Raw genomic sequence first — 57,671 nt, 5'->3', positions numbered from 1 at the left:
AAGCACAACATGAGCCCAAATGCCGGGGTATGTGCCAAGAGCATCCTCACGGCTGCCCAACACAACCCCAAACAAACAGAAGGCGCTTTGAAACCTCTTATTCCCTCAGAGAACAGATTTCAAAGCGCCTCACAGAAGAACTCAACCACCGTTTCTAATAGCTCGGCTCATCATGCGTATGCTGAGCAATATAGCGACGAGTGTACGAACGCAGGGCACGCTCCGGATCCAAACCATTACGCTGTGCGCGGCTCACCAACGCAAAGAGCAGCTCGCCGAATTCCTCTTCAGTGTGCATATAGCGCAGGTCGTCCTCCATGCTCGTAGGCTCCGGCGGCAGAATAATACCCGCCTTACGTGCCTTCACAGCAGTCTTCTCAGCCATAGCGAGCGCCGGCAGATGCGGCGGAATACCGTCCAGCGCGCCACGGTCACTCTTCTCCTTCTTCTTCAACGCATCCCACGCCGCCTGCTGCTCAGCTGCGGTGCGGGGCGCCTCCGAAGAGCCCTCAGACTCAGCCGCGAACACATCGGGGTGGCGCGAACGAAGCTTCTGCACCAGGCCCTCAACCACCTGCACAATGTCGAAGCCCTGCGGGTTTGCCGCAGCAATATCGGAATGGAACACTACCTGCAGCAACACGTCGCCCAACTCCTCACGCAACAGCGGCATATTCGGCTCGCCGCCGGTTTCTACCGCCTCGACAACCTCGTAGGCTTCCTCCACCAGGTAGCGGATGAGGGAGGCGTGAGTCTGCTCAGCATCCCACGGGCAACCGCCCGGTGCGCGCAACAGCGCCATGGTTTCCACCAGGGTGCCAAAGGCTTCAGCCGCGCGGGCGGCAGTGTCCTGAACGTTCTGCACCGCAGAAGCCTCAGGAGTATTAGGGGTATCAGTCATAACAATCTTCCTCATCGAAAAAATGACAAACATAGCACGCCGCGCCGACCCCCACACGGGGAGCCGGCGCGGCGCACCTTACAAGGTTTTAGAGGTTCCAGTGCGAAAGCGCGCTCGTCATATGAGCCGGGATCTTCGAACCCAGACGCGGGAACATGCGCAGCTCCTCAACGTAACGCTCAGCATCCAGCGGACGCGGGTAGGTGACAAACGCCTGCTCGTTCGCATAATCGAATGCCGCCTGAACCGGCACGCCCGGGGTGAAGGTCAGGCTCATAGCCAGCGGCGAGCCCTCGCCCTCGCTGTACGAGTCGGTCTTCAGCGCCGGAATGTCCAGCAGGGTTTCGGGAATCAGCTCGAAGGTACGGACCTGCTCCCAGAAGCCGTTGCGGCGCACGTGGGTCAGGGCGTCGTAGTAGGAACCGAGGGCACGTACACGAATCAGCACGGTAGTGGCGTCCTTTGCGGTGCCGTTCTCGCCGAAGAGGTGCTCGACGACCGGCGCCAGACGCTGAGCGACCTGAGCCTCCGTCAGAACCAGGTTGCCGGCTGCCAGCTGAGTCTCCGAGGGAACCAGCGGGCTCTGCACCGCGGCGGAGGGGGTGTCCGGCTCAGCCACGATGGTGGGCAGCTGGTTGAGCTCGCTCAGCGCGGATGCCGAGATGCTGGAAGAGATACCTGCCGGGGTGCTCTCCGGCAGGGCAACCGGGGTGGTCGCCGCAGCGGGTGCCGCCTCTGCTGCCGGCGCTACCGGTGCAGTCTGAGCGGCGGCCTCGGAGGCGGGCGCAAGCGCTGCGGGAGCCTCAGCAATCTTAGCCGCGGGGGTCACCTCAACGGTCTTGAGCTCAGCGACCTTCTCAGCGGGCTCTTCCTGAGCGCCGGTAGCCTTTGCCTCAGATACCTCAGATGCCTTTGCTTCGGTAGCCTTCACAGCGACACCTGCGGTGCCCACTGCGGCAGCTGCGGCAAGAGCACCAGCCAGGCCGGGAGCCACAGATGCACTCTCAGCGGCAGGCTCAACGTCTACGAGGGCAGGTTCCTCGGAGGGCTCTTCAGCGGAAGCAGCGGAGGTTTCCTTCTCGGGCAGCAGTTCAGAGTCATCCAGGAACGCGGGCAGTGCGGGCTCTTCAGCCTTCTCTACGACCGGCTCATCTGCAGCTTCTTCAACGGGCTGGGTGCGGTCCAGGGTGAAGGACTCTGCAACCACGGGGGCGGCAGCCTTCTGCTCCTCGACAGCTGAAACTTCCTCAGCATCCAGCTTCTTCTGAGCGTTGGCAACGATGGCAGCCAGGGCGGCTTCCATATCTTCGCTGGGCTCGTCAGAGTCCTCTGCGGATACCTCGGTTGCCTCAGCGGCGGACTCTTCAACCTGCTCAGTTTCGGGCTCTACGGTAGCCGCGCCGAAGACAGGGTCATTCTCGTAGTCGTGCTCAAACTCAGCTTCAACCGGCACAAACTCAGTCTGGGTAGGCTCGTCGGAAGCTTCAACAGTCTCCTCTACGTCGTCTTTCTCCTGTGCAGAAGCAGCAGAACCAGCCACTGCAGTACCGGCAACGGCAAGACCTGCAGCGGTCAGCAGACCCGCGGAGGCGCCCTCTTCAGCAGTCTCAACTACAGGCTCTTCAGCAGCATCGGCAGCTACCTCAGCCTCGTTCGCAGCCTGCTTCTCAGCGAGTTCAGCCTCCAGCTCACGCTCGATAGCCTCACGTTCAGCCTCAATCGGGTCAACGCTCTGAACAGCAGCTTCCTGAGGCTCATCCTGCGAGGTAGCCTCAGCGGCCTCAGCGGTAGCAACGGGCTTAGCCTCAGCGGCAGCACCTTCCAGCAGGAAGCTCTCGCTAATAGTCTGACCGTCCACAGCACCCAGGTACGATGCGTGAACCTCCAGGCCGTCGCCCAGACGCGGCTTCAAAGAGACAGCCGCACGGTTCCAGGTTGCGCCGGCCTGCTGAGCCTCGGTGTACAGTGCCGCAACGGGTGCAAACCAGTCAACGCCAGGCACGACAATGCCGGTTTCAACCTCACGACCGCGGTGCAACAGACGGTAGTGCATATCCTCATCAACCTGGCGCAGTTCCAGGCTCATGGTGCCCGAACCTCGGGTGCGCATGAGCTCCGCGAGGCCGTGGAGAGCGCGCTGCGCGGGGAGAGCGGGCAGGGTTGCCGCACCCTCAACGGGCTCGCTCAGGATGATGGATTCGGCAACCAGTTCAGCTTCGTCTTCGCTGAGCTTCTGCTCAGTTTCCTTCAGCTCAGCAACGGGCTCCTCAGCGGAGTCTTCACGAGTAGCAGACTCGTGCTTCTCTGCTTCCTTCTTATCGATGCCTTCTGCGGTCAGCGCGACGCCCTGAGAGGTGCCCTCTTCAGCCTTCTCCTCAGCCTTTTCGGTCTTTGCGGCAGAGGCAACGGTAGCTGCAACAACTACGGGGGCGGCAACAGCGGCAAGCGCAGGAGCTACAGAGGAGCTCTTGGCGGGTTCGTCTTCCGCAGAATCGGTACCTTCAGCTGCGGAGTCCTCAAGCCCAGAGTCCTCAATCTTGGTAGCAGGTTCTTCCGCTACGGTTTCTTCCACGGTGCCTTCTTCAACAGCGCTTTCTTCGACAGCAGGCTCTTCCACCGCGGAGGCGTCAAAGATCAGCTCTGCGGTGTTCTCCTCTTCAGCGTCGAAGTCCTTAGCCTCGGGCGCTTCAGAGACGGACACGTCACGCTTCTCCTCAACGGATACAGCGGAGAGCAGCTCGGTCTCATCAGAGACCGCGTTTTCGTCCTCAGTAAGTTCAGACGCCAGCAGCTCAGGCGCCTCAACGACAGCCTCAATCGGCTCTTCCTCAGCAGCGGCAGCAGGCTCTACAACTTCTTCTGCACCTGCGGTGAGGTCAACGGTCTCCTCAGATTCGAAGTCTTCAGCAGTCTCAGCAACAGTTGCGGATACCTCAGACACATCAGTGTCCTCAACAGGTTCAGTAGCTTCAGCGGGCTCAGGTACCTCAATAGTTGCCTCGTCAGCAGCAGTTTCCTCAGCAATCGCCTCATCGGAAGCAACCTCGACAAAGGTCTCCTCTTCGCTGTCCAAGGTGATGCCCAGGCGTGCCGCGTAGGCTGCCGCCAGATCGTCCAGACCGGCGTTCTGCGCCTCGGTCACGGCGGCACGGGTGCGGGCTGCCTTCATATCTTCAACGGTATGAATTTCCTCAGCTTCAGATGCAGAATGAGCGTTCTCAGACTTGTTCTCGGAAGCTTCTACAACAGCCTCGACAACCTCAAGCTCTTCGTGACCCTCTGCCTCGTCTGCAGTATCCTCAGCGGCCTCAGCATCATCAGCGGCAGCATCTTCGGTGGCAGCATCTTCGGTGTTCTGGGCACGCACAGCACGCAGGTGCTCCTCAAACTGGGAGCGCGCATCCTCTGCGGCATCCTTCGGCTCCTCAGCCTCGGCAGATGCACCCTCACCAGCGCCTTCCTCGTCATCGCGCAGGAACGCGGGAGTAGCGGGCTTAGCAACCTCAGCAACCGGGGCGGCTTCTTCTTCAACGTCCTGGACCTCAGCGACCTGCTCGGCCTCAACAGGCTCCTCAGATTCCTGGGGGAAAGCGCCAAGCGCCGCCAGCAGGCTACGACGCTCCTGCTCCTCCGCCTGTTCCTCGGTCAGCTCATCAGCAGCGGAAGATTCTTCAGCCTTCTCATCGCCGTGCAGGAGGGCACGCTTGAGGTCCTCAACAGCGCGGTGCTCTTCGTTCTGTTCTTCGTCGTGGTTCTGGTGGCGCGCGCTCTCAGACTTCACGAAGCGGCGCAGGGAGTCCTCCCACTGCTGCTGTTCCATAATCTTCTGGCTCAGTCGCGCGCTCTTGGGAGCGTCTTCGCTTGCCTGTTCCTTCTGGGCCTCAGCAGTTTCGGCGCTCTGTTCTTCGCGCGACTGTTCATCCAACTTCTTCTTGCCGATTCCAAAGAAGCTCATTGGGTGTCCTCCTCCGGCGTGCGCCGTGTGATGATGCGCTATCTCCTTCATCCCCCGAGGGTGTGTGGGCACAGGGTCGGGAACATAACGCAAATGTCCTCATAATCCTTTTAATTCTATCGCGTGCATAGAGTTTCACCCCGCTACTCGGTGAGAGGTAACGGGGTGAAACTTGTACAGCTTTCAAGGCTTGATGCGGCTATATAGTCGTACTTTCAAGCCTGGCTTATAAGCTTTCGAGAAGCTCTTTAGCGTGCCTCATCGCGGATGGGGTTCGCCGCCTTTGCAGCCTTCGCCAGCTCAAAACGGACGGCACGCAGGGCAGTTGCCGCCATGACGCGCACACCAATGCCGATCGCCTGCTCGCTCGGGGCGTAATCGCCCTGGTGCAGATCGTAGGTGGGGTCGCCGGGGGCGCGGGTACCCAGGCGGAACATGGAGCCGGGAACTTCCTGCAGCATCCACGCGAAATCTTCGCCGCCCATGGACTGCTCGACCAGCACGATGGAGTCCTCGCCCAGCTCAGCGCGAGCCGCGTTCTCGAGCATGGTGGTTTCCAGGTCGGTATTCACGACCGGGGGCACACCGCGGATGTGTTCCACTCGCGCGTTCACGCCGAAGGGTACGGCGACCTGCTCGATGACTTCATCCAGCATGTTGCCCGCCTGGCGCCACACCTCAACGTCCAGGCAACGCATGGTGCCCGCCAGGTAGCCCTCGGCGGGGATAGCGTTGGGAGCGACGCCGGCACTGACCTGGCCCCATGCCACCAGCACACCCGAACGCACGTCGGTGCGGCGGGTCAGCACGGCGGGGACCTGCACAGCAATCTGGCTCATCGCGTAGATGAGGTCCTCAGTCAGGTGCGGGCGGGAGGTGTGTCCACCGTGACCGCTCAGGTGAATCTTCACGGTGTCGGAGGCGCTAGTAATCGCACCGATGCGGGTACCAATCTGGCCCAGGTCCACCTTCGGGTCGCAGTGCAGGGCGAAAGCACGCGGAATGTCCTTGAGCAGACCCTGCGAAATCATCTGCACCGCGCCGCCGGGAAGCTGCTCCTCGGCGGGCTGGAAGAGAATACGGACGCTACGACCCAGCGGGGTCTTCTCGTTCAGCTCGTGCAGCGCCAGCGCCACACCGAGCATGACGGTCTGGTGAATATCGTGGCCGCAGGCATGCATCACGCCGGGCACGGTGGAGGCGTAGGGCAGGTCGGTCTGCTCAACAATGGGCAGAGCGTCAATATCGGCGCGCAAAGCCAGGGCAAAGGGGCCGCTTCCGATGTCGACGTAGCAGCCGGTGCCTTCGCAAGCAACGGGGTTCATGCCGGCTTCTCGCAGTCGATTCATGAGGCGCTCAGTGGTCGCCACCTCACGGAAGGAAAGCTCCGGGTTAGCGTGCACTTCGCGGCGGAACTGCACGAGGGTACCCATCATGCGCTCCACCCAGTCGTCAAAGACGGGGGTGGACAAATCGTAGCGAGAATTAGCGAAAACCATACACAGTAGAATAACGCCGCACACCGAGGTTTACCTACCTACTCCCCCTTTCTGACAGCCCTCGAGAATATCTATGACTTTATGACAGATTGTGAAGAGTTTTTGTGTGCCCCGGAGCCCCGAAAATGCTCTACTCAGCCTTTTCAGCCGGGCCTTTTCTGTCAAACAATTCAAGCCGCCACCCGGTGTGGGTGACGGCTTGAATCGTCAATGCTGTATCAGCTGATACCGCGTGCTCAGATTAGAGCGAGCGGCTCAGGATTGCCTGCTTCACCTCGGCAATAGCCTTGGTGATCTGGATGCCACGGGGGCAAGCCTCGGTGCAGTTGAAGGTGGTACGGCAACGCCATACGCCTTCCTTATCGTTGAGGATCTCCAGACGCAGGTCGCCTGCATCGTCGCGCGAGTCGAAGATGAAGCGGTGCGCGTTCACGATAGCGGAGGGACCGAAGTACTGACCGTCGGTCCAGAAGACCGGGCAGGACGAGGTACATGCTGCACAGAGGATGCACTTGGTGGTGTCATCGAAACGTGCACGGTCCTCAATGGTCTGCAGGCGCTCACGCTCAGGCTCGTTCGAGTCGTTGATGAAGAACGGCATGATTTCGCGGTATGCCTGGAAGAAGGGCTCCATGTCAACGATGAGGTCCTTTTCGCAGGGCAGACCCTTGATGGGCTCAACGGTAATCGGCTTGGACAGGTCAAGGTCCTTCAGCAGGGTCTTGCAAGCCAGGCGGTTACGGCCGTTGATGCGCATTGCGTCCGAGCCGCAGATGCCGTGTGCACAGGAGCGGCGGAAGGAGACGGAGCCGTCTACTTCCCACTTAATCTTGTGCAGAGCATCCAGCACGCGGTCGGTGCGGTACATGGTCAGCGGGAATTCATCCCAGTATGCCTCGGAGGAAACTTCCGGGTTGTAGCGACGAATCTTGATGACCACATCGTACGTGGGGATGGAGTCGGAGTCGCCGCCGGTCATACCCTCAAACAGCTTGACGGATTCCGGTTCGGGGAGTTCGTTTTCAGCCATTTTAGTACTTACGCTCCTTCGGCTCGTAGCGGGTGTAGACAACGGGCTTGGTTTCGAATCGCAGGCCCTTGACACCCTCAAACTCGGATTCGGGGTCGAGGTAGACCATCGAGTGCTTCATGAAGTTAACGTCGTCACGCTTGGGGAAGTCCTCACGGTAGTGACCACCACGGGATTCCTTACGGTGCAGCGCACCAACGGACATGACCTTTGCCAGCTCAATCAGGAAGCCGAGCTCAACAGCCTCGAGCAGGTCGAGGTTGAAGCGCTTGCCCTTGTCCTGGATGGCGATGTTCTTGTAGCGCTCTTCCAGTTCAGCAATAGTTGCCAGTGCTGCGCGGATGGTCTCGTCGGTACGGAACACCTGCATGTCAGCTTCCATAGCCTTCTGCAGGTCTGCGCGGATAGCGCCGACCTTCTCGGTGCCCTTGCCTTCGAGGATGCCGTTGAGCATGTTGAGAACGCGGTCTGCTGCGTCGTCCGGAACCGGTACAAACTCAGCGGATGCTGCGTACTCTGCTGCCTTGCGGCCTGCACGCTTACCGAACACGTTGATGTCCAGCAGGGAGTTGGTGCCCAGACGGTTTGCACCGTGGACGGACACACAAGCAACCTCACCAGCTGCGTAGAGGCCGGGGATGGTCTCCTTGCTGTTGTGGTAGACCTCGGTCTCGTTGTTGGTGGGGATACCGCCCATTGCGTAGTGCGCGGTGGGGAACACCGGGATGGGCTGGTGGTGCGGTTCCACTGCCAGGTAGGTACGAGCGAACTCGGTAATATCGGGCAGCTTCTCGTCGATGTGCGAGGGCTCCAGGTGGGTCAGGTCAAGCAGCACGTAGTCCTTGTGGGGACCGCAGCCGCGGCCTTCGCGCACCTCGTTTGCCATTGCACGTGCCACGATGTCGCGGGGTGCGAGGTCCTTAATGGTGGGTGCATAGCGCTCCATGAAGCGCTCACCGTCAGCGTTACGGAGAATACCGCCTTCACCACGAGCACCCTCGGTGACGAGAATGCCCAGGCCAGCCAGGCCGGTCGGGTGGAACTGAACGAATTCCATGTCCTCCAGGGGCAGGCCTGCGCGCAGTGCGATAGCCATGCCGTCACCGGTGAGGGTGTGTGCGTTGGAGGTGGTCTTGAAGATCTTGCCACAACCGCCGGATGCGAAGATCACGGACTTAGCCTGGAAAACGTGGACCTCGCCGGTTGCCAGGTCGTAGGAGACGACGCCGGCGGGGCGGGGCTTGCCCTCTTCGTCCTTGACCAGGATCAGGTCGAGAACGTAGAACTCGTTGTAGAACTCCACATTGTGGCGAACGCAGTTCTGGTAGAGGGTCTGCAGAATCATGTGGCCGGTACGGTCAGCTGCGTAGCATGCGCGGCGCACAGCGGCCTTACCGTGGTCACGGGTGTGGCCACCGAAGCGGCGCTGGTCGATGCGGCCTTCGGGGGTTCGGTTGAAGGGAAGACCCATCTTTTCCAGGTCGAGCACAGCGTCGATAGCTTCCTTAGCCATGATTTCTGCTGCGTCCTGGTCAACCAGGTAGTCGCCACCCTTGACGGTGTCAAAGGTGTGCCACTCCCAGTTGTCCTCTTCAACGTTAGCCAGAGCGGCGCACATGCCACCCTGTGCCGCACCGGTGTGGGAGCGGGTGGGGTATAGCTTGGTCAGTACCGCGGTGCGAACTCGCTGACCGGCCTCAATGGCGGCACGCATACCTGCGCCGCCGGCACCGACGATCACTACATCGTACTTATGTACCTGCATGATGTTCTTTCTGTGTTTTAGATGTTTTCGTTTGTCTCGGATACGTCGCCGTTAGCGTGCCGAGCAGAAGCTGGGGAGCAGTTCAGCCGCTGCGCCGGAGGGGCAGGGGTCGAACGCGAAGATGGTGAGGGTACCAACCAGCAGGACGAATGCGCATGCTGCGAAGAGGATGACCTTCAGCCAAACGCGCAGGCGGTCCTTCTCTGCGTAGTCATCGATGATGACGCGGATGCCGTTAGCACCGTGCAGCATAGCCAGCCAGAGCAACAGCAGGTCCCAGACCTGCCAGAAGGGGTTCGCCCACTTGCCGCCCACGAAGCCGAAGTCGATGGCGTGGATGCCGTCGCCGACCATGAGGTTGGAGAACAGGTGGCCGAAAATCAGCACGACGAGTACGACGCCGGACAGGCGCATACCCAGCCAAGCGAACATCTCAAAGTTGTTGCGCTTGGAGGAGGAGCGGTTGTATTTCACACCGTCGATGCGGTTGTCACGCAGACGGGGTACATAGGTGCGGGGCTTAAGCGGAGTAGCCATAGTTTAGTGACCTCCCATGTGCGAGAAAACGATCGGCAGGTGACGTGCTGCGAAGCCAGCAACGGTGATTGCCCAGAGGAAAAGCACAACCCAGAGAATCTTGATGTGCGTGTAAGTTGCCTTCTGGCTGATTTCGACGTTGCCGTCCTTGTTCTTCGCCTGGATGTGCTCCACGTGTGAGTTGGTTGCCTTACCCCAGAAGTCAATGAGGATAATGCGGATACCGTTGAACGCGTGGTAGACGATGGCGGCGACAAGCGCGGTCTCACCCAGACCCATGATGGGGTTCTTGTACAGGCTCAGTACGCCGTTGTAGGCCTCCGGGGAGATACGCACGACGGCAGTATCCAGGATGTGTACAAGAAGGAAGAAGAAAATCGCGATACCGGTAATGCGATGAGCAACCCAGGACCACATGCCCCAGCGGCCGCGGTAGAGGGTTCCTTTAGAACCATTCAACACTGAATAACCTCCTGCTGCGACGGCGAGCTTCCGGGTTCTGAGGGGTCATTGTGATCCTCAGCTTCCGGGCATAACTGTGTGCTCACCGACTGCTTTTGTTCGTCTGTTACTTCCAAGATATCAGGTAAATTCACAGCTTACTGACACCCTGTTTAGGGTTTTTTTACAGGTTCTAAAAGCGAATTAGGGCATGTTTTTATTACGATATCGCCTACTTCCCTGTGTTTGTGCGGAACTTACCTTAACCTAACCTCAAACATCGCCTAAATGAGAGCCGCCTGACACTTTTTTGTTAAAACCTAAAAGAATTCGATATATGACAAATTCACAAGCTATTCTTGAATCGATGAATACTGCACTCACTCGATTCCGCCCGCTCATTCCCGCCGGCGGTGTTGGCTCGCGTCTGTGGCCTCTATCCCGCGCGCACGCCCCGAAATTCCTGCTCGACCTTACCTCGTCGGGCAATTCCCTGCTGCGTGACACCTACGACCGTCTCATCGATCTCAGCAACGGTTCCGTCATGGTGGTTACCGGCACTTCGCACGCCAATGCGGTTACCCAGCAGATTCCTGAGCTGCGTGCCGCTGACCTGGTGCTGGAGCCCTCCCCCAAGGACTCGGCTGCAGCTATCGGCCTGGCTTGCGCTATCATCCACCGCCGCGAACCGGACGCCATCATCGGCTCCTTCGCAGCTGACCACGTCATCAGCCCCGTGGATGAGTTCCACCGCGTGGTGACCGAAGCTGTCATCACCGCGGCAACCGGCAAGATTGTCACCATCGGCATTACCCCCACCGAGCCCTCCAGTGCGTTTGGCTACATTCATGCCAGCGAGTCCCTGGGCATCGAGGGTGCACCCAATGCTCACGCCGTGGACACCTTCGTGGAAAAGCCGGACACCGCTACCGCACAGAAGTACCTGGATTCCGGTGAGTACACCTGGAACGCAGGCATGTTCGTGGCACCGGCAGCCCTGATGCTCAAGCACCTCGAGGCGAACGAGCCCGAGCTGTACGCGGGCATTATGGAGATCGCTAACGCTTGGGACACCCCCGAGCGTGAGTCCGTCATGGACCGCGTGTGGGAGACCTTGCCGAAGACCGCTATCGACTACGCTGTGGCTGAGCCCGCAGCGGCAGCGGGTGACGTCGCAATGGTTCCCGGCTCCTTCAGCTGGGACGACGTTGGAGACTTCGACGCCGTGGCACGCCTGAACACCGAGAAGAGCGGCGAAGAGCTGACCATTCTCGGCGAGAAGGACAATGTCATTAACCACGGTTGCTCCGGCATCGTTGTTGCAAACACCGAGCGTAAGATCTCTATCATTGGCCTCGACGACATCGTTGTGGTGGATACCCCCGATGCTCTGCTGGTCGCACCGCGTTCCAAGGCACAGGCTGTCAAGGATGCCGTGGGTGAGGTCAAGGCGCGAGGCTTGAACAACCTCCTCTAAATTTTTAGCCCCGAGTAGGGTACATGAGCCTTACTCGAGCGAAAGATACCTCTAGAAACCGGCTCTCTTCTTTTCGGAAGGGAGTCGGTTTTCTTATGCCCTAATGGGTCATTTTGCGGCTAGATTCGAGGCTTTCACCTAGTGGGGCGCGGAAGGATGTTCCCCTGCAGCTGGGCAGGGGGAAGAATGTCTTATGCGCCCCGTGCAGATTGCACTTCCAGAGTCTGATACGAGCCAAGGATCAACCACTATAGAGAACCATTCTCATGTTAGTCTTGGTGCATGCACATGACCCGTAAGTTTTTCCTCACCCGCGCCGGTGCACTCGGCGCTGTAGCCGCCCTCGCCCTGACTGCATGCGGCTCACAGGCCACCCAGAATACACAGACCAGCCCCAGCGCCTCCACCTCCGCGAGCGCAACCCCCGCCCCCATCACCGAAGGCAAGGGCGCGGCAAGCCGCGTCGCCATCACCTACGACGGCGGTGTGCTCGTCTATGACGCCAAGGACATGAAGCTGCTCGCAGACATCCCCAAGGAAGGCTTCCTGCGCCTCTCCGACGCTGGCGATAACCGCCACCTCGTCGTTGCAGACGGCAACAGCTACACCTTCCTAGACACCGGCGTATGGTCCGTAGCGCACGGCGACCACTCGCACTACTACACCACTTCCCCGTCGCTGTCCTCGCTGTCTCTGGCGGCTGACCACACCGGTCACGTCATCAAAGACAACGGCAAGGTCGCGGCATTCGCTGACGGCACCGGCTCCTTCGCCGTGTACGACCCGGCGAAGCTGACCCACGACAAGCGCACCGCCTCCTCCCTGGAGACCACGACCGTCACCCTGCCGAAGCCTCACCACGGCTTCGCAATCCCGCTGCCCAACGACCAGTACCTGGTAGCGGTCGGCGACTCGAAGACCCGCACCGGTGCCGCTGTTGTGGATGCTCAGGGCAAGACCGTCACCGAGAGCCCCGCCTGCCCCGGCGTTCACGGTGAAGCCATCGCTAAGGACGGCGCGTTCACCATCGGCTGCACCGACGGCGCGCTGGTCTACAAGGACGGCAAGTTCACCAAGATCACCAACCCCGAGGACCTCTACTCCCGCTCGGGCAACCAGGCTGGTAAGGCTGACTCCCAGTACGTTCTGGCGGACTACAAGACCGACAAGGACGCTAAGCTGGAGCGCCCCGAGAAGTTCTCCATCATCGACACCGTTGCGGCAACCCGCACCGTCTACTCCCTGCCTTCTGGCGTGAGCTACACCTTCCGTTCGCTGGCTCGTGGCCCTCAGAGTGAGGCGCTGCTGCTGACCACCGACGGTAAGCTGCGCATCTTCGATCCGGCGACCGGCGCGGAGCTGGGCTCCGTACAGCTCATGGAGGCGTGGACCGAGTCTGAGACGTGGCAGGACGAGCGTCCGGCACTGTGGGTGGACGGTAAGACCGCCTACGTGACCGATCCGGCGACCAAGAAGCTTATTGCGGTGTCCCTGTCGAACCCGGCAGCTCCGAAGGAGCTGATGAGCGTGGAGCTTCCGAAGACCCCGAACGAGATCCTGGGTGTTTCTTCTGCGAACGCTGCACCGGTTGAGGCTGAGGCACACGGCTCTGAGGCACACGGCACTGTTTCCTCCTCGGCTTCGGCTGACGCGCACGAGTCCGGAGAGGCTCATGAGGGCCACTCCCACTAGGGCTCTCACACTGAGATAAACCTAGTGAAAGCATAAAGAGAGATGCGACCGATAACCTATCGGTCGCATCTCTCTTTGTGCATGCAGGGTTTATGCGCCAGCTACTAACGCAGCGGCAGAACGCTAATCTCTTCCCAGTCCTGCCCGTCATAGGAGTAGCAGTGCAGGTGATCCACGGTGAAGGTGCGCTGCTCGGCAGGCAGAGCATCAAACACCTCACGGGCGTTCGCCACCTGCTCTTCCGTGAGCCCGTGACCCAGGGTCACGTGCGGCACGTAGGGGAAGGACGCCGCGCCGGCACCGAATAGCTCAACCAGCTTCTGGTGAATCTGCTCGAACTCGGTCTTGCCTGCCTCCAGGTTCAGGTACTCCACCTCGGTTACCGGGCGGAAGGAGTGTACCGAACCCCAGCGTGCTTCAAAACGCGGGGTGTCCAGCGCCTCGCGGAACTGCGGGGACTGCACCGCAGCCAATAGAGACTCGGTCAGCTCCGTCAGGTACACGGTCACGTGGGTGCTGATAGGCGCCACCGCACCACCGGCTACCGCACGCTTCCACTCGTCCAGGCGCTGAACATTCTCACCGCTCACGTGCGCAATAACGCTCAGGTAGCGGTGACCGGGTTTCAGGGTCGGGGATACAGGAGCCGTCGTGGGGCTCGAAGAGTTCTCTTGTGCTGTCATCTCAATCGTGCAGGTAATGCGGCGCCTCAGCCGGTCTGGCTGAACAGCGCGCTAGATTGCGGCGGCAGGCAGGAAGCCAACCTTCTTGTACACGTTCTCAATGGTGACCGTAGCGATCTCGCGGGCAGCGGATGCACCCACAGCCAGCAGGCGGTCCAGCTCGGCGGGGTCGTCCATCAGCTCGAGGGTACGCTCACGCACCGGGGTGAGGCGCTCCACCACGATATCGGCAAGGTCAACCTTCAGGTGGCCGTACATCTTGCCCTCGTAGCGTGCCACAATCTCGTCGATGCTCTCACCGGTCATTGCCGAGTAGATGGAGAGCAAGTTGGAGACGCCGGGCTTAGCCTCACGGTCGTAGGCGATGACGGAGCCGTCATCGGTCACGGCGGACTTGATCTTCTTCTGGGTGACCTTGGGGGTGTCCAGAAGCTTAATCAGGCCCTTATCGGATGCCGCAGACTTGGACATCTTCGAGGTCGGGTCCTGCAGGTCGTAAATCTTAGCGGTTTCCTTCAGAATCACCGGCTCGGGCACCACGAAGGTCTCACCGAAACGGGAGTTGAAGCGCTGAGCCAGGTTACGGGTCAGCTCCAGGTGCTGACGCTGATCCTCGCCCACGGGCACGCCGTCCACCTGGTAGAGCAGGATGTCGGCAGCCATCAGAATCGGGTAGGTGAACAGACCCACGGAGGCGTTCTCGGCGCCCTGCTTCTGGGACTTGTCCTTGAACTGGGTCATGCGGGAGGCCTCGCCGAAGCCGGTGAAGCAGTTCAGAATCCACGCCAGCTGGGCGTGCTCGGGCACGTGCGACTGCACGAACAGCGGGGTGCGGGTCGGGTCGATGCCGGAGGCGATGTACTGCGCCGCGGTCAGGCGGGTACGCTCACGCAGCTCCTCGGGGTTCTGAGGAACGGTGATGGCGTGCATATCCGGGATAAAGAACAGGCATTCGTTATTCGGGTCGTCCTGCAACGCCACCCAGTTGTTCACAGCACCAATGTAGTTACCCAGGTGCATCGAATCAGCCGACGGCTGCGCACCCGAGTAGATACGTGCCTTCTGCTGAGAGGCATTAGGGATGAGGGACTTATCCTGCTTCTTTTCGTCTGCCATAGTTATTTCCTGTGCTGTTCTTCCTGTGCGGTGCTGCGGACGGTGCAGCACATCTTCAAAAACTTATCTGTAGGTGGGTCCGCGTCTTACTCACCGATGCGGTAGTCAACCACGAGCGGCGCGTGATCGCTGAAACGCTCATCGTAGCTTGCCGCGCGGTCCACGACCGCTTCCACGGCGCTTTCGGCGAGCGCCGGGGTCGCCATGTGGTAGTCGATACGCCAGCCTGCGTCATTATCGAACGCCTTACCGCGGTAAGACCACCAGGTGTAGGGGCCGGGCACCTGACCCGCCAGCTCACGAGCCACATCGCGGTAGCCGATATCACCGAAGAAGCGGTCAAAGTAGGCGCGTTCCTCCGGCAGGAAGCCGGCACGCTTCTGGTTAGCCTTCCAGTTCTTAATGTCCAGCTCGGTGTGGCCCACGTTCAAATCGCCCACGATGAGCACGTGATCCGAATGCTTTGCCAGTTCAGGCATGCGCACCAGCATGCGCTCCAGGAAGCGGTACTTATCGTCCTGCTTCTGGGTACCGACCTCGCCGGAGTGAACGTAGGCGCTGACCACGGTCAGGGTCTTACCGTTGGGCAGAACGTAGTCTGCCTCAACCCAGCGCCCCGAATCGTCAAAGTACTCTTCGCCAATATTCGAGCGGGTCGCTACCGGCTGGTTCTCCAGAACTTCACCGGCTGAGTTCGGGGTGCGGCGGGTCGCCACCAGCACGCCGGCGCGGCCCTTCGCGGCAGCCTCCGCGTGCAGAATATGCCACTGGGATTCGTCCAGCAGTTCACGCACGATAGCGTCGGGGGCGCGCACCTCCTGCAGGCAGAGAATGTCGATGTCACGGCTCGCCAACCACGCCGCCATATCCTTCTTGTAGGCGGCTCGGATACCGTTCACATTCACGCTCGCCACGCGAAGCAGACCGCTCGGGCGCGGTGCAGGGGTGTTAGAAAAATGCATAGTCTTAATTATGCCAGTTTGAGGGAAGAGAAATTTTCACTCGTGCGCGTTTTTTCTCTGGCTGAACGGTAAACTATTGGGTGATGAATTCACACTCCTCACATACCACCGACCACGGTGCCCCCTCACATTCTGCGGGCACCACCGCATCCGAAAGTACCGCTCACAACGCTGAGAGCCGCTACGAGCTACCCCCGATTCCCGGCCCCAAGTACGAGCAGGTCATCCACTACATTGAGCAGCGCTATATTATTCCCGGCAAGCCCGGCGATAAGCTGCCCACCGAACGTATGATTCAGCAGAACTTTGGGGTGAGCCGCCAGACGGTTCGTAGCGCCCTGAAGGTTCTGATTGAACGCGGCCTGCTCTACAACGTGCAGGGCTCCGGCACCTACGTTGCCGAGCGCACCGACGCCACCTACATTCCGCGCGTGGACACCTTCGCCGACGATATGCGCCGCCGCGGTTTTGAAGGCTCCACCCGCATGATTGCGACCCGCTGGGTGGACGCCATCGAAGAGATTTCCACCCACCTATCCGTGCCGGTGGGCGAGCAGGTGCTGTTCGTGCGCCGTCTGCGCCTTGCCAACCAGGAAGTCATTGGCTTTGAGCGTTCCTACTTTGTGAAGGCTGCCGCAAGCAGCATCCTGGACGCCATGATGGCGGAAATGTCCGGTGTGATGAGCTCGCTAGACCAGCTTGCCGACACCCCCAACGCTATTAAGCACGCCCGCGTACGCACCAGCGCGGCGCTCTTCACCGACGCCGACGCCGAGGCGTTCAACCAGCAGGTGCCCGTGGGCGAGGCGGCGTTCAAGGTCTGCGCGACCGGCTACACCGAAGAAGGTAGCCCCGTAGAGTACGCAGAGACCCTGTACCTCGCTGACGCCTACTTCTACGAGATGATTCTCTAGCACATGCCTTTTCTCTTGTGATGACAGTGTGAAGGGCGGTGCCCCGGTAGATTGTTCTACCGGGGCACCGCCCTTTTGAGTTATCAGCCCTGAAATGCTGCGAGCCTTACGCCGACTGACGCTCCGCGGTCTCAACCACGTTCACCAGCAGCTCCGCGCGGGTCATCGGGCCCACACCGCCGGGGTTCGGGGAAACCCAGGACGCCTTCTGCGCAGCCTCCGGGGAGACATCGCCGAAGAGCTTCTTCTTGCCGGTTTCCGGGTCCTCAGCGCGGGAAACACCAACGTCCAGCAGGATTGCGCCGTCCTTGACCTGGTGAGCCTTCAGCACGTGCGGAACACCCACAGCGGCAACAATGACGTCAGCCTCGCGCAGCACCTCGTCCAGGTTCTCGGTACCGGTGTGCGCCAGGGTTGCGGTTGCGTTCACCTCGCGGCGGGTCAGCAGCAGACCCAGCGGGCGGCCCACGGTAATGCCGCGGCCGAGCACCACAACGTTCTTACCGTTCCAGTCGATGCCGTGGCGCTTCACCAGCTCAATGACACCGTTGGGGGTGCAGGGCAGCGGGGAATCCAGCGGCTCAGAAACGTTCAGCACGAGCTTGCCGAGGTTAGTCGGGTGCAGGCCGTCAGCATCCTTCTCGGGGGCGATGCGCTCCAGCACGCGGTTGGTATCCAGGTGCTTGGGCAGGGGCAACTGCACAATGTAGCTGGTGCACGCCGGGTCGTTGTTCAGCTTGTCGATCTCTGCGTCGAGCTCTTCCTGAGTGATGTCACCGGGCAGGTCCACACGGATGGAGTTAATACCAATCTCTGCGCAGTCGCGGTGCTTAGCGCCCACGTACGAGCGGGATGCGGGGTCGTCACCGACCAGCACGGTACCCAGGCCGGGGGTAATACCCTTAGCCTTGAGCGCCTCGACGCGCTCCTTCAGCTCTTCCTTGATGGCTGCGGCGGTTGCGTTACCGTCTAGAATCTGGGGCATTGTTTTTCCTTCCATAGATTGCGGCGGGTTCGCCGAAACGGATGGTCTGTGTGTTGGGTTCTAGGGTGTGCCCCTAGAGGTGCCACTCCCCCGCTATCTCCCTCGACGGGTGTAGCGGGCAGGGCGGCAAAAAGTTAGAGGGCGAAATAACCCCGCCCGCTCAGCAGCCACGAAGGGATGCTGAGCGAACGGGGTCATTCATGGGTCTACCAGTTCTCGCTGCCCTGGTAGAGGGGGTACTTGGCGCACAGTGCCTCAACGCGGGCACGCAGAGCGGCAATATCCGGGTTCGGCAGCAGTACGGAAGCGATAATGTCGGCTACCTCGGTGAAGCCCTCGGCGTCGAAGCCGCGGGTCGCCAGAGCGGGGGTACCGATACGCAGACCGGAGGTCACCATCGGCGGGCGCGGGTCGTTCGGCACGGCGTTACGGTTGACGGTAATGCCAGCGGCGTGCAGCAGGTCCTCTGCTTCCTTGCCGTTGAGGGCGTGGTCGCGCAGGTCAACGAGCACCAGGTGAACGTCGGTACCGCCGGAGGCGATTGCAACGCCGGCGTCCTTCATATCCTGCTGCAGCAGGCGGTTCGCGAGGATCTGTGCGCCCTCAACGGTGCGCTTCTGACGGTCCTTGAACGCGTCAGATGCGGCGACCTTGAACGCGGTAGCCTTCGCAGCGATCACGTGCATGAGCGGGCCGCCCTGCTGACCGGGGAACACTGCGGAGTCAATCTTCTTCTTCAGCTCCTCGGTGCAGAGGATGAAGCCGGAGCGGGGGCCGCCCAGGGTCTTGTGCACGGTGGAGGAGACCACGTGTGCGTGCGGGACGGGGTTCGGGTGCAGACCCGCAGCCACCAGGCCCGCAAAGTGAGCCATGTCCACCCACAGGTACGCACCGATTTCGTCAGCAATCGCGCGGAACGCAGCGAAGTCCAGCTGACGGGGGTATGCGGACCAGCCGGCAATAATCAGCTTGGGGCGCTCAGCCAGCGCCAGTTCACGCACCTGCTCCATGTCAACGCGACCGGACTCGTCCACGCCGTACGCGACGACGTGGTACAGCTTGCCGGAGACGTTCAGCTTCATGCCGTGGGTCAGGTGGCCACCGTGTGCCAGGGACAGACCCATGATGGTGTCGCCGGGGTTCAGCAGTGCGTGCATGACGGCGTTGTTCGCCTGCGCACCGGAGTGGGGCTGAACGTTAGCGTGCTCAGCGCCGAAGAGTTCCTTCACGCGGGAAATAGCGAGGGACTCAACGATGTCAACGAATTCGCAGCCGCCGTAGTAGCGGCGGCCGGGGTAACCCTCAGCGTACTTGTTGGTCAGTACCGAGCCCTGGCTTTCGAGGACGGCACGGGGGACGAAGTTCTCGGATGCAATCATCTCGAGGGTGTTCTGCTGGCGCTTGCGCTCCAGCTCAATGGCTTCTGCAACCTCGGGGTCGAGGTCGGCGAGGGGCATCTCGAGGATCTTCTGCTCGGACATTACGCTCCTGGGAGTGTTTTTGCGTTATCTTCGGTCGCTCATCATCGGGGTTGCCGCGGCGTGCGCCGGGCGATCTACAGGAGGCGGCGGGCGCCTCCAGTTGAAAACCCTGAATGAAAAAATATGAGCTACACCTCATAATACCGTAAAGCCCGCTTTCCTTCGAGAAGGAAAACGGGCTTTACAAAGCATCACGATGAAGTTTTACGGCGTCGGCGCGACACCGGTGAGGGGCATACAACACACCCCAGCAGGCTGATCGGCGGCCGTTAAGCGGGTCTACACACCCTACGCCTGACGCAGGATAGCGGAAGCATACTCCAGGTACGCCTCGCGAGCGCTCTCCTTCTTACCGCCAGCCACCAGCTGGGTCTGCACCACGTAACCGGTCAGCACCGACAGCACCGCGGCACCGATAACGGTCAGCCACTCTTCAAGCTCCTCTTCGGTGAAGTCCAGCTCAGCGGCACCCCAGGCGCGGTAGCGTTCCAGGGACTGATCGCGCAGGTAGCTCAGCTGCTCAGAGACGACGGTCGCCAGCTGCGGCATTGCCACAGCCTCACCCCAGGTGACGAGCAGGTGACGGCGAACCTTGGGGGTGTCCAGCACCTTCAGGCACCCGAACACGTAGTCCCAGGGCTGTTCGGCGCGGATGCGGTCGAAGGGCGCCATGTCCATGCGGGCTGCCGCCAGAATGATCTCATCCTTGGAAGAGAAGTGGTTATAAATCGCTCCAGCAGACAGGCCGGTGGCCGCAATAATGTCGCTCATCGAAGCCTTCTGATAACCGTGCTTGATGAAGCATTCGCGGGCGGTCTCTACAATCTGAGAACGCCTGTTCTTTTTGTATTCTTCGCTGACTTTAGGCACAACCTAATCCTAGCGAACTTTTAGCCAATCCGTGCGCATCCTGGTCGCCGTTGACGCGCCCTCATGCGCAAATCCGGCGCAAAATAGAGCAAAAATTCTATAAATACGACTGCCCACAATACGGATGCCCCAACGCTGATGCCTCGGGTGGAGAGCACGAAAAAGCGGGGCACCCCGGGCTCACCAAAAGGTTCACCCGGAAATGCCCCGCTCACAGCAGGCAGCTCAGCGCGCACTGAGCCCGCTACATATTCTTAGTGGAAGAAGTGGCGGGTACCGGTCAGGTACATGGTCACGCCAGCAGCCTTAGCCGCCTCGATAACTTCCTCGTCGCGGATCGAACCGCCCGGGTGCACGACGGCACGCACACCGGCGTCCAGCAGCACCTGCAGGCCGTCAGCGAAGGGGAAGAACGCGTCGGATGCAGCAACCGCACCGCGGGCACGCTCGTTACCTTCACCGCCGAGAGTGTTCGCGCGCTCCACCGAGAGCTTGCAGGAATCCACGCGGTTCACCTGGCCCATGCCGATGCCCACGGCGGCACCGTTATCAGCAAGCAGAATAGCGTTGGACTTGGGCGAACGCAGTGCACGCCACGCGAATTCGAGGTCGCGCAGGGTGGCCTCGTCGGCGGGCTCGCCGGCAACCAGGGTCCAGTTCTTCGGGTCGTCGCCCTCAGCCTGCAGGCGGTCGGCCTCCTGGAAGAGTGCGCCACCGGAAATGGGGCGGTACTCGATGGCCTCGCGGGCAAAGTTCTCGGGCAGAACCAGCAGGCGCAGGTTCTTCTTCTCGCGCAGGATCTCCAGCGCCTCGGGCTCGAAGCCGGGAGCCACAATCACCTCGGTGAAGATGCCCTTGACGGTCTGAGCCATAGCGGCGGTCACCGGGCGGTTAGCGGCAATCACGCCACCGTATGCGGACAGCGGGTCGCAAGCGTGCGCCTTCGCGTGAGCGTCCGCAATCGGGTCAGCCGCACCGGGGGTTGCCACAGCAATACCGCAGGGGTTGTTGTGCTTGATAACGGCAACAGCCGGCTCGTCGAAGTCGTAAGCGGCACGCAGAGCGGCGTCAGCGTCAACGTAGTTGTTGTAGCTCATCGCCTTACCGTGCACCTGCTCCGCCTGAGCAATGCCGGGGGCAGCGGCGGGGTCAACGTACAGGGCGGCACGCTGGTGCGGGTTCTCGCCGTAACGCAGGGTCTCGCTGCGCTCGAAGCCCAGGCCAGCGTACGGGGGCCAGAAGTTAGCATCCTCATCCTGCAGGAACTGGGATGCGGTCCAGGTAGCCACAGCGGTGTCGTATGCGGCGGTGTGGGCGAATGCGCCAGCAGCAAGGCGGCGGCGCTCGTCCAGGGAGAAACCACCGTTCTTAGCGGCCTCAACGGTGCGCGCATAGTCGGCAGGGTCCACAACAATTGCGACGGCGTCGTGGTTCTTCGCGGCAGCGCGAACCATGGAGGGGCCACCAATGTCGATCTTCTCGATGATGGCGTCCTGACCGGCACCGGATGCAACGGTCTCAACGAAGGGGTACAGGTTCACAACCACCAGGTCGAACGCCTCAACGTCCAGCTCTTCAAGGGTGTCGATGTGCTCCTGCTTGCGGCGGTCCGCCAGAATACCGGCGTGGATGCGCGGGTGCAGGGTCTTCACGCGGCCCTCGAGGCACTCGGGGAAACCGGTCACTTCGGTGACCTCGGTGACGGGTACGCCTGCTGCCGCGATGGTGGATGCGGTGGAGCCGGTGGAGACCAGCGCGACGCCAGCCTCGTGCAGGCCGCGGGCGAACTCCTCCAGACCGGTCTTGTCGTAGACGGAAATGAGGGCGCGGCGCAGGGGCACGCGATCGAGCTCAATGAGAGACACAAATACTCCGATGCTTTAGACGTGCACGCCGGTTCTCGGCGGCACAGCTGGTGGATGGACGTAGCCTGCCCGGATAGACAGGATATGTGTGGGGGTATTCCCCGCCGCTGTGCGTGACGCTAAGGTGAGCGCGTCGAATGGGCACAACGGAACGTGTGTGGGCGGCGGGGTTTGAGCTCGGCTCATTCCGCCGCGAAAAATTTAGTGGGCGGAATTAGCTGTTAGATGCAGTGCCGCGGGATTCAGCGCCGTCAGATACAGCACCGTGGGATTCAGCGAGAGACGCGATGGTCTGCACGAGCAGGCGGCGCTCCTGCACCTTAATGCGTTCGTGCAGGGTCTCTTCGGTATCGTCGTCCAGAACGGGCACTGCCGCCTGGGCGAGGATGGGGCCGGTATCAACGCCGGCGTCGACGAAGTGCACGGTCAGGCCGGTAATCTTCACACCGTGCGCCAGGGCGTCACGCACGCCGTGCGCACCCGGGAAGGAGGGCAGCAGGGCGGGGTGGGTGTTAATAATGCGGTTGCTGAAACGCTCAACCAGCTGCGCGTCAACAATGCGCATGAAGCCGGCGAACACAATGTAATCGGGGTCGTAGGAAGCGATCTTTTCTTCCAGCGCGCGGTTCCAGGAGGGGCGGTCGGCGTAGTCGCCGGGCTGCACCAGGAAGGTGGGTACACCCGCCGCCTGGGCACGTTCAATACCCAGACAGGGCTTGTCGGCGCCCACTGCCGCAATGTCGAGGGGAAGCTCGCCCGCTGCTACAGCGTCGAGGATGGACTGAAGATTCGTTCCGGAGCCGGATACCATAACCACAATTCGCACCCGACTAGTATAACCCGTCTCACACCCTTATCCAAAGGGGGTAAGAGGTTCACAAAACACCCAAAGCCCAAAGGTGAGCACAAAGAAACCCCGGCGGGATGAATCCTCACCGGGGTTCACTGGAGTTCATGGGGGTTCATAGGGCTTCACCGGGGTTTGCTGGGCGCAAACTCAACAGGTCGCGAACTCAATAGGCCGCATACTCAATAGGTCGCGGGCGCACGGGACGGTACCCTTATAGGTATGTCTACTCCCCCGCAGAACACTCCGAACAATGCCCCGCAGAACCAGGCATCCCAGAACCAGCAGGTTCCGCCGCGAGCGCCGCAGCAGGCGCCGCAGAACATGATGCCGCCGCATCGGGCCCCTCAGGGTAAGAAGCCGCGTAAGCCCATCGACCCCATCGAACAGCAGAAAGCGAATATTCGCACCTCGCTCATGCTGATTGCTGCCGCGTTGGTGATTTTTGCGGCGTCTTCCTTCGTGCTCTCCACGATGCCGCTTTTCTTGGCGCTCTTCATCTTCGCTCTCGCCGGCATTACCCTGAGCATTATTGCGATTGTGCGCACCGCCGTCTACCGCGGCCCCTGGTTCTTCTACATTGCCGCGGGCGTCAGCATCATCTACGGCGCGATGACCCTGCTCGGCGGCATCGGTCTTGCCCTCATGCCCGGCGCGCAGGAGTACCGTGAGTGCCGCGCCGCCGCGCTGACCCAGACCGACATGTACACCTGCGATCAGAAGTTCCAGGGCACGATGGACAAGCTCACCGGCACGTCCAGCTCTAGCTCTTCTGCAGCTCGTTAGGGGTTCTGCGCGCTAGTTCTTCTTGCGGGCGTTAGAACCCTGCGCATTAGAGCCCTGGGACTTCGAGGAGCTGACATCCAGCGGGGGCAGCTCCACGGTAGACGCCTCATCGGTCACCAGCGGAAGGATGCCGGTCTGGCTACGAACCTCAAAGATGCGGCTCATCGCCTGATCGGCAGAGAGGACATCCAGCTCGCGATCCACAAAATCACGCTCTAGGTCGTTCTTCTGCTTCTTGCGTGCCGCCTTGGCCGCTTTCTTCGCCTCGCGCTTCTGCGCACGCTCAAGCGCGCGGTTGCTGGTACGATCATCGCCGGCGCGGTCCTGCACGGCGGATTCAGCGTGGGCGGCATCAGCCGAGTTATCCTGCGCTGATTCATCCTGCGCAGTGGCGGGCTGCTCAAGACCAAAACCGAAGTACGCCATAATGCGGCTCGCGCGACCCTTCGAACGCGGCGCTTGCTCTACAGACTCGTCGGCGATAGATTCGCGCTGAGATTCCGCAGGCTCAGCAGCCTCGTAGACGGGCTCCTGAATCAGCTCGCGAGTCTCCTCCTCGGAGGGGTCCTGAGCGTACACGGCGGGGTCATAGGTGCCGTGTTCGTCAGCAGTGTACTCGTTGGAGGCAGGCTCAACAGATGCCTCAATGCTCTCGTAATCCTCAGCCTGCACAGAGTCAACGTGGGCAGAGGGCAGGTAATCGACCTGCTGAACGGCCTCAATCGGCTCGTACTGCTCAGCGGGGCTCTCTTCAGCAGCAGCCTCTTCGGAAGCGGGCTCTTCAGCCGCCTCTTCGCGCTCTGCAACAATCTCGGCGAAAGCGTCCGCCGCCGCACGCTGCGCCAGCTGCTCGGTCGCTTCCACGGGGACGGCAACCACCGGCTCCTGCGGATGCACCGGAACATGACCGGTCGCCACCTCAGACACGACAGACTGCTCAGATACTACAGATAGCTCGGCCTCAACAACGTTCTCGAAGGCCTCTGCACGTGCCGTCTCTTCTGCCTCGCGCTCAGCTGCTTCACGCTCTGCAGCCTCACGAGCGGCGACTTCCTCAGCCTCACGCTCCATACGCTCCGCACGCGCCTGCGCACGCTCCTCACGACGCTGCGCAAAACGCTCACGGCCCTGCGCAAAACGCTCACGGGTCGAGGCAGTAAAACTCATCAGACGCTCACCCAGATTCGGGCGCTCATCCGCAAAACGAGGCAGCTCACGGCTGCTATCCGGCACCAGGGCGCGGCTCAGCAACATACCGAAAGTCACGCCGGCACCCACCGTCAACGCGGTATGCGCCGCAAACGTCAACGGCTCAGCACCAACCTCCGTAAAACGACCAATACCCAGAGAGCCGTACGAAATCCAGCCCAGCCACAGGGCACCAAACGACGTCATAATACCGGTCATCACGCCCAGCACCACCGCAGAAATCAGCGCAGACAGCGGGCGGAACGGAACCTTCAGGGCAACCCACTCATCCAGGTGATCCTCACCCTCACGCAAGAACCACCAGCCAGCAATCGCACCGGCACCCAGCGGCACCAGCAGCCCCACCAGACCGAACGTGCCCATCGACTCGGGCACAGCACCCAGAATCGGAAGCATCGGCAAAGTACCAACATCACTACTGGTCAAACCAACCGAGGTACCCGCACCAAAGGAGAAACCGGCACCGGTCGACCACGCAATCGCATAAATCACCAGGTTCGGCAAGAAACCCAGTTGCAACAGAGTCACCGCAGTATCACCCACAGCGCCCGCATGCAGCTCCTGGTAGGTGGCAACAATCTGCGACCAGCCCGCCAAAATACCGATACCCAAAAGCACCGCACCCAGACCAACCAGCGCCACAAAAGCAACCACCGCAGCACGCACCACAGCCCAGGCATACGAACCCGCCCAACGCGAATACTGACTCATCTGCGAAATCTGCTCCGCAGTATCAACACCCACCATGCGCGAGAGCGAACGCGCCTCACGGTAGCCACCCCACATCAGACCAGCCACCACAATACCCAAAGGCACCAGGGCAGCATTCAACGCCTGAAGAGGCTGCGGATGCGGGCTCGCCCAACCGTACATCGCCGAACTAATCAGCGCATAAGTCACCGAACCGGACAGCACCGGAATCAAAAACTCACCCTCATACGAGGCGCGCGCCAGGCGACGACCCGAACGGTAACAGAGCAGCAACGGCAAAATACTCAAACCCAGCGGTACCAGCGTCATCGTGCCGGCAGAAGCACCAAAAGCAGCCGCAAGATCCAGGGGAACACCGTGAATAAGAAGCCACAGGTGCGCCGACATGGCGGCCACGGAGGAAAACTCCATGTCGCCAAAACCCTTGGTCGCCCACACGGCAGACATCGCCGCAAACACAGCAAGCGCAGAGAACAGGGCAGTAACAATTAGCTCAACAACACCCTGAAGCCACAGAGGCATGGGCATGGAATAACGAGAGATAGGTGAGGTGCTTTTCATCGTCCTTCAATCATGCCACGAATTAACGACGAAACCCGCCTCCGATTAACACTCGAAAGCGGGTTCTCACAACTATTCGCACAGGTATTCATCCAGACGCACACGCGAGGACGCGTATCAGGCGAAGTTTTACTGCTCAGTCCACGGGTTGGAAGCTTCAACACCCCAGGCGCGGTACACCTGCGCCTTAGAAGAAATCAGCTCCAAATCATAGGCGCTCGCACTCGCCGCCATCAGACCCTCCAGGGCGGCGGTAGGCAGCGGACCGGCATCATCACGACCCACGGCATGCACGCCGCGCGGCGCCTGACGGCCCGCCCACTCGAGGCTCACGCGCGCATCCACATTAATAACGTGGTCGCCAAAGCGCTCAAGAAGTTCGGTAATCCAACGATCAGTTTCCGGGTAGGGGTACAGGCCCTTCAGCTCACCAATGCTCAGCACAGAAATGTACATGTGTCGGAACGAGCGGCGGCGCAGAAAAGCGACCACGGCGGGGTCTGGATCCGCCTTACGGATCTCCGCAAGAACGTCGGAGTCCAGGAGCATACCGGAGAAATTCATACCCCTAATGCTACGCTACGCGCAGACCGGCGTACTCAATAGCGGGGATGCCCTCGGGGTTCGGCAGAAGAAGGAAGTTCAGGAACTCGTCGCGCTTAGAAGAAATGCGGGAGTAATCGTCAATGCTGACTGCGGTGTATCCGCCTCGCGCGGGGACAGCTGCGGCACGCAGGCTTTCCTGGTAGGAGCGGGAGGGGTTCAGAGAGATTGCTGCTTCGGTTGCAGAGCCGTTGTACATGTGACAACCTGCGCCGTGAGTGGCGCGATCCTTTCGCGTTGCTCTTGTCTGTACCAATTACCACCGGTTATTCCGGTGGTGAATACAAACCGCTTCGTCATCCGAGCCACCCGTGAACATGGGGTTGGCGTTCGACCATAGTCGGAGCTTATCAGTCGAAACTCTTGAAGCTGGGTTTAGCTTACAGCATTTTCTCAAGTTAAGTAAAGCGTTTTGTGAAAGAGATTTAGATTATTAGCGTTTTGGCTTGTGAGAACGTTTTAAATGGCGTGAATTTTTGATACTGTGCGGAATAATTTATGTAAATATAGGTGTTTTTGTGCATCAAAAACACATCCCGCACACCCACCCGGCGATGACCGGCGACAAGGCGCATACCCGCACAATACGCGATAATGAGCTGGTGAGCGCCAACAACCCCTTCCCCGAAATTCCCGTCACCGTACCGCAGATTATTCGCCAGGCCGGGCACCGCACCTACCAGCGCGGTGTCGCCTACCAGCGCAACCGCGAAGTCATCCGCTACAGCTACGACGAAGACGAGCGAACCCTCACCGGGCTCGTCAACGGAAGCACCATCATCCCCTACGAAGTGACCATTCGTTTCTTCCCCGCCGTCAGCGGCTCCGCAACCTTCACCGCCCGCTGCACCTGCCCCGTGCTCACCGACTGCAAGCACGCCGTAGCGCTCATGCTCACCGCGCTCGACCGCGCCTCCGTAGCGAAAAAGGCGCTCAGCGAACACCCCGGGCCGGTCGGCGTACCCGGTGCCGTAACGAAGGCTACCGCTGCGAAGGGTGCGACAGACGCAAAGGGATCAGCAGCAAAGGGATCCGCAGATTCAAAGAGCGCGGACGTTGCGGAGGCGAAGAAAGCCGCCGACCCGCTTGCGGCACTACGCGCCTCCGGTGCACTCACCACCGCGGCGAAACTGCCCGCACCCGACGCGGAGACTGCCGAGCCCGAAAACCCTCAGGGAAGCTTGGCGCTCAATGACCTAGGCTCTTCCCCCACCGTGCTCGATGGTTCCACCTCCAAGATTTCTGCCTGGCGGCGCGACCTCTCATCCGTTCTTTCCGCACGTCAAGACCTTGCGGGCATTGATTCGATGCGCGTGAGCGGCGCCCTGGATTTCTCGCTGAGCGTCTCCGGCTCCTACGCGCGCGGCCGCAATATGCCCGGCGCAACCCCCAGCATTAACCTGCTCGCCCGCCCGCTCATGGCGTCCAAAACCGGGCGCTGGATCAAGGGCGGCCTCAGCTGGGAAACCTTCGCCTCCAGCGTGGGCGGACCCGTCGGACGGCACGAAATCTACCCCGAACACGAACGATTCTTCGCTGAGCTCTACTCAATCGCCCGCCCCTGGCAGAACATGTATTCCTCGCACCGCGACTGGATCTCGATTAGCGCATCTGCCTCCACTCTGCTCTGGGATGTACTCGCCCGCGCGGAGGATATTGGCCTGCCTCTGCTCGTCAACGGTCGCGAGGTGAACTACGCCGTGCTGAGCCCCGCACAGGTGCGCCTGCACGCCAGCGCTGAGAATCACACAGAAGGCACCGGCCTACAACTTCAAGCCGCGCTCAGCTGGGAAGGACGCGAAGGCGAATTGCTGCGCCAGCTCTGGCTGCCCGCCGCGCACTGCCACCCCATCGGCACCCCGCGCACCGGCTTCTTCGCCCTGGGCGGGCTCGCCCAGCAGGAGTACGAGCAGGCGGCAAAGGCGGTGCACTGGAAGACCGCCCGCCCCGGCGCGCTGGACGAAGTGGGCCGCGAATCTTTCGTGCAAAAGACTGCCCAAAAGGACGCGCAGGAGGCTCCTACTGAGGAAGTTGAGAATAGCGCACCGACGATTGCCCCTGCGCAGAATAACCCGGTGCAGAATAACCCGGCGCAGGGTGAACGGGTGCGTTACTCCCCCGCCGTACCCGAACTGCCCGAGGGCGTGGAGCTGGCGCTCATCCCCCTGGTCGAGCCGCTCGATGCCGCCTCCGAATCACTCATTAGCGCCGGAACCGTGCACATTCCCGCCGCGGAACGCGCCACGTTCCAGAAGGAATACCTGCCCGCGCTCAGCCGTTCCATTCCTTCGTTGACCCCCGACCCGGCGCTGGCGCTGCCGCGCGTGAAGCCGCCGCATCTGGTGCTTGAAATCAGCTTTGACGAGCAGGTACGCCACGACGCGCAGCTGAGCTGGCGTTGGGAGTACCCACTGAACCCCTTCGCGGAGGATAGCGCTGATGAAGCTGCTAGTGAGGCGAGCGCACAGGAGGCGAGCGCACAGGACTCTGCGGGTGCCTCCGATGTGTACTCCCTGCCCGTTTTCGGTTACCCCGGTGAAGAGGGCGGCGAGGTTCGCGATGAGCGTTTTGAGGCGCGCGTACTGCGTTCGGTGCGCGCAATTCTTGCCGCCCACCCGGCGCTTTCCGGGCTGGAGGAGCGCCGCATCGAAGGCTGGGAAACCCGTGAGTTGCTCAGTGCGATTCTGCCGAAGCTTCGCCGTGTTTCCGCTGTTCAGGTGCGTTTTAACGGCACCCCGCCACAGTTCGTGGAAGCGACCGACGCGCTCGTTGAAATCACCGTGAGCGAGGGCAATTCTCGTGACTGGTTCGGCCTGGGCATTGCGGTGAAGGTCAATAATTGGACCGTGCCGTTCGCCCAGATTTTTGAGGCGCTCGACCGCGGGGCGGACCGTATTCTGCTCGGTAACGGCACCTATTTCTCGCTGCGTCGACCCGAGTTTAAGACCCTGCGCACCCTCATCGCGGAGGCTCGCGAACTCGACGATGCGGGCGGTGAGCTGCGCATTAACCGTCACCAGGCGGGGCTGTTCTCTGAGCTGGAGTCACTGGCGGCGAGCGTGCATACGACCGCGCGGTGGGATGCTCAGGTGCGTTCACTGCTACAGCTGGTTGAGGGTCTGGAGGATGCTGAGGAAAGCACCGAAGAGAACTCCGAAAAGGGCACTGAAAAAGTACCTGACAAGGGCGTTCAGGATTCCCCCGCACCTCAGAAGACCTCCCGTCGGGTTATCGCTCAGCGCCCGGTACCCACCGGTCTGCAGGCGACCCTGCGTCCCTACCAGGTGGAGGGTTTCCAGTGGCTGTCCTTCCTGTACGAGCAGCGGCTGGGCGGTATTCTCGCCGACGATATGGGTCTGGGTAAGACCGTGCAGACTCTCGCCCTACTCGCCCACGCGATCGAGGAGCACCGTGCCGCCTCCGAACGTGCTGCTGAGCGCGGTGAGAGCGTCGAGCCGTTCGCACCCTTCCTCGTGGTTGCCCCGACCTCCGTCATCACCAACTGGGCGGCGGAGGCGGAACGTTTCCTGCCCGAGGCGAAGGTCGTGACCATCACCGAAACCACCGCCGGTAAGACCCCGCTGTCCGAGCGCATCGCCGGGGCGCACCTGGTGCTAACCAGCTACACGCTGCTGCGCATGGACGAGGAGGCCTACACCGGCTACGCCCGCACGCTAGGCCGTACCGTTGACGATTCCACGGGAGAGCAGTCCGCCCCCGAAGGCTGGGGTGCGCTCCTGCTGGACGAGGCGCAATTCGTTAAAAACACCGGCACCCGCGCCTGGTCCATCGCCCGCGCAATGCCCGCCCGCACCAAGATCGCGATGACCGGCACGCCCATTGAGAACAACCTCATGGAGCTGTGGGCGTTGCTGGCGATTGTGGCGGACGGCCTGTTCCCCTCCGCCCGTGCGTTCCGTGACCTGTACGCTCGCCCGGCGGAGTCCGGTGAGGACCCTGCGCACGCCGCGGCGACGGCTGCTCGTCTGCGCCGGCGCATCCGCCCGCTCATGCTGCGCCGCACCAAGGAGCTGGTGGCGGCGGAGCTTCCGGCGAAGAACGATACGCGCGTGAACCTGCCGCTGGCTCCCGGTCACCGCCGCATCTATGACACGCATCTGCAGCGTGAACGCCAGAAGGTACTGGGTCTGCTGGAGGACATGGACAAGAACCGATTCACAATCTTCCAGTCGCTAACCCTGCTGCGCCGCCTGGCGCTGGATGCCGCGCTGATTGATCCGGAAGCCTACGCCGGGGTGTCGTCGGTCAAGCGTGACTACCTGGTTCAGCAGCTACCCAACCTGCTCGAGAGGGGCCACCGTGTGCTGGTGTTCAGCCAGTTCACCGGCTACCTCAAGAGCATTTCGGCGCGCCTGGCTGAGGAAGGTATCGGCCACCTGTACCTGGATGGTTCGACCCGTAACCGCGCCGAGGTCATCGAGGCGTTCACGAGCGGTCAGGAGCCGGTGTTCCTCATTTCGCTCAAGGCTGGCGGTTTCGGTCTGAACCTGACCGAGGCGGATCACGTGTTCATCATGGATCCGTGGTGGAACCCCGCCGCCGAGCAGCAGGCGGTGGACCGTATTCACCGCATCGGCCAGGACAAGGAGGTGCACGTCTACCGCCTGGTCGCCGAGGGCACGATTGAGGAGAAGGTCATGCAGCTCAAGGAGTCGAAGGCCGCGCTCTTCGATGCGGTGGTCGGTGAGGGCGAGTTCGCCTCCGCGGCGGTGACGGCTGAGGATGTGCGCGAGCTCTTCGCGCCGGCTGTCGAGCGGTAGCCGCCCTCGAGTCTGAGCGGTAGCCCTCGAGTCTGAGCAGTATTTATGGCCCCCGTCATTTTTTGTCATCTGGTTACGCCTCAGGCTAGATTCACGCCCGATTCTGGCCCGGCCCTTCTCAACGGGGGCTCTGGGGCGTAGCCTTGAAGGACTACTTACGGAGGCGCCGCCTCCCCCACTCTAAGGAGCAGCATGAGCTACAACGTACCGAACGTAAAGTTCAACGATGGCCGTAGCATCCCCCAGCTGGGCTACGGCGTGTGGCAGGTTGAGGACGAGGTCGCCGAGAAGGTCGTGGGCACCGCCCTGGAGATCGGCTACCGTCACGTCGACACCGCCGCTATCTACGGCAACGAGGTGGGCGTGGGCTGCGCTATCGCTAACTCCGGCGTGGCTCGCGAGGACATCTTCCTCACCACCAAGCTGTGGAACTCCGACCAGGGCTACGAGAGCGCTTTCGAGGCGTTCGAGGCTTCCCTGGAGAAGCTGGGCACCGACTACGTTGACCTGTACCTGATTCACTGGGCCAAGCCGCAGCAGGGCCTGTACCTGGATTCCTGGCGCGCGCTGATTGAGCTGCAGAAGCAGGGTAAGGTCCGTTCCATTGGTGTTTCGAACTTCCCCGAGGAGCAGCTACGCGAGATCATCGAGAAGACCGGCGTGGTTCCGGCCATCCACCAGATTGAGCTGCACCCCTACTTCTCGCAGGAGGCGCTGCGCGCCGTTCACGCCGAGTACGGCATCGTGACCGAGGCGTGGAGCCCGCTGGGCAACGGCAGCGATCTGCTGCAGAACCCCGTGCTGGCTGAGATCGCGGAGCGTCACGGCGCAACCCCCGCGCAGGTTGTGCTGGCGTGGCACCTGGCTAAGGGCACCGTGGCTATCCCGAAGTCTGTGACCCCCTCCCGCATTGAGGAGAACCTGGCGTCGGTGAACGTGAAGCTGACCGCCGAGGACATCGCGGCTGTGGATGCGCTTTCTACCCCCGAGGGTCGTATTGGCGCTGACCCGGCGAACATCGACTTCTAAGGTGTAGCTCGGGCGTATAGCTCGAATCGAACCTACATAAAGCCCCGACAGGCACGGATAGTGCTTGTCGGGGCTTTTGTGCACTCTTGCGGAAGCTGAATTTTTAGCGAACAATCATTCTTGGATTGCCCAATAAGTCGGCGAATACTCGCACTCTCCCCCCGCTAGTTCTCGTCCTCTACCAGCAGAGAGAGGGAGATGCGGCGGCGCGCCGGGTCAACCTCCACCACGCGCACCTGCACGATGTCGCCGCTGCGCACAATGTCGTGCGGGTTCGCCACGTAGCCGCGGCTCATCTGCGAGATGTGCACGAGGCCGTCCTGGTGCACGCCAATATCCACGAACGCGCCGAATGCTGCCACGTTCGAGACGGTGCCCTCGAGCACCATGCCGGGGCGCACGTCCTCGAAGTGCGAGACGGACTCGGAGAAGCGGGCGGTGCGGAAGCTACCGCGCGGGTCTAGGCCGGGGCGGCGTAGCTCGGCGAAGATGTCCTCGACCGTGTACACGCCGGCGGTGGCTTCCATGCTCTCCGGCACGTGGCCGTCCTGCTCGTGGCTGTCCTGCACGTAGTCGGCGGGGTTCAGCCCGGCGAGCGGGTCGGTTCCATCCGAGGTACCCAGGGCGCCGGCAACCCAGTGGGCGCCGTTGCGTGCCTGCGCGTCGGCAATAATGCGGCGCGCGAGCGGGTACGCTTCCGGGTGCACGGCGGAGGTATCCAGCGGCTCCTCCCCGCCGCGGATGCGGATGAATCCTGCCGCCTGGCGGAAGGTTTTCGCCCCCAGTCGCGGCACGTTCAGCAGCTGCTGACGGTTCGCGAAGGCGCCGTGTTCGGTGCGGTAGGCAACGATGCGTTCGGCGGTTGCGGTTCCCACGCCCGCTACGTGCGCGAGCAGCTGCACGGAGGCGCTGTTGAGATTCACGCCCACGGCGTTCACGCAGTCTTCGACGGTGTCGTTGAGGGCGCGGCGCAGGGCAGCGGGTGGCACGTCGTGCTGGTACTGGCCCACGCCGATGGACTGCGGGTCGATTTTGACGAGCTCGGCGAGCGGATCTTGCAGGCGGCGGGCAATGGAGACGGCACCGCGTACGGTCACGTCGTAGTCGGGCAGCTCGGCGGCTGCGAGCGCGGAGGCGGAGTAGACGGAGGCGCCCGCCTCCGAGACGGTCACCTTCTGAGGTGCTTCTGCGCCTTCCTCGCGCAGGGCGCGGATTAGTTCGCTGGCGAGCTTGTCGGTTTCGCGGCTTGCGGTGCCGTTGCCAATGGCGATGAGTTCCACGCCGTAATCGCGGCAGGCGGCGGCGAGCTCGCGCAGTGCTTCTGCCCATTGGTTGCGCGGGGCGTGCGGGTAGACGGTGCCCACGCGCAACGGCTCACCGGTTCCGTCAACCACGGCGTATTTCACGCCGTGGCGCAGGCCAGGATCCAGGCCGAGGGTGGTCTTGTGTCCGGCGGGTGCGGCGAGCAGAATATCGCGCAGGTTGGAGGCGAACACCTCTGTCGCGTGCTGTGCGGCGGCGTCGAGTAGCTGGTGGCGGATGCGTTCGGCAAGGCGCGGGCGCAGGTGGCTGCGCCATGCGGTGCGCACGGTGGCGGCGAGCCAGCCGAGTACGCGGTCTTCGTCGTCGACGGTGTTGAGCACCTGCACGGGGATGCGTAGCGCGGCGGCGACTTCACGCTCGTATGCAGAACGGACGTTCTCGTAATTTTCGGCGGCAGCCTCAGCTTCAGCGCGGGCGGCACCGCGCAGGCGGCTAAGCGCCATGGGGGCGGGTGCCACATCCACCTTGAGGCGCACCACGCCGGCGTCCTTGGCGCGGTGCAGCGCCAGCACGCGGTGCGGCGGAATGGAACGAATACGGTCCGAGAAGGCGAAATAGTCGGAGAACTTCGCACCAATGCTTTCCTGACCTGCAATCACGCGGGACTCAATCACGCCGCCTTCACGCAGGCGCTTAAGGAGCTTTTCGCTCAGCACCGGGTCGGTGAGGGCGCGGTCAACCAGAATCGCGCGGGCACCGTCAAGGGCCTCTTCGGCACTGTGAATCTGCAGGGCCTCGTCCGCCTCTGCAACCTCAATGCTCTCGTCTTCGTCGTTTTCGGTGCCGTCGGTAATGTACGCGGCAGCGATGGCGTGCGCCTCGGCGAGGGGCACCTCCAGCAGGTCTTCGACGAGGGAATCAAGCCCGGCGGCACGCGCCATCTGGGCGCGGGTCACGCGCTCGCTGCGGTACGGGGCGTAGATGGCGTTCACGTCTGCGATAGTGGCGGCGTTCATGAGCGAGGAACGCAGCTGCAGCAGGGTGAGCGGGTCGATGAGGCCTTCGTCGGCGCGTTCGGTGAGCGCTTCGAGCACGCGGTTGCGGCGCTCTTCGAGGGCGCGGAGCTGGCCCAGGCGCGACTGGATGGTGCGCAGCTGGGTGTCGGTGAGTGCGCCCGTTGCTTCTTTGCGGTAGCGGGCGATGAAGGGTACGGAGTTGTCGGCGTCGAGCAGCGCCACGGCTGCGCGGATGCGGTGCGGCGCGATACCGGTTTCTACGGCGAGCGCGTTGATGAGGTGCTCGGCGGGCTGCTCAGTCTTGCCGCCGGTTTCGTGTTTTTCGCGGTGTGCGGCGCTGCTGGGTTCGTTGCCGGCGGCGCTGCTGGGCGCGGGGTCTGCAGCTCGATCCGCACGCGGGCGGATGCTGCTCGGGAGGGGGTGTTCGCTCATCCTTCCAGTTTCGCATATTTCGCCGCGGCTCATGGGTTGGCCGGTAATGCTGAGAAAAGAGTCAGCGCGGGGCGTATTTTGCTCGCCTATGTGGGTGCGGGCAAGCATATTTTTCTATCGCATCTTCTAGTGCAGATTACGAGTCTTTACGCACATTTTGCCCTGTGGGTGCGCTAAATATTGTCATCTTTCCGTAAGAAACCGTGTTAGGGGTTCATGTATTTGAATAGTGCTTAGTTTCAGCGATAAATTTAGATAAAAGAGCATATTTTTTGAAAAAATATCTCTTATTCGTGCAGATAAGGGGTGGCCTCACACCAGGCAAACGCCCTTATCTGCGTGCACACATTCAGGGTTTCGGCGGCGCGGTACGACAAGGTGCCGCCACATCCCGCAGATGAAAGAGGGACCCATGCGCGAACAAGCCGCGCTATCAAACGCGCCGGAGGGCTACTTAGATTTTCACGACGAGTACGCGGAGCTCATCGCCGAACTCGCCGCGCTGGGGTTCACCCCTACCCAGGTTCTCCGCCGCCTCAACTTTCTGTACCCGCACATCAACAAGAAGTACCTGAACTATGCGCTGAGCTCCGGCATCTGGCAGTTTGGCCCGGTCACGGCAGACGCCCCGAGCTACACGGTGCTCGCATGCGGCCTCTGGTACGTTTTCGCGGAAGCCTACGATCTGCCTCCGGAGCCCGAGTACGCGGCGCTGATTCTTGATTGCGATATTATTCACGACCTGCCGTCCGCGCTGGAGGCACGCCACTTCAACAATGAAGACATTGCGCACGTTCTGGCGAAGATTGGCGCAACGCTCAAGTACCTTGCCGCACACCCCTACTCCCAGTTGGAGGAAGAAGCCTACGCGCAGACCCTCGAGGACATCCGACTGCGCGGCTTGGAAGAAATCGGCACCGAGGGCGGTAGCCTGTACACCCTGCTCGCCTCCAGCATGGAGGGCGAATCGGCGTGGCCGGCACCGGTTCAGACCGTCAACGATTACCTCGGTGACGGCGACTGGTCCCTGGGTATGCTCCGCACCGGCATCTACCCGGCGGAGGCGCTCGAGAACGAGTGGTATATCGACGCCGCGGCGGTACCCGAGGATTTTGCGCAGAAGACTCTGAGCCTCTTTTTGAGCTATTGCGCCCGATACGACCGCGAGCCGACGGCGCTGAACTACGGCTACTGGTCTACCATTCCCACACTCATTGAGCAGGTGCCGCCCCTGGGTGCGGTACGCGCCAAGTTCGGCTCCTGGCAGACGACCCTGCACCGCGGACGCACGCAGATTGCCCGCGAGCTGCGCCTGTGGACGAGGAACGAAGCCAACGCAGCTGCCGTGGAGTCGGGTGCCGCTGAGGCGAGCGCTGCTGAGTCGAGTGCCGCTGAGGAGCTTGAGCTCCTCGACGCTGAGCTAACTAACGCTGACGCTGCGCTGACTAACGCTGAGCTCCCCGAAGCAGAACTAGCAGAGTTGGATACCACGGACGGCCCCCCTGCGGACGCTCCCACGGAACCGGCAGAACCGGCAGAGCCCGCGCGTCTGAGCGCCCGCGAACTTACCGAGCAGGGCATCGGCGTGGTGCAGACCGCCCACACCGACCTTGCGGCGTACCACCGCACCCGGTGGGAGCAGACGGTGGAAGTCTTCGGCGAACGCCTCGCGCAGCTTGCCTGGAACCGCCGTCTGAGCACCTACTACTTCTTCGACGGAGCCTGCCTGGAAGATGCCGACCCGACCCCCGTGGTGACGGTTTTCCGCTCCCCCACCGGCTTCCTCTGCGAGCTCGAACCCACCGTCGAGGCGCTACCCGCATTCGACCCGGAGTTCCTGCAGGAGCACGGCTGGAGGCACCCGGTACCGGTGCATGCGCTGTGGAACCTGCACGCGCTCGACCCGCTGGAGGCAGCTGCCGCCGTCATTGAGGCGATGCGTTCGGGTTGCGGTTGTGAACGCTGGGATTTCTACCGCACCGATGACGACAACGACCCGCTTGCCGAAGAGGCTGAGGTGGCGCCTCTCTAAGCGCACTCCCGCGAGCCTCTCGTCGGGTTCATCCCTGGAGACAGCGAAAGCCCGCGTCCCCCGCTCCCTGAGAGGAGCAGGTGACGCGGGCTTTACGCATGCACCGGTAGCCGGTGAGTAGCCGGTACCGATAGCCGATGTGGCTTAGCGTGGGTTGCTTAGCGTGGGTGTTTAGCGTGCCGAGAAAATCTCGGAAGCCTCCACAATCGCAATCTGCGCGGTGCGGGTCGAGATTGCTTCGTGACGGCGGGCATCAGCGCGGCGCTTGAAGACCCAGCCGATACCCAGAATCACGAACCAGACGGGCATCGCGAGCAGACCCATGAGGGTTTCCTCGTTCATGGTCAGCACACCAATGGTGAAGGCGAAGAACGCCAGCGACAGCCACGCGGAGAAACGGCCGCCGGGCAGACGGAACTTCGACTTCTTGTGGCGCGAGGGGAACTTCTTGCGGTACATCAGGTAGCTGACCATAATCATGGCCCATGCGAAAATCACGAGCACCGCAGCCGCGGTGGTGACCAGGTTGAACGCACGAGAGATCGAGTCGCCCGCGTAGAGCAGCACAATCGAGGACAGCAGCATGACGGCGGAAAGGAACAGCGCGTTACGCGGCACACCGTTCTTGGAAATCTTGCCCAGGAACTGCGGTGCACTGCGCTCGCGTGCCAGGCCGAATGCCATACGCGAGGTGGAGAAGATACCGGAGTTCGCCGAGGAGGTTGCGCTGGTAATCACCACGAAGTTGATGATGTGCGCGGCGATGCCCAGGCCCGCCAGAGTGAACATGGCGACGAAGGGACTCTTATCGGGGCTGACCAGGCGCCAGGGGGTGACCATCAGGATGACGGCGAGCGCGCCCACGTAGAAGACCATAATACGTACCGGCACGGCGTTAATTGCCTTGGGCAGGGTCTTTTCGGGGTCCTGGGTTTCTGCGGCGGTGGTACCGACGAGCTCGGAGCCCATGAACGCGAAGACGGCAATCTGGAATGCACCGAGGAAGCCAATCAGGTGGTTGGGGAACATTCCGCCGTCGTTCCAGAGGTTTGCGACGGATGCCTGCGCACCACTGGGCGAGGTGAAGCCGACGGCGATCATGCCGCCGCCAACGATAATCAGGGCGACGATGGCGACGATCTTAATCATGGAGAACCAGAATTCGATTTCGCCGAAGTTCTTTACGGAGACCAGGTTCAGGGTCAGCAGAACAGCGATGACGGCGAGCGCCGGGATCCAGGCTTGCAGGTCGGGCCACCACATGTGCAGGTAGCCGACGATTGCGATGATGTCCGCGACGGCGGTGACCACCCACATGAACCAGTAGGACCAGCCGAGGAAGAACCCGGCCATGGGGCCGACGAGGTCGGTGGTGAAGTCGGAGAAGGACTTGTACCTCAGGTTGGAGAGCAGGATTTCGCCCATAGCTCGCAGCACCAGGAAGATGACGGCGCCGATGAGCATGTACACGAAAATAACTGAGGGACCCGCCATGGAGATGGCGCGACCGGAGCCCATGAACAGGCCGGTACCGATGGCACCGCCGATTGCGATGAGCTGGATGTGGCGGTTGCTTAGACCGCGGTGCAGTCGCTCTCCCTGTTCGGGAGCTTTAGGATTCAGGCTGACGTTGTTCTGTTCAGTCACGACGTCCTCTTTTCAGCGGTTGTACCCCGTACCGCATGTGCCGTTACTGGAATAAGAATCGTTAGATCGCAGCGGGCACGGTCACTGTATGTTTATGCGGCCATTTGCTTGCGGGGTGTCCCCGGATTTCGGGGCGAGGCTAGAGCTCTATCAGATACCGCGCGGCATTCGGAAGTGTCACGCTATCGATTGACGCGGAGTTTTTCTGAGAGCCCTCACAGCTACTTGGATAGTTATTCTACAGGTGTTAAGTGCAAGAAAACAGGATTTACGGCAAAAATGTGACCTATTTCTATTATTCACGTCATATCAAGCAGTGTAAAAAATGCCGCCCGGAACGTAAACAGGCAGGCATGAGGGCACGCGAAAGCCCCGCCTCCGCATCCTCAAAGAATGCAGAAACGGGGCTTACCAACAGCGCCGCAGAAAGAACAGAATTACTTCTGAGCAGCCTCTTCAGCAGGCTTCTCGGCGGCCAGTGCGCGAGCACGCTTCGCCGCATGGTGGCGGGTCAGAATCTCGTAGCCAATAGCCAGAGCGATGAACCAGATGGGGGTCAGCGCCAGACCGATTGCGGTGTCCGGGTACAGGCTCAGGGCGTAGACCATAACAGCAAAGAAGACCAGACCAAACCAGCTCATACCAATACCCCAGGGCATCTTGTATACGGATGCCTCGTGGCGTTCGGGGAACTTCTTACGGTAGACCAGGTACGCAATCAGGATCATACTCCAGGTGAAGATACCCATCATCGACGCCACGGAGGTCACCACGGTGAACGCCTCCATAATGCCGCTACCGGCGTACAGCATGACCAGGCTGAACAGCAGCAGCACGGTGGTCAGGTACAGGGCGTTGGCGGGCACACCGTTCTTGGTGAGCTTGCCCAGTGCGGAGGGTGCGGCGCCGTCGTGTGCCAGACCGTAGACCATGCGGGAGGTCGAGAAGATACCGGAGTTCGCAGAAGATGCCGCGGAGGTCAGCACCACGAAGTTCACCAGCGATGCGGCAACAGCAATGCCAGCCAGGGAGAACATACCCACGAAGGGGCTCATGGACTTATCCAGCTTGTCCCAGGGGGTCACGGCGAGGATGGTCATCAGCGGCACAGCGTAGAAAAGCGCAATGCGGAAAGGCACAGCATTAATAGCCTTGGGCAGGGTGCGCTCGGGGTGCTTGGTCTCAGCCACGGCGGTACCGACGAGCTCAGCACCCACGAAGGCGAAGAGAGCAATCTGGAAGGAGCCCAGGAAGCCGGTCACGCCCTGGGTGAAGATACCGCTACCGGAGGGGCCGGGGTGGTCCCACAGGTGGGTTACGGAAGCGGTAGTACCGTCGGGGCTGGTGAAGCTGAAGGCGACCATGAGCGCACCAACAATAATGAGGGCGACAATCGCGACGATTTTAATGACTGCGAACCAGAATTCGATTTCGCCGAAGTTCTTCACCGAGGGCAGGTTCAGCAACAGCAGCGCGACAATGACGACGAGTGCCGGAATGAATTTGGGCATGTCGGGTAGCCAGTATTGCACGTAGCCGGTGATTGCGATGACGTCCGCAATACCCGTGACAACCCAGAAGAACCAGTACGACCAGCCGACGAAGAAGCCGGCGCGCAGGCCGAGGATGTCGGTAATGAAGTCGGTGAAGGACTTGTACTTGGGGTTGGAGAGCAGAATCTCACCCATGGCGCGCAGAACAAAGTAGATGACGCTACCAATAATCGCGTACACAAAGACGATGGAGGGGCCGGTCAGGGCAATGGTCTTCGCCGAGCCGAGGAACAGGCCGGTACCGATGGCGCCGCCGATAGCGATCAGCTGGATGTGTCGGTAGCTCAGTCCGCGCTGGAGCTTGGAGTGCTCAGCTTCGGAGTCTAGGCCGGTGACGGAGTTGTGCTGCGTTGGCTGCTGTGTCACGTATTTCTCTTTCCTGCGTCGGTTCGCCCCAGTTTTTACTCGGGGTTCTACTCGGGGGCGGTTCCGGGTGGTTGGTATTCGTGCATAATCCTGAACGGCGTACATGGAGGGGTAATTCCCGCATCCATAGCCTGCGCGGTGCGCTGGGGCTTGTAAACTCCGATTTCGCGGGGTTTACAAATTTTTGCGCCACCGATAAAGAATTATGCAAAGAATGCATAATTTCAAATTTTACCCCCTCATACCCACACAAGTACAAGGAATCCAACATGGCTAGGATTTGAGACGGCGCAGGGAGGCGACAGTTCAGGGGCAGCGCGAGCCTGCGGTGACCTGCCGAGTGCGAGAGCCCCCCATCCGGAGCGCCCCGCCTCTTCAGTTTTCAAAAAATTAAGAAACTTTACAAGTAAAACTTTACAATGCGAGAAAGTGGGTCTAGAGTAGAAACCGTTCAAACGAAAACCTAACCGACCAAACACAGAACAGAAGGACACAACAATGAGCAAGTTCTCCAACGCAGCACTCCGCCTCACCGCCGGCGCACTCATCCTCGACGCAGGCGTCAAGAAGCTCAAGGCAGACGAAGGCACCTACGCCTTCCTGCAGCAGATGGCGGCAACCGGCGTTCCCGCAGTCTCCAAGCTGGACGCAGCAACCTTCGGCAAGCTCATCTCCGGCGCAGAGACCGCACTCGGCGCAACCCTGCTGACCCCCTTCATCCCCGCACGCCTGGCGGGCGCAGGCCTGACCGCATTCGCGGCAAACCTGATGACCATGTACTTCCGCAACCCGGACATGCACGACAAGTACTTCCGCCCCACCCAGGACGGCCAGCAGCTCGCCAACAACATCGTGATGCTCGGCGCGGGCCTGGCACTGCTGGGCTCCAAGAAGTAAGCCCCTCCTCTTAGCTCACTCCTCAAGCAACCTCGCGAAAGTGCGGCGGGAACAGTCTTTGTTCCCGCCGCACTTTTGTATGCCCGCTGATTTTCTATGCGCACCGAATTTCTACGCTTCGCAGACCGCGCACGCCACCTACCCACACCCGACCAGCCCAGTATCACCCGCCCGTACAAGCCGCGAAACCGCACGGTGCCGCGGCCCTGCGCTATTCTTTTAGGTATGTCTACTGAGAACACGCAGCCTAGCCAGGCACCCGAATCCACCGAAGAAAAGGCCAAGAAGCCGGTTCCCGAGGAATTCTTCCGCCAGCCCTACTCCTTCGTCCGCCGCGGCGACCGCCTCACCGCGCGCCGCCAGAAGGCGTGGGACACCTACTCCCCCACCCACGTGCTGGACATCCCGCGCCTGCGCACCGACACCTCCGTCGCACCCGAGGCGACCTTCGACCCGGTTAAGATTTACGGCCGTGAGGCGTACCAGGTCGTCGAGATCGGTTCCGGTCTGGGCGAGGCGATTGTGCACCGCGCAGCTGAGGTGCCCGAGGCGAACTTCCTCGCCGTTGAGGTGTACACCCCCGGCATCGCGGACCTGCTGCTGAAGATGGGCAACGCCGGCGTGGAGAACGTGCGTGTGGCTCAGGCGAACGCACCCGAGCTGCTCGACAACATGCTTGAGGAGAACTCCGTGGACGAGCTGTGGGTGTTCTTCCCGGACCCCTGGCACAAGTCCCGCCACCACAAGCGCCGCCTGGTATCCCCGGCGTTCGCTGATAAGGTTGCGCGTGTACTCAAGCCCGGCGGCATTTGGCGTCTGGCGACCGACTGGGAGGAGTACGCCCTGGTCATGCGTGAGGTTCTGGAGGCGCACCCCGACTTTGAGAACATGAACCCCGGCGCCGGTGCGACCGAGGAGGATCCGCTGGGTGGTTGGGCTCCGCGTTGGGAGGGTCGCACCCTCACCAGCTTTGAACGTAAGGCTCAGGAGGCGGGCCGCCGCGCGCACGATCTGACCTACCGCCGCAAGTAAGCGGGGCAGCGCCAGTTACCGCCAGGTGGTTTCCCGCCAGCGCGCAAAGTGCATATAGGTTAAAGCAGGTGAGGCTCCCCGTTCGTTCGGGGAGCCTCACCTCCTTGTGTGTGGGTCTGAGTGCATGCGGGGCGGGGGTCTACCCTCCCTCGCGCGGCGTATGACACAAAGACGCACAAGCCTATATGGGTCGCTGACTAGCGCAAATGAGCTAGAACAGCCGAGCCGTTTATCCCAGTGTAGCGGGTTTAGCCGGTTTAGCGCTGCGGCTTCGTATCATCCGCCGTAGCCGACTGGTGACGCTGACGGTACAGCACCACAGCCGAAGAACGCTGACGAGGCGCCGGGCGGGTACCGCGGGCAATATGCACCACGTCGCCACTGGTACCGGCAGCGAACACGCGCTCCGCCAAGCCCAGCTTCACCTTCGCATCCTCAACCTGACGCTGCAGCGCCGCAATCTGCTCCTGCTGCTCCTCCACGAGGGACTCCAGCTCAATAATGCGGCGAATACCCTCCAGGGAGACGCCCTCCTGCGAGAGCTGCTGAATCTGCTGCAGACGGTTCACGTCACGCTGCGAATAGCGGCGCGCTTTGCCGGGCGCACGCGAAGGCTGGACCAGGCCGATGCGGTCGTACTGGCGCAGGGTCTGCGGGTGCATGCCCGCCAGCTCAGCCGCCACAGAAATCACGAAAACCGGCAGGTCCACGCTGTGCAACGGCTTGCCGCTACGGGACTTAGATGATGATTCTCGAGATGCCATGGTTTACTTCGCCTTCTTCAACAGATCCTTACGCGGGTTCTCCTGCGGTGCCAGTTTTACGAACTTATCGAATGCTTCCTGCGCCTCTGCGCTCAGCTCGGTGGGCAGTACAATCTCCGGGATGACCAGCAGGTCGCCGTCGCCGCCCTTAGCCTTGAAGCCACGGCCCTTAGCGCGCAGTCGGCGGCCGACCTGGCCGGGTGCCAGGCGCAGCTTCACGGTGGATGCGTCGGGCAGGGGCACCTCAATCACTGCGCCGTCGACGGCCTCGGCGAGGGTGACGGGTGCGCGCAGGATCAGGTTGTTGCCCTCGCGCGAGTACACGGAGTCATCGGAGACGCGCACGGTGACCTTCAGGTCGCCGCCGCGCAGGCCCTTGCCGCGCAGGCGCACCTTCTGGCCGTCCTTAATGCCTGCGGGGATGCGTGCCTCGGTGTGGGAGCCGTCCGGCAGGAACACGGTCACGGTCGCGCCGGTGTACGCCTGGGCGAGGCTGACGCGGGTGCTGGTGGTGCTTTCTTCGGGGGCTGCGTGCTGTGCACCGCCGAAACCGCCGCCACCCATGCCGCCGAAGTCGGCGCTGGTGAAGCCTGCGGAGCGTCGGGAACCGCCAGCGCTGCCGCCGAAGAGTCCACCGAGCAGGTCGTCAATGTTGATGCCTGCGCCGCCATTGCTGAAGCCGCCGAATGCGTCCGCGCCGGGGTAGCCGGTGTAGCTGCCACCGCCGAATCCGCCCATGCCAGATGCGCCGTAGCGGCGGATCTGGTCGTACTCTTCGCGCTGCTTCTTATCGGAGAGCACGTCGTATGCTTCCGAGATTTCCTTGAACTTCTTCTCTGCTGCGGCGTCGCCGGGGTTCAGGTCCGGGTGGTACTTGCGGGAGAGCTTGCGGTACGCCTTCTTGATGTCGTTTTCGCTTGCGTCTTCGCTGACACCCAGTGCCTTATAAAAGTCGTCGGTTAGCCAGTTTTCACTTGCCATGTTGTGTTTCTCCTTCTGCGGTGATGCGCCGCCCTCCTCGGTTACGGGACGGCTTGCAGGGGCACCGCGTGCTTGTCTTAATGCTCTATATAAAAGTTTAGTCTACTTGACTCAATTTTGAAAGGGTTGAGCCCAAAAAATTGCACCCCTACAAGCCTTTTAACCGCCGCTCCTACGAGCCAAAACCCGCGCCAACACACCGGGTATAGCAACCCCGACAGAACAGGCGCGCCAGGCAGAACAGCCCGTGCAAATAGCTCAGGCAAACAACAGGGCGGGCACTCCCCCACCAGGGAGAGCACCCGCCCGTCGTTAGTTATTCAGCCAATGCTGAGCCGACCACCTTACGGTGCGACAGCCACAGCCACCTGAGCGGTACGAACCACACGGTCGTTCACGCGGTAGCCGTAACGCAGAACCATGGAGACATGATCCTCAGCCACCTCGTCGGTGGGCTGCTGCAGTACAGCTTCGTGGATGTTCGGGTCGAAGGCGTCGCCTACTTCACCGAAGCGCTCCACGCCCTGCTTGCCGAGCAGCTCTTCGAGCTTGGTAGCGATGGAGGCGAAGGGGCCTTCCTGCAAGTCGCCGTGCTTGCGTGCGGCGTCGATGTCATCGAACACCGGCAGCAGGGAACCGACCAGGTCACTGATGACGAAGAGTCGCAGCTGCTCCTTTTCGCGAGCGGTGCGGTTCTTGAAGTTAGTGAACTCGGCCTGCAGGCGAAGCAGGGAGTCCAGGCGCTCTGCGGCGAGTGCCGCATCCGCAGATTCTGCTTCTACGGCGTCCTGGAGCTCAGCCTCGACGGCTTCCGCTGCGTCGTCGGCGGTTTCGACCGACTCAGCTTCGGGATGGCCTTCCGCTGCGGGGGCGTTGAACGCCTCCTCCAGCGGGTCGGGGGTGGTGTTTTCCTGCTCAGCCATGATTACTTCTTCTCGTCTTCGTCGATAACCTCGGCGTCGACAACGTCCTCATCAGCGGCGGGCTTGGACTCGGATGCCTCAGCCTGTGCTGCTGCGTAGAGTGCCTCACCCAGCTTGGATCGGGATGCCTGCAGCTTCTCGAATGCGGACTTCACTGCTGCGTCGTCGTCGCTCTCGAGTGCCTTCTTCAGCTCGTCGACATCGCCCTGAACCTCGGTCTTGACGTTCTCGGGCAGCTTGTCGCCGTTCTCCTTCAGGAGCTTCTCAGTGGTGTATGCGACGGACTCGGCTTCGTTGCGGGTGTCAGCAGCCTCGCGGCGTGCCTTGTCCTGCTCAGCGTGTGCCTCTGCGTCCTTGACCATGCGGTCAATGTCGTCCTTGGAGAGGGAGGTGCCGCCGGTGATGGTCATGGACTGCTCAACACCGGTGCCCTTGTCCTTTGCGGAGACGTGGACGATGCCGTTTGCATCGATGTCGAAGGTGACCTCAATCTGGGGCACGCCACGGGGTGCGGGGGCGATGCCGGTCAGCTCGAAGGTACCCAGGTTCTTGTTGTCGCGAGTGAACTCACGCTCACCCTGGAAGACCTGAATGGTCACGGAGGGCTGGTTGTCCTCTGCGGTGGTGAAGGTCTCGGAACGCTTGGTCGGGATTGCGGTGTTGCGCTCGATCAGCTTGGTCATCACGCCGCCCTTGGTCTCGATACCGAGGGAGAGGGGGGTGACGTCGATCAGCAGAACGTCCTTACGGTCGCCCTTCAGAACGCCTGCCTGCAGTGCTGCACCCATTGCCACGACCTCGTCGGGGTTCACGCCCTTGTTGGGCTCGCGGCCGGTGAGCTCCTTGACGAGCTCAGCAACAGCGGGCATACGGGTGGAGCCACCAACCAGGATGACCTCGGAAATCTCGGAGATGGACACACCAGCTTCCTTGATTACGTCGAGCACGGGCTTCTTGGTGCGCTCGAGCAGGTCGCGGGTCAGTTCCTCGAACTTTGCGCGGGTCAGCTTCTCATCCAGGTGGATGGGGCCCTCGGGGGTGACGGACAGGTACTGCAGGGAGATGTTGGTGCTAGAAGCGCTGGACAGCTCCTTCTTAGCCTGCTCAGCTGCTTCCTGCAGACGCTGCAGAGCAATCTTGTCCTTGGACAGGTCAGCGCCGGTGTTTGCCTTCACCTGTGCAAGCAGCCACTCGACTACGCGCTGGTCCCAGTCGTCGCCACCGAGGCGGTTGTCACCGCTGGTTGCGCGAACCTGGATGGTGGAGAAGCCGTCGTCGTCCTTGCCGACTTCCAGCAGGGAGACGTCGAAGGTACCGCCACCGAGGTCGAAGACCAGGATGAGCTCGTCTTCCTTACCCTTGTCCAGGCCGTATGCGAGTGCTGCGGCGGTGGGCTCGTTGACGATACGCAGGACGTTCAGACCTGCGATCTCGCCGGCTTCCTTGGTTGCCTGACGCTCAGCGTCGTTGAAGTATGCCGGGACGGTGATGACAGCGTCGGTGACGGTGTCGTTCAGGAATGCCTCTGCGTCGCCCTTCAGCTTCATGAGGATACGAGCGGAGATTTCCTGCGGGGTGTACTTCTTGCCGTCAATCTCAGTGGTCCAGTCGGTGCCCATGTGGCGCTTGACGGAGGAGATGGTGCGGTCGACGTTGGTTACTGCCTGACGCTTTGCAACGCTACCGACCAGAACCTCGCCGTCCTTGGAGAATGCGACGACGGAGGGGGTGGTGCGGGTGCCCTCTGCGTTAGCGATGACGACCGGGTCGCCACCTTCCAGTGCTGCTACGACCGAGTTGGTGGTACCGAGGTCAATACCTACTGCACGTGCCATATTTATTCACTCCTTGTGATCAGTGCCCCGCTTCTTCTAATGCGAGGCGGGTTAGTTTGAAAGTTTTGGAGGCGGTCGGTGCTGCGCGTGCCGCCCCCGTGTGGGGTGGTCTGCGCGGCTGCCTTGAGCCTCATGTACTCAAGTATGCACTCTCTCGGAGGGGCTGTCAATAGAGTTGAGTGAACTTTACTCAACTTTTTTTCGCGGAGGTGTGTGAGGGGCGGGTTTTTTGGGGTTCTGGGGCGGTGTTTTACGGGGAAAATCGGGGCGGCGGCGAGGCGCGGATGGGCGGTTTTGCCGCGGAATTCCGGGGTTTTTGGGCTAATTGAGGGCGCGGCGCGGCGATTCAGCGCACGGCGGACGCTGATGGACGGTCGGGGCGAAAAAATTTTTTAAACAAGGTGTGGAAAATCGAAAAATTGGGGCGCGAGAGGTACTGAGGGGGACAACAGAGCGCCCTATATAGGGTGTGCGGGGTGATTTTTAAGTCTGGAGACTCAACCTCTAGCAGCGTTGCTAGAGGTGCAGTGAGATATCAGAGATTCGCTCCTCTTATATATGGAGTGCCTGTCTGCAAGCTCCATCGCTCATTCTATGGAGGTATCTCCGCTTGTCCGATACGTAATTCTCTAATCTTCACCTGTGGCTTGAGAGTCCCCACCTGCCGTATGCTGGTTACGACCATATCCTCTCAAAGCAGACAGGAGAATCCCGTGCCAGAAGCATTCAAGACCTTTCCGAAAAGTAAATACATATCAGCTAAGGAGAATATAAAAAACTTCTTCTTAGGGATAAAAACACCCATCAAAATAATTACAAATATTATTTTTTCAGCACTTATAGTCTATGCAGTCTTTAATTATTCAAAAATTACAGAAATATATATCCCGGATATATTTAAATTTATAGCCACCCATACCTGGGAAAGCGCAATCGCATTATTCATACTACTAATTATAAAAAAAATATCTGGCATCATATGCACAAAATCTCTTCTCCACCCTCACAAATAAATATTTCATACTTTCGCTTGCCGTGCTTGCCATTGCTGGCGCTTCAGCGGCTCTTTTTGTCCCTTCTTATACGAATTGGTTCAGGGAAAATGATAGCGCCAAGTCTCAACAAACTATAAGCAGCCCCCAGCCTACACAGAGCGGTCAGGATACTGGAAATCAACAGAAACAAGAATCTAAAAACTCTGCTTCTGAGTTGAGAGGACACCTTCTCTATATTACGGGTGGTATTATCGCTGTCTTGGGTCTTATTGAGACAAATCGCAAGAATAGCCAGGACCATATTCGTCAGGTGCATGCAGCTCGCCGTGACCGCTATATTGAAGCAGTCGACAAACTATCCAGCGAGAAGGCGCCTGTGCGCCTTGGCGGAGTATATTCCCTCGTTAGCCTTGTAGATGAGTGGCTGGACGATGACAATATTGATGAAGAAACTCGAATCAAAGAAGGGCAGGTTATTATCAATAACCTCTGCTCCTACATTCGTTCGCCCTTCCCCTTGGCAGAGGAAATTGAAGAATATGAAGCCCGCCAAGAACTAGAAAAGCTCCAGAAATCAGAATCCGAGAAGCTCAGCGAAGAAGAGTCTTTACGGCTCCAGATTCTGATTAAGCGTTTCGAAGATTCTGATGAATACGAAAAGCCTAAAGACATCACCGCAGACTATGCAAAGTTCCACGAAGAACAGGACGTACGCCGCACTATCTTCGTCGAGATGAGCAAGCGCAGTAGTACCTTCACCAAGAAGAAGGGCGAGGTAATCAAAACCGTTCCAGGAATCTGGAGTGACTTTGATTTCGATTTCAGACGAGCACCCATTTTCTATCCTCTCAATAGCCTCACGATTGAGAAAGGTAATTTTTCTTCTGCCAAGTTCTACAGCAACGCAGACTTCAGCGAGGCGACCTTCACCCAAACCGTGGACTTCAGCAGGGCGACCTTCACCCAAAACGCGATCTTCAGCTGGGCGACCTTCACCCAAAACGCGAACTTCCGCGATGCGACCTTCACCCAAAACGCAGACTTCAGCGAGGCAACCTTCACCCAAAACGCGATCTTCAGCAGGGCGACCTTCACCCAAAACGCAAACTTTAGCTGGGCGGCCTTCACCCAAAACGCGTACTTCAGCGAGGCAACCTTCACCCAAAACGCGACCTTCACCAGGGCGACCTTCACCCAAATCGCGAACTTCAGCGGGGCGACCTTCACCCAAATCGCGAACTTCAGCGGGGCGACCTTCACCCAAAACGCGCATTTCAGCGGGGCGACCTTCACCCAAAACGCGAACTTCATCAGGGCGACCTTCACCCAAAACGCGAACTTCATCAGGGCGACCTTCACCCAAAACGCAGACTTCAGCTGGGCGACCTTCACCCGAACTGCGCACTTCAGCGGAGTAACCTTCACTCAAAAAGTAAATTTCGACAACACCCGCTTCGAAAATTATGAACCAACCTTTGTGAGCGGGACCTTGAGAGCCCAGTTCTCCATACACTCAGCTCAAAAGGACTACAATTTCTCTCTCCATAGCAACAGTAAGGCTATTCCACTGGGTGAAGCCGAACTTGCCGGAATAAAACGCCAGATTCCCTTTGGAACGGTACTCTTCGACCCGATGTCCCCAAAAAATAAGGATGGGAATTACAGCGGGCTAAGCGAACCTGCGAAGTGAATAGAAGATTCTAGAGGAGAACAAGGAAACCCCTCCTCTAAATAAGGCTCACCGCCAAAAGCCCCGCCGGCCCCTCGTCGGCGGGGCTTGTTCTTTCGCCCAGCGCGAGCGCGCAAGGGTGAGGCTCTCCCCTATGCTGGATATAAGCCAGCACCGGAGCAGGAAGGGCACACCACCATGAACCTCAACAAACTCTTCACCAAGCTGCGGCAACGCAAAAACACCCCGGCACGCAACCAGCAGGCCGGGCGGCGCGAACGCTACACGCACGCTCTCGAACAGTTCCTCGACGGGCACCAGCCCGCCGTACGCCTCGGCGGGGCGTACACGCTCGTCAACCTCGCAGACGAGTGGCTCACCGACGCATCCCTCCCCGAGCAGGTGCGCCGCGAAGAAGCCCAAGCCATCGTCGACGAGCTGACCGGGTGCATCCGCACGCCCTACCCCCTCGCGCAAAAGCGGCAGGTTCTAGAATCAGACGAAGCCCCCGAAGGGTACGAAGGGGACTTCACGCGCGATCAGGAGGCACTACGCGAAGAGCAGCTAGTGCGCCGCACAGTTTTCATGGAGTTCAGCCGCCGCCTCGCCGCCGCCGAAAGCAGCAAGGCAGGCCATAAGAAGAACCAGCACGCTGTACTGCCAATATCGCCCATGTGGGTTGATCTGCGCTTCGACTTTGGCGGCGCACCCATCTTCTACCCGCTACAGCAGTTGCACTTTCAGAACGCTGATTTCGCCTCCGCAACCTTCTACGGTCCGGCGGATTTCTCCGGTGCAACCTTCCACGGTGACACCAGCTTCTCGGCAGCCAAGTTCACGGCTGACGCATCTTTCCAGGGCGCGAACTTCACCGGCTGGGTAGGGTTCAGCACAGCACACTTCGCAGGCGCGGCAGAGTTCAGCCAGGCACGCTTTGCAGACGCGGCAAGCTTCGCAACCGTAACCTTCACCGGCGAGGCGGACTTCTCAGATGCGGTCTTTTCGGCTACGGCTGACTTCGCGGTATCCACCTTCGGGTCCGACGCCGACTTCTCACGCTTGAACACCGCGGGCATAGCCAGCTTCGCGACGGTCACCTTCGACGGAAATGCAGTGTTCACCGCCTCCACGTTCCGCGATGAGGCGCACTTCGCAGCATCGGTCTTCAACCGCCCGGCGGTGTTCTCCAAGTCGCTGTTCGGCGGGACCGCGCGCTTTGCCGGTGTAGTCACCAAGCAGTCCGCAATGTTCAGCGGCGTGCGCTTTGCGGGCGTGGCGGACTTTAGCGGGGCGACCTTCACGCAGTACGCAGATTTTAGTGGGGCGCGGTTCGACGGCGACACCACGTTCAGCCGGTCGAGTTTTTTTGCGGTTATAAGGACGAGCTATGACATGGACTTCCCGCAGTACGCGAACTTCGCTAACGCGGCATTCGCGCAGGGCGCCGACTTTAGTGAGGCGACGTTCACGGCATTTGTCGGCTTCGGTAGGGCGACGTTCGCGGGGACGGTGAGCTTTAACGGGGCGAGCTTTGAGGGAGCCTACTTCGAGGATGCGACGTTCGGTCAGGGCGCGGACTTCAGGCAGACTAGCTTCGCGTACGTTGAGCCGTCCTTTGGAGGCTCGAAGGCTCAACCGCAGGGGGCACGGTTCTCGGCACAGGCGGATTCACAGGATTACCTGTTCGAGACGCGCCCGGAGAGCGCTCATGGCTTCAGGTGTGGCGAGGCGGAACTTCTTAATAGAACGTTCATTCTCCCTATCGGTGCGGTGCTGTATGACCCGGATTCCTGGGACGAAGAGCAGCAGGAGTACACCCGCGTTAGTGAGCCCGCAAAGCGTTAGTGAGCCCGCAAAATAACACCTAGCTCTCCCCCGCCGTCGGGGAAGCCCCCACAGACCCCGCCCGCGCATCCAGCGCTGGCGGGGTTATTGCTTTTGACCCACAACCACCCAAGCCCAGCAGCTTTACCTTATGCTGAGTATGACCCGCCCCTTTCAACGATGACAGGAGAACCACATGCATCTGGCACCCAGCACCGCGTGGGCTTGGCTGATAGCTTGCGCAGTCGTCATTCTGCTTTTCCCGCTCGCCGCGCAGTTCGGCAACCTCAAGGGGAAGCTGTCGAGCTTCCGCACCTGGGTTTGGGCTATCGCGCTCTTGGGCATTGTCACGGCGGGTCTTATGCCTTTCACCTTTGACACTGACATCGCCAATTTTGAGGTTCAGCCGTTCATTTTCTTCATCACCGGCACCCTGTTGGGTGTTCTCTTTCTTGGGGAGTTCCACCGCATGAACGCCCAGAAAAAGCTGGAACACCCCCAGCGGGTGCATGCCGAGCGCCGTACCCGTTACAGCAAGGCAGTTGAGCAGCTGGCGTATCCGAACCCTGCAGTCCGTGCGAGCGCCATCAGCACGCTTGCGGGTCTGGTGGATGAGTGGCTCGCTGACGAGCAACTCAGCGTTCAGGCGCGGCAGAAGGAGGGACAGGTCATCGTCAATGCCCTCTGCGCTTATGTTCGTTCGCCGTTCGCGCGGGCGTTCAAGGCAGAAGCTTTTGAATCCGATACGCCGCCCGCTAACTATGCGGGTGATTTCGCTACGGATCTGGCGGCTTTCCGTGGTGAGCAGGATATTCGCCGCAGCATCTTCGTTGAGATGAGCAAGCGCAGCAGCACCCTTGCCGAAAACGAGAAGGGCGAGGTGGCTGTTGTCCCCGGCGCGTGGAGCGGCTTTGAGTTCGATTTCAGCCGGGCGGTCGTCTTCTACCCTCTCGACGGTCTGACTATTGAGAACGCCGATTTCTCTGCGGCGAGGTTCTGCGGCGGTTCGGATTTCAGCGGGGCAACTTTTGTAGGTAACGCGAACTTTACCCGGGCGGTCTTTGACCAGGACGCGCGTTTTAGCGACGTAACTTTCATGGGAACGGCAGACTTTAGTAACGCGCGCTTTGCTGGTGATGCATTCTTCCGCTGGGTGACATTCAATGCTAATGCTGACTTCCGCGAGGCTTCTTTTGGAGGGCACGCTGACTTCCGCGACAGTACGTTTGCGGCGGATGCGGGCTTTAGCGGTGCCTCCTTTGAAGGGAACGCTGGGTTCTTTAGGTCGTCTTTTGGCGGTAATGCGAGCTTCTTCAGGACGGATTTTGCGGGAGTTGCGGAGTTCCGTGAGGCGGTCTTTGAGGGGCATGCCGGGTTTAACGCGGCAACCTTCTACGGGGATGCGCACTTTAGCCGGGCTACGTTTGAGGGGCTCGCTGGGTTCCGTGATGTGACCTTTAAGGCGGGCGCGGAGTTTTATGGCGCGTCCTTTGTGCAGACTGCTGATTTCTGCGATGTGTCTTTCGTGAAGAGCCCGCCAGTCTTCGCTGTTGAGGATGCTGACTCGGGCGAGATGCGCCGGGCTCGGTTCGTTGCCCTGTCTACTGCTTCGGAGACCGCCGGTCAGGAGGCGCATAACTTCGCGGTGTATGAGGACAGTCAGCCTATTCCTCTGGGTACAGCCGGGCTGAACGGCGTGGGCTACCGTATCCCGGTCGGTACGGTGCTCTTTGATCCGGCGTCCTGGGATGAACAGCAGAAGGAGTACACACGCCTGAGTGAGCCTGCGCAGTAATTATCTTGAGGCCCCGCCGCGTGAATGTATGGCGGGGCTTTTGCGCGTCTGGCCGCCGCCGCCGAGCAGCTGGGCACAAAATAAAAACGGCACGAAAAACCCCGCTTGAGCGAGTAGGCTCTAGCGGGGTTTTTCGATTCTTATCTACCCGAATTCGTTTATCGCTTTCCAGTGGTATTACGCCATGTCTAAGATAAATAAAACTTAAATTGGGTAGCAAAAATCCGCGGAATGTGTGTCATCTGCTAAAATCAGCAGTGACAACGCAATTCCGCGTTGTCTCTAATTTATAAATTAAATAGAGAGGAGGTGCGCTCCTATGGAGAAGGACCATTTCTGGCTCCTCGTTGAACGGGGAAGCTATGTAGCTACCCTGTTTGCCAGCCTGATTGAGATGTGTGAGTTTGCAGCTTCGTGTCTCTTTTAGGCTCTGATGGTGGGGCTACTGGCGATGTTACCAGCATCGCTGGTAGCTCCACTTTTATTTTATGGTCATTGCATATAAGGACAAGCCCTACACACACGACCATATACCTAATAATGTAGCGCATTTCTTAAGACATAACAACACAACAATATTAATTACGTAGCCATTGCACCTACCGCGAGAAACAATATCGATCATTTTGAGAACTTCCATTCCTCGTTACCTGCTACAGCTGCAAAGAAACCCCGTCTGCCTATCTCAAGCAGGCTGGCCCCTCGTTGATGACCGGGCGCGACTCACGGCAAGCAGCTTTACCCTATGCTGGAAGGTGAACGTTCCTATCAGAGAGGACAGGAGAACCTAGTGCCCAGCAATAACGCATCACCCGCTCCAGAGAGCCCGGTAATCCCAAAGGCTCAGGGGAGGCCTTGGTATATCCGGCACTTTACTAAGCTCCTCATTGGCTTTGGTCTGGGTGGCGGTGCGGTTGCACTCGTTCTGCCTTGGGTTCTCTGGTTGCACTGCGGTATGAGCTCTGGCAGTTCGGATCAGCTGCGTCTGCATCTTCTGTACGTCACTGGCGGTATTATTGCGGTTCTGACTCTTCTGCAGACTAATTGGAAGAACCAGGGCGACCGCCTCAAAATCGACGCGGATATCAAGAAGAATGAGCAGGATGCGGAGAAGAACGAACGCGACCATATCCGCCAGGTTCATGCAGAGCGTCGTAGCCGCTACACCAAAGCTGTAGAGCAGCTAGCTGACGAGAAAGCGACTGTCCGTCTGGGCGGTATCTATACCCTTGTTGGCTTAGTCGATGAGTGGCTTGCTGACGACACCCTCGAGCCCAAAGAACAGCAGAATGAAGGACAGATTATTATCAATATCCTTTGTGCATATATCCGTTCGCCCTTGCCACTCAACGAAATACAAGAATATATTGATTCTCTCAATAGTTTCCCAAATTACAAAGATATTTACTCCGAAGATAACGTAACAGTTCGCGAAGAACGAGATATTCGCCAGTCCATATTAAAAGAAATCCGACCACGTCTCAGAAGTATGGAAAGTTCAAGTGACAAAAATAATGTAATCCAGAAAGGCCCCTGGTCTATCTTTACATTCAATTTCTCCTCAGCGTTATTCTTTTATTCTGTAGATTTTTCAAATTCTTATTTTTCCAAATCAATTACATTCAAGGAATCAATTTTCATCGACAGTGTAGACTTTGAAAAATCAACTTTCAAAGAAACAGCAATTTTTGATTCAGCAGATTTCTACGGGGCAACAAAGAAAAGTAAGGTTTCATTCAATGAATCAACCTTTGAAGGCTGCGCACACTTTAGAGATACAACTTTCATGTCTCCTCTCTATTGCAATAACACAACATTCCTCAACGACGCTTCTTTTGAAAGTAGTGGATTCTACATAAAACGTCCTTCCCTGAACACCATTTCATTCGTGGGGGCAAAATTTTCCGGAGGGCTATCATTTAAAAATACCCACCTTGAGTATCTTCCCGTTTTCTCACTATCAACTCAAGAAAATTTTCATAGAGCAAAATTTTCATACAATACACCCCCTAGTAGCTACAATTTTTGCGTCAACAATTCCAGTAAAATAATTCCACTCCAAGAGATTAAATACAAAAATAAAACATACACAATCCCCGCTGGGTGCGCACTTTTCAACCCCGACAACCCATCACTGCCAGAAATATTATCCACCCTATAGGTATCACAAACACCCTACCCTGAGTTCTCGCATACTCCACACACTGAAATCTATACAAAAATACAGGCAACCAACCAAGTCAAATTTATACTATAATTAAATAGACAATCAGTTTGTTACGACAATATAGGAGGAATCAAAACAGGAGAGATCTCAATTTATATCAAAAATTTCACCACCATCCAGATTACGAAAGGGCTAAAAAATTGGACCTCATAGCAATTATAAAACCTGTCATCGGTGCATTTAATTTCATCCGCAATGCTTTCACTGGGGCAGAAAATAAAAGACATCACCTTATGATGGAAAACTTCGAAAAAAGCAAACAACAACATGAATACACTAAATCTATTCAAGATAAAATCAGGAAATCAATCTTAGACCTTCAAAGCGACAATGTTAGTACCCGCATTTTGGCAGTTGAAACACTAATGAATATCGCCGACGAGTACGTAAAGAATGAATTACTTGAAAACACAACAGAGAAAATATTTAAAGAAGTATCTAACATAGTAGACCACCTATGTAAATACATTCGCGATGATCCCGAAAGTAGTTTTAATGACGTCCTCGTTCGCCAAAAAATTTTCTCTGAGATTAGCTCGCGAATAGATAAAGACACCCTTAAATTCACAAAAAATAATCGTGAAATTGAAATCCTTTGCTTGCCGAGTAAAAATCCGTGGACTTACATTGAATACAACTTCGAAAACTCCAAAATTAATTACCCTTTGTCCAACATAAAATTAGCAAATGCAAATTTTAATAACTCAGACTTCCTGAGTGAAATTTCCTTCAAGAATTCAAACTTTTACGGATTGACAGAATTCGAGTCTGCAAGGTTTTATTGTGACCCAGATTTTGTAAATACGGTTTTCCATGGGCCGGTTAATTTTGAATGGGCAAGGTTTAAGGAAGATGAAAAAATAGAACAACGCTTCACATTTGAATCGCATTTTCACAAAGGTGCCATTTTCAAGCACGTTCATTTTGAAGACACTGCCGTTTTCTCTCGTTCACACTTTTATCAAGATACAGACTTCACTCTAACACAATTTTACAAAACCGCTTTATTTGAATACACAGAGTTTAAAGAGAAAGCAAATTTTCTACTGGCAGAATTTAGAGGGAATGTCATTTTTAATTATGCAAAGTTCCACTCTGAATGCAATAAGACAAATTTTTCAGGAACAATTTTAGGAGCGGAAGATTCAGAAGTTAGCTTTCGGGAAGCAACATTCAAAATTGCCCCGGATTTCTCTAATTCATACATCTTCGGGATTGCCTGCTTCTATACAAATATATATACCGACCTCATTATAACTCCAATTATGGAAGAATACTCAAGAAAAGCTGGGTACTACACGCAACAGATTTTTCAACCATATAACAATAAGCAACCCAAAGCAGACTCAGTATTTGAAAATGTAAATTTCAATTACACCCATACTCATAAGTTTGATTTTTATAATTTAGGATCTTACACATACCAGCCTGGGAAAGCTACAATCATCCTTAAAAATGGACAGTCTGTAACTCGAGAAATACCAGCAGGGTCTTATCTCTTCGACCCTAATTCGTGGGATAAGAGAATACGGAAATCTGATTGCAGGAGTGAGCCCGCAAAGCCTCTAGATGAATCTGACTAGATGCAAGAAAAATAAGCCAAGTAGCACTCACCTCTAAAAGGCCCCGCCGGTCCCTTATCGGCGGGGCCTTTGCACGCCCGCAGTAAGTGCGCCTCCGCGAGTACCCCCCCCCCCCCCCCCCCCCCCCCCCCCCCCCC

General features: G+C 59.5%; 40 protein-coding genes and 1 riboswitch. Of the genes, 15 read left to right on the top strand and 25 right to left on the bottom strand.

The features are described from left to right. Positions 1-154 precede the first annotated feature (154 nt). The 7 genes from HMPREF2999_RS04435 to sdhC all read right to left on the bottom strand — a co-directional run bounded on the left by HMPREF2999_RS04435 (position 155) and on the right by sdhC (position 10,149). Positions 155-901 (bottom strand): nucleoside triphosphate pyrophosphohydrolase, encoded by a 747-nt coding sequence (locus HMPREF2999_RS04435; RefSeq protein WP_070676099.1) that lies wholly within the window; start codon positions 899-901, stop codon positions 155-157. Positions 902-989: 88 nt separating this feature from the next. Continuing rightward, complete coding sequence (locus HMPREF2999_RS04430) at positions 990-4,856, bottom strand: ornithinee aminotransferase (protein WP_070676098.1); 3,867 nt, start codon at positions 4,854-4,856, stop codon at positions 990-992. A 248-nt stretch (positions 4,857-5,104) separates the two neighbouring features. Next, the gene (locus tag HMPREF2999_RS04425) at positions 5,105-6,355 is read right to left on the bottom strand and encodes an amidohydrolase (RefSeq protein WP_049354982.1); all 1,251 of its coding nucleotides are present in this window, start codon (positions 6,353-6,355) and stop codon (positions 5,105-5,107) included. A 241-nt stretch (positions 6,356-6,596) separates the two neighbouring features. Continuing rightward, on the bottom strand, positions 6,597-7,385 hold the full coding sequence (locus tag HMPREF2999_RS04420; protein WP_005506828.1) for a succinate dehydrogenase iron-sulfur subunit: 789 nt from the start codon (positions 7,383-7,385) through the stop codon (positions 6,597-6,599). 1 nt (position 7,386) lies between these two features. Continuing rightward, positions 7,387-9,150, bottom strand: a complete 1,764-nt coding sequence (sdhA, locus tag HMPREF2999_RS04415; protein ID WP_049338687.1) for a succinate dehydrogenase flavoprotein subunit — start codon at positions 9,148-9,150, stop codon at positions 7,387-7,389. 51 nt (positions 9,151-9,201) lie between these two features. Beyond that, complete coding sequence (locus HMPREF2999_RS04410) at positions 9,202-9,687, bottom strand: succinate dehydrogenase hydrophobic membrane anchor subunit (RefSeq protein ID WP_005506820.1); 486 nt, start codon at positions 9,685-9,687, stop codon at positions 9,202-9,204. 3 nt (positions 9,688-9,690) lie between these two features. Beyond that, on the bottom strand, positions 9,691-10,149 hold the full coding sequence (gene sdhC, locus HMPREF2999_RS04405) for a succinate dehydrogenase, cytochrome b556 subunit (RefSeq protein ID WP_005506819.1): 459 nt from the start codon (positions 10,147-10,149) through the stop codon (positions 9,691-9,693). A gap of 346 nt (positions 10,150-10,495) precedes the next feature. On the opposite strand from sdhC, the gene HMPREF2999_RS04400 reads away from it, so the two are divergent. Together HMPREF2999_RS04400 and HMPREF2999_RS04395 are read left to right on the top strand one after the other, a co-directional pair. Further along, positions 10,496-11,605, top strand: coding sequence for a mannose-1-phosphate guanylyltransferase (locus tag HMPREF2999_RS04400; protein ID WP_070676828.1), 1,110 nt, complete (start codon positions 10,496-10,498; stop codon positions 11,603-11,605). 288 nt (positions 11,606-11,893) lie between these two features. Further along, positions 11,894-13,297, top strand: a complete 1,404-nt coding sequence (locus tag HMPREF2999_RS04395) for a hypothetical protein (protein WP_246823075.1) — start codon at positions 11,894-11,896, stop codon at positions 13,295-13,297. Positions 13,298-13,401: 104 nt separating this feature from the next. Here HMPREF2999_RS04395 and HMPREF2999_RS04390 read toward each other — a convergent pair whose 3' ends face one another. The 3 genes from HMPREF2999_RS04390 to HMPREF2999_RS04380 form a co-directional block, all read right to left on the bottom strand. Next, entirely contained in the window at positions 13,402-13,980 is a 579-nt protein-coding gene (locus tag HMPREF2999_RS04390) for a 2'-5' RNA ligase family protein (protein WP_070676096.1), read from the bottom strand. A gap of 51 nt (positions 13,981-14,031) precedes the next feature. Then, positions 14,032-15,096: a tryptophan--tRNA ligase gene (gene trpS / locus HMPREF2999_RS04385; protein ID WP_070676095.1), complete on the bottom strand. Its 1,065-nt coding sequence runs from the start codon at positions 15,094-15,096 to the stop codon at positions 14,032-14,034. An 86-nt stretch (positions 15,097-15,182) separates the two neighbouring features. Continuing rightward, positions 15,183-16,058 carry an exodeoxyribonuclease III gene (locus tag HMPREF2999_RS04380; RefSeq protein WP_005506814.1) on the bottom strand — a complete coding sequence of 292 codons (876 nt, stop codon included), beginning with the start codon at positions 16,056-16,058 and terminating at the stop codon, positions 15,183-15,185. An 80-nt stretch (positions 16,059-16,138) separates the two neighbouring features. Here HMPREF2999_RS04380 and HMPREF2999_RS04375 point away from each other — a divergent pair, with 80 nt between their 5' ends. After that, complete coding sequence (locus HMPREF2999_RS04375; RefSeq protein ID WP_070676094.1) at positions 16,139-16,972, top strand: GntR family transcriptional regulator; 834 nt, start codon at positions 16,139-16,141, stop codon at positions 16,970-16,972. 106 nt (positions 16,973-17,078) lie between these two features. On the opposite strand, the gene HMPREF2999_RS04370 is transcribed toward HMPREF2999_RS04375, so the two are convergent. The 5 genes from HMPREF2999_RS04370 to purN form a co-directional block, all read right to left on the bottom strand. After that, entirely contained in the window at positions 17,079-17,957 is an 879-nt protein-coding gene (locus HMPREF2999_RS04370) for a bifunctional methylenetetrahydrofolate dehydrogenase/methenyltetrahydrofolate cyclohydrolase (protein WP_070676093.1), read from the bottom strand. A gap of 206 nt (positions 17,958-18,163) precedes the next feature. Then, a complete protein-coding gene (gene glyA, locus HMPREF2999_RS04365) occupies positions 18,164-19,438 on the bottom strand; it encodes a serine hydroxymethyltransferase (protein WP_070676092.1) in 1,275 nt (424 codons plus the stop codon). Between the two features lie 288 nt (positions 19,439-19,726). Continuing rightward, the gene (locus HMPREF2999_RS04360; RefSeq protein WP_070676091.1) at positions 19,727-20,308 is read right to left on the bottom strand and encodes a TetR/AcrR family transcriptional regulator; all 582 of its coding nucleotides are present in this window, start codon (positions 20,306-20,308) and stop codon (positions 19,727-19,729) included. A gap of 254 nt (positions 20,309-20,562) precedes the next feature. Further along, positions 20,563-22,173: a bifunctional phosphoribosylaminoimidazolecarboxamide formyltransferase/IMP cyclohydrolase gene (purH, locus tag HMPREF2999_RS04355; RefSeq protein ID WP_070676090.1), complete on the bottom strand. Its 1,611-nt coding sequence runs from the start codon at positions 22,171-22,173 to the stop codon at positions 20,563-20,565. Positions 22,174-22,387: 214 nt separating this feature from the next. Then, complete coding sequence (purN, locus tag HMPREF2999_RS04350; RefSeq protein ID WP_070676826.1) at positions 22,388-22,984, bottom strand: phosphoribosylglycinamide formyltransferase; 597 nt, start codon at positions 22,982-22,984, stop codon at positions 22,388-22,390. A 258-nt stretch (positions 22,985-23,242) separates the two neighbouring features. Between purN and HMPREF2999_RS04345 the strand changes: the two genes are divergently transcribed. After that, positions 23,243-23,806 (top strand): 4-hydroxyphenylpyruvate dioxygenase, encoded by a 564-nt coding sequence (locus tag HMPREF2999_RS04345; protein WP_070676089.1) that lies wholly within the window; start codon positions 23,243-23,245, stop codon positions 23,804-23,806. Positions 23,807-23,818: 12 nt separating this feature from the next. Here HMPREF2999_RS04345 and HMPREF2999_RS04340 read toward each other — a convergent pair whose 3' ends face one another. From HMPREF2999_RS04340 to HMPREF2999_RS04330, 3 genes are all read right to left on the bottom strand, one after another. Then, positions 23,819-26,287: a cell division protein PerM gene (locus tag HMPREF2999_RS04340; RefSeq protein ID WP_070676088.1), complete on the bottom strand. Its 2,469-nt coding sequence runs from the start codon at positions 26,285-26,287 to the stop codon at positions 23,819-23,821. A gap of 129 nt (positions 26,288-26,416) precedes the next feature. Continuing rightward, a complete protein-coding gene (locus HMPREF2999_RS04335) occupies positions 26,417-26,851 on the bottom strand; it encodes a PIN domain-containing protein (protein ID WP_005508979.1) in 435 nt (144 codons plus the stop codon). A 10-nt stretch (positions 26,852-26,861) separates the two neighbouring features. Then, complete coding sequence (locus HMPREF2999_RS04330) at positions 26,862-27,089, bottom strand: hypothetical protein (protein WP_005506796.1); 228 nt, start codon at positions 27,087-27,089, stop codon at positions 26,862-26,864. Between the two features lie 35 nt (positions 27,090-27,124). Continuing rightward, positions 27,125-27,259: riboswitch (SAM riboswitch) on the bottom strand. Between the two features lie 185 nt (positions 27,260-27,444). Between HMPREF2999_RS04330 and HMPREF2999_RS04325 the strand changes: the two genes are divergently transcribed. Together HMPREF2999_RS04325 and HMPREF2999_RS04320 are read left to right on the top strand one after the other, a co-directional pair. Beyond that, positions 27,445-31,671 carry a DEAD/DEAH box helicase gene (locus tag HMPREF2999_RS04325; RefSeq protein ID WP_070676087.1) on the top strand — a complete coding sequence of 1,409 codons (4,227 nt, stop codon included), beginning with the start codon at positions 27,445-27,447 and terminating at the stop codon, positions 31,669-31,671. Positions 31,672-31,863: 192 nt separating this feature from the next. Further along, complete coding sequence (locus HMPREF2999_RS04320) at positions 31,864-32,700, top strand: aldo/keto reductase (RefSeq protein WP_070676086.1); 837 nt, start codon at positions 31,864-31,866, stop codon at positions 32,698-32,700. A gap of 164 nt (positions 32,701-32,864) precedes the next feature. Here the strand turns inward: HMPREF2999_RS04320 and HMPREF2999_RS04315 are convergent, their stop codons facing one another. Beyond that, positions 32,865-35,411, bottom strand: coding sequence for a helix-hairpin-helix domain-containing protein (locus HMPREF2999_RS04315; RefSeq protein ID WP_210399537.1), 2,547 nt, complete (start codon positions 35,409-35,411; stop codon positions 32,865-32,867). A gap of 412 nt (positions 35,412-35,823) precedes the next feature. On the opposite strand from HMPREF2999_RS04315, the gene HMPREF2999_RS04310 reads away from it, so the two are divergent. Beyond that, on the top strand, positions 35,824-37,443 hold the full coding sequence (locus HMPREF2999_RS04310) for a dehydrogenase (protein ID WP_070676085.1): 1,620 nt from the start codon (positions 35,824-35,826) through the stop codon (positions 37,441-37,443). A gap of 171 nt (positions 37,444-37,614) precedes the next feature. On the opposite strand, the gene HMPREF2999_RS04305 is transcribed toward HMPREF2999_RS04310, so the two are convergent. Both HMPREF2999_RS04305 and HMPREF2999_RS04300 read right to left on the bottom strand, forming a co-directional pair. Beyond that, a complete protein-coding gene (locus HMPREF2999_RS04305) occupies positions 37,615-39,090 on the bottom strand; it encodes an amino acid permease (RefSeq protein WP_070676084.1) in 1,476 nt (491 codons plus the stop codon). A gap of 437 nt (positions 39,091-39,527) precedes the next feature. Continuing rightward, positions 39,528-41,009 carry an amino acid permease gene (locus HMPREF2999_RS04300; protein WP_070676083.1) on the bottom strand — a complete coding sequence of 494 codons (1,482 nt, stop codon included), beginning with the start codon at positions 41,007-41,009 and terminating at the stop codon, positions 39,528-39,530. A 498-nt stretch (positions 41,010-41,507) separates the two neighbouring features. Between HMPREF2999_RS04300 and HMPREF2999_RS04295 the strand changes: the two genes are divergently transcribed. Both HMPREF2999_RS04295 and trmB read left to right on the top strand, forming a co-directional pair. Then, positions 41,508-41,906, top strand: coding sequence for a hypothetical protein (locus HMPREF2999_RS04295; RefSeq protein ID WP_070676082.1), 399 nt, complete (start codon positions 41,508-41,510; stop codon positions 41,904-41,906). A 225-nt stretch (positions 41,907-42,131) separates the two neighbouring features. Next, the gene (gene trmB, locus HMPREF2999_RS04290) at positions 42,132-42,938 is read left to right on the top strand and encodes a tRNA (guanosine(46)-N7)-methyltransferase TrmB (protein ID WP_070644223.1); all 807 of its coding nucleotides are present in this window, start codon (positions 42,132-42,134) and stop codon (positions 42,936-42,938) included. A gap of 257 nt (positions 42,939-43,195) precedes the next feature. Here trmB and HMPREF2999_RS04285 read toward each other — a convergent pair whose 3' ends face one another. The 4 genes from HMPREF2999_RS04285 to dnaK all read right to left on the bottom strand — a co-directional run bounded on the left by HMPREF2999_RS04285 (position 43,196) and on the right by dnaK (position 47,441). After that, on the bottom strand, positions 43,196-43,702 hold the full coding sequence (locus HMPREF2999_RS04285) for a heat shock protein transcriptional repressor HspR (RefSeq protein ID WP_049341461.1): 507 nt from the start codon (positions 43,700-43,702) through the stop codon (positions 43,196-43,198). Between the two features lie 3 nt (positions 43,703-43,705). Further along, on the bottom strand, positions 43,706-44,683 hold the full coding sequence (locus tag HMPREF2999_RS04280) for a DnaJ domain-containing protein (protein WP_070676081.1): 978 nt from the start codon (positions 44,681-44,683) through the stop codon (positions 43,706-43,708). A gap of 344 nt (positions 44,684-45,027) precedes the next feature. Continuing rightward, a complete protein-coding gene (locus HMPREF2999_RS04275) occupies positions 45,028-45,606 on the bottom strand; it encodes a nucleotide exchange factor GrpE (RefSeq protein ID WP_070676080.1) in 579 nt (192 codons plus the stop codon). A 2-nt stretch (positions 45,607-45,608) separates the two neighbouring features. Then, positions 45,609-47,441 carry a molecular chaperone DnaK gene (gene dnaK / locus HMPREF2999_RS04270; RefSeq protein WP_070676079.1) on the bottom strand — a complete coding sequence of 611 codons (1,833 nt, stop codon included), beginning with the start codon at positions 47,439-47,441 and terminating at the stop codon, positions 45,609-45,611. Between the two features lie 713 nt (positions 47,442-48,154). Between dnaK and HMPREF2999_RS04265 the strand changes: the two genes are divergently transcribed. From HMPREF2999_RS04265 to HMPREF2999_RS04240, 6 genes are all read left to right on the top strand, one after another. After that, on the top strand, positions 48,155-48,454 hold the full coding sequence (locus HMPREF2999_RS04265; RefSeq protein WP_070676078.1) for a hypothetical protein: 300 nt from the start codon (positions 48,155-48,157) through the stop codon (positions 48,452-48,454). Positions 48,455-48,476: 22 nt separating this feature from the next. Then, positions 48,477-50,126 (top strand): pentapeptide repeat-containing protein, encoded by a 1,650-nt coding sequence (locus HMPREF2999_RS04260; protein WP_246823074.1) that lies wholly within the window; start codon positions 48,477-48,479, stop codon positions 50,124-50,126. Positions 50,127-50,303: 177 nt separating this feature from the next. Further along, the gene (locus HMPREF2999_RS04255; RefSeq protein ID WP_070676077.1) at positions 50,304-51,950 is read left to right on the top strand and encodes a pentapeptide repeat-containing protein; all 1,647 of its coding nucleotides are present in this window, start codon (positions 50,304-50,306) and stop codon (positions 51,948-51,950) included. Between the two features lie 175 nt (positions 51,951-52,125). After that, positions 52,126-53,724, top strand: coding sequence for a pentapeptide repeat-containing protein (locus tag HMPREF2999_RS04250; RefSeq protein WP_070676076.1), 1,599 nt, complete (start codon positions 52,126-52,128; stop codon positions 53,722-53,724). Between the two features lie 790 nt (positions 53,725-54,514). After that, positions 54,515-55,885, top strand: coding sequence for a pentapeptide repeat-containing protein (locus HMPREF2999_RS04245; protein WP_070676075.1), 1,371 nt, complete (start codon positions 54,515-54,517; stop codon positions 55,883-55,885). Positions 55,886-56,091: 206 nt separating this feature from the next. After that, the gene (locus HMPREF2999_RS04240) at positions 56,092-57,534 is read left to right on the top strand and encodes a pentapeptide repeat-containing protein (RefSeq protein WP_141757040.1); all 1,443 of its coding nucleotides are present in this window, start codon (positions 56,092-56,094) and stop codon (positions 57,532-57,534) included. The last annotated feature ends 137 nt before the right edge of the window (positions 57,535-57,671 follow it).

Origin of the sequence: Rothia sp. HMSC066H02, assembly GCF_001814995.1 — a bacterium.
In the GTDB taxonomy this organism is placed as follows: Bacteria; Actinomycetota; Actinomycetes; order Actinomycetales; family Micrococcaceae; genus Rothia; species Rothia mucilaginosa.
The sequence above is the reverse complement of the archived record's forward strand: the minus strand, read 5'-3'. Positions and strand labels throughout refer to the sequence as shown.

What these genes read in the sequence shown, in the direction of transcription:
- HMPREF2999_RS04435 (WP_070676099.1), bottom strand. Translation starts at nt 901, where the DNA reads ATGACTGATACCCCTAATACTCCTGAGGCTTCTGCGGTGCAGAACGTT.
- HMPREF2999_RS04430 (WP_070676098.1), bottom strand. Translation starts at nt 4,856, where the DNA reads ATGAGCTTCTTTGGAATCGGCAAGAAGAAGTTGGATGAACAGTCGCGC.
- HMPREF2999_RS04425 (WP_049354982.1), bottom strand. Translation starts at nt 6,355, where the DNA reads ATGGTTTTCGCTAATTCTCGCTACGATTTGTCCACCCCCGTCTTTGAC.
- HMPREF2999_RS04420 (WP_005506828.1), bottom strand. Translation starts at nt 7,385, where the DNA reads ATGGCTGAAAACGAACTCCCCGAACCGGAATCCGTCAAGCTGTTTGAG.
- sdhA (WP_049338687.1), bottom strand. Translation starts at nt 9,150, where the DNA reads ATGCAGGTACATAAGTACGATGTAGTGATCGTCGGTGCCGGCGGCGCA.
- HMPREF2999_RS04410 (WP_005506820.1), bottom strand. Translation starts at nt 9,687, where the DNA reads ATGGCTACTCCGCTTAAGCCCCGCACCTATGTACCCCGTCTGCGTGAC.
- HMPREF2999_RS04400 (WP_070676828.1), top strand. Translation starts at nt 10,496, where the DNA reads ATGAATACTGCACTCACTCGATTCCGCCCGCTCATTCCCGCCGGCGGT.
- HMPREF2999_RS04395 (WP_246823075.1), top strand. Translation starts at nt 11,894, where the DNA reads ATGACCCGTAAGTTTTTCCTCACCCGCGCCGGTGCACTCGGCGCTGTA.
- HMPREF2999_RS04390 (WP_070676096.1), bottom strand. Translation starts at nt 13,980, where the DNA reads ATGACAGCACAAGAGAACTCTTCGAGCCCCACGACGGCTCCTGTATCC.
- trpS (WP_070676095.1), bottom strand. Translation starts at nt 15,096, where the DNA reads ATGGCAGACGAAAAGAAGCAGGATAAGTCCCTCATCCCTAATGCCTCT.
- HMPREF2999_RS04380 (WP_005506814.1), bottom strand. Translation starts at nt 16,058, where the DNA reads ATGCATTTTTCTAACACCCCTGCACCGCGCCCGAGCGGTCTGCTTCGC.
- HMPREF2999_RS04370 (WP_070676093.1), bottom strand. Translation starts at nt 17,957, where the DNA reads ATGCCCCAGATTCTAGACGGTAACGCAACCGCCGCAGCCATCAAGGAA.
- glyA (WP_070676092.1), bottom strand. Translation starts at nt 19,438, where the DNA reads ATGTCCGAGCAGAAGATCCTCGAGATGCCCCTCGCCGACCTCGACCCC.
- purN (WP_070676826.1), bottom strand. Translation starts at nt 22,984, where the DNA reads ATGGTATCCGGCTCCGGAACGAATCTTCAGTCCATCCTCGACGCTGTA.
- HMPREF2999_RS04345 (WP_070676089.1), top strand. Translation starts at nt 23,243, where the DNA reads ATGTCTACTCCCCCGCAGAACACTCCGAACAATGCCCCGCAGAACCAG.
- HMPREF2999_RS04340 (WP_070676088.1), bottom strand. Translation starts at nt 26,287, where the DNA reads ATGAAAAGCACCTCACCTATCTCTCGTTATTCCATGCCCATGCCTCTG.
- HMPREF2999_RS04335 (WP_005508979.1), bottom strand. Translation starts at nt 26,851, where the DNA reads ATGAATTTCTCCGGTATGCTCCTGGACTCCGACGTTCTTGCGGAGATC.
- HMPREF2999_RS04330 (WP_005506796.1), bottom strand. Translation starts at nt 27,089, where the DNA reads ATGTACAACGGCTCTGCAACCGAAGCAGCAATCTCTCTGAACCCCTCC.
- HMPREF2999_RS04325 (WP_070676087.1), top strand. Translation starts at nt 27,445, where the DNA reads ATGACCGGCGACAAGGCGCATACCCGCACAATACGCGATAATGAGCTG.
- HMPREF2999_RS04320 (WP_070676086.1), top strand. Translation starts at nt 31,864, where the DNA reads ATGAGCTACAACGTACCGAACGTAAAGTTCAACGATGGCCGTAGCATC.
- HMPREF2999_RS04315 (WP_210399537.1), bottom strand. Translation starts at nt 35,411, where the DNA reads ATGAGCGAACACCCCCTCCCGAGCAGCATCCGCCCGCGTGCGGATCGA.
- HMPREF2999_RS04310 (WP_070676085.1), top strand. Translation starts at nt 35,824, where the DNA reads ATGCGCGAACAAGCCGCGCTATCAAACGCGCCGGAGGGCTACTTAGAT.
- HMPREF2999_RS04295 (WP_070676082.1), top strand. Translation starts at nt 41,508, where the DNA reads ATGAGCAAGTTCTCCAACGCAGCACTCCGCCTCACCGCCGGCGCACTC.
- trmB (WP_070644223.1), top strand. Translation starts at nt 42,132, where the DNA reads ATGTCTACTGAGAACACGCAGCCTAGCCAGGCACCCGAATCCACCGAA.
- HMPREF2999_RS04285 (WP_049341461.1), bottom strand. Translation starts at nt 43,702, where the DNA reads ATGGCATCTCGAGAATCATCATCTAAGTCCCGTAGCGGCAAGCCGTTG.
- HMPREF2999_RS04280 (WP_070676081.1), bottom strand. Translation starts at nt 44,683, where the DNA reads ATGGCAAGTGAAAACTGGCTAACCGACGACTTTTATAAGGCACTGGGT.
- HMPREF2999_RS04275 (WP_070676080.1), bottom strand. Translation starts at nt 45,606, where the DNA reads ATGGCTGAGCAGGAAAACACCACCCCCGACCCGCTGGAGGAGGCGTTC.
- dnaK (WP_070676079.1), bottom strand. Translation starts at nt 47,441, where the DNA reads ATGGCACGTGCAGTAGGTATTGACCTCGGTACCACCAACTCGGTCGTA.
- HMPREF2999_RS04255 (WP_070676077.1), top strand. Translation starts at nt 50,304, where the DNA reads ATGAACCTCAACAAACTCTTCACCAAGCTGCGGCAACGCAAAAACACC.
- HMPREF2999_RS04250 (WP_070676076.1), top strand. Translation starts at nt 52,126, where the DNA reads ATGCATCTGGCACCCAGCACCGCGTGGGCTTGGCTGATAGCTTGCGCA.